The sequence below is a fragment of the Austwickia sp. TVS 96-490-7B genome, assembly GCF_019331795.1.
Classification (GTDB): domain Bacteria; phylum Actinomycetota; class Actinomycetes; order Actinomycetales; family Dermatophilaceae; genus Austwickia.
The window spans coordinates 367,877-425,547 of sequence record NZ_JAHPZL010000003.1; the positions used below are offsets into that span (position 1 = coordinate 367,877).

Genomic DNA, 57,671 nt, shown 5'->3' on the forward strand with positions numbered 1-57,671 from the left:
CCAGTGGTGTCCACCGCCCTGTCGTGTCGCGCGCTGAAATCAGAGAGCTTTGACGATCTCGCGCATCAAGTTAGCCGTCTCGGTCGGCGTCTTGCCGACCTTGACTCCAGCAGCCTCCAGGGCAGCCTTCTTCGCCTCAGCAGTGCCAGAGCCACCGGAGACGATGGCGCCAGCGTGGCCCATGGTCTTACCCTCGGGAGCCATGAAGCCCGCCACGTAGCCGACGACCGGCTTGGTGACATGCTCCTTGATGTAGGCCGCAGCGCGCTCCTCGGCGTCTCCACCGATCTCACCGATCATGACGATGCCAATGGTCTCTGGGTCCTTCTCGAAGGCCTCAAGAGCATCGATGTGCGTCGTTCCGATGACCGGGTCTCCACCGATACCGATGCCGGTGGTGAAGCCGATGTCGCGCAGTTCGAACATCATCTGGTACGTCAGGGTCCCCGACTTTGAGACCAGACCCAACTTGCCCTGACCAGAAACGTCAGCCGGGGTGATACCAGCATTCGACTGTCCGGGGCTGATGATGCCAGGGCAGTTGGGGCCAATGATGCGGGTGGTGCCCGTCGCCTTGGCGTAGTTGAAGAACTCGGCGGTGTCCTTCACGGCAATGCCCTCAGTAATCACCACGAGCAGCGGCATCTCAGCATCCACGGCCTCGATGACGGCATCCTTGGCGAACTTCGGCGGAACGAAAACGACCGACACGTTAGCGCCTGTCGCGTCCATGGCCTCTTTGACCGTGCCGAAAACGGGGACCTTCACGCCGCCGTCAAATTCGACCTCGGTGCCGGCTTTCCGGGGGTTGACCCCACCGACGATCGTCGAGCCGCTCGCCAGCATGCGCTGGGTGTGCTTCATGCCCTCCGAGCCGGTCATGCCCTGGACGATGATCTTGCTGTCGCTGTTGAGGAAGATAGCCATCAGTCGTCAGTCCTTCACTTCGCAGCCGCGGCCAGCTCGGCAGCTTTACGCGCCCCGCCGTCCATGGTCTCTTCAATCGTCACGAGCGGGTGCGCGTACTCCGCGAGGATGCGGCGCCCCTCCACCACGTTGTTGCCATCCAGGCGCACGACCAGCGGCTTGGTGGCCGCGTCGCCAAGGGTCTTCAACGCCCCAACGATGCCGTTGGCGACCGCGTCACAGGCGGTGATGCCACCGAAGACGTTGACGAAGACCGACTTGACCTGCTCGTCACCGAGGATGACGTCCAGTCCGTTCGCCATCACCTCAGCGCTGGCGCCACCACCGATGTCCAGGAAGTTGGCGGGCTTGGCTGCCCCACCGGTGTAGTCCTGACCGGCGTAGGCGACGACGTCCAGGGTGCTCATGACCAGTCCGGCGCCGTTACCGATGATGCCGACGTTGCCATCCAACTTCACGTAGTTGAGGCCCATCGCCTTGGCCTTGGCCTCCAGCGGGTCCTCGGATGCTTCGTCGACGAGGTCGGCGTGCTCCGGCTGGCGGAAGGAGGCGTTGTCATCCAGGGTGACCTTGCCGTCGAGGGCAACAATGCTGCCGTCGGCGACCTTGACCAGCGGGTTGACCTCGACCAACGTGGCGTCTTCGTCCCGGTAGACCTTCCACAGGGTCATCAGGACCGAGGCGACCTTGGCGGCGGTCTCCGCGTCAAAACCGGCAGCGGCGACAATCTCGTCTGCTTTCGCCTGGTCAATTCCGACGTTGGGGTCGACGGCAACTCGCGCCAGCGCCTCAGGGCGCTCGACCGCCAGCTGCTCAATCTCCATGCCGCCTTCCTTGCTGCACATCGCAAGGTAGGTGCGGTTGGCGCGGTCAAGCAGGATGGAGAAGTAATACTCCTCGACGATCTGGGCGCCCTGAGCGATCATGACCACATTGACCTTGTGGCCCTTGATGTCCATGCCGAGGATCTGCCCGGCAAGCTGCTCGGCCTCATCTGCGCTCTTGGCGACCTTGACGCCACCGGCCTTGCCGCGTCCACCAGTCTTCACCTGGGCCTTGACAACGGTCACGCCGCCGCTCTTGGCGCCGATGTCCTCGGCTGCCGCCTTAGCCTCGGCAGGGGTCTGAGCGACCTTCCCTGCCAGCACGGGGACTCCGTGCTTTTCGAACATGTCACGTGCTTGGTACTCAAAGAGATCCACGGCAGCTTCCTCGTCGCTTCCTCGTCGTCGATGGTCACGTCCGCCGATGATCCTATCGCTGTCACCGCAGGGCTAAGCGTCTGAGCAGGGCCGACACACTACAACATGCCTTCTACCAGCGAAATCCGTCAAATCAGCACCCGCCGTGGAGCATTGCACCAGCGACTAGAGTCCGCCTCCGGTCCCCGACTCGACCTCGCCGAGCCATTCAGCAAATCCGTCATCACGGCCAGCCCAGGTCACCGCTGCGCCCATCATCTCCGCGTCACTCATGACGGCGTCATCGAAGGCTTCCCGGATCTGCAAAGCCGTTTCTTCATCGGTCGTGACGATCAGACGGGTCTGCCGGGGTGCATCCTCCCACTCACCCACGCTCCCGATGGCTAGCGCGCCGCCTGCTGCTTCCCAGGCGATGGCAAGGTCAGGCCGACCCGGCAACCAGAACGCTCCGCGCGCTCGCTGATCGCCCGCACCGAGATCTTCGATCCGAGCCAAAAGGCGCTCCGGATGGAAGGGTTTCCAGGTGCATAGGTCAAGAGTGACGATGCCACCGGCAGCATCGGCACCGGAAGGGTGCCGTCGACGCGGATCGGCGTACGAACGGGCAGCAGCAGTGTCATGGACGGTCTCAACGCGAGCGAGTTCGCCAGCGTTCTCCAGACCGACGTGCACCTGGCTGCTGGGGCGACGCAGATGGTCGAGCAGCGCTTGGTCAGCCTCATCGGGTTCCGGGTGGACCAGGACGATCTCATCGGCGAGTTCGATTTGGGCGACCAGAACTTCTCCGTACGCCCGCCGGTCGTCCTCAATCATCTGCAAGCCGAGGTCGGCGAGTAGGTCATCACCGAAGATGCCGTCGCAGAGGTCTTTGGCGCTGACCACGGCGACCACGGATGCGGTCTGCAGGTAACGCGATGCCGGTCCGTCCGGGGTCTCCCCGTCGGCGAGCGCGAGGGTCAGCGCGAGGGGTTCTGATGCGACCGGGAGGACCACGACGAGTCGGGACCACTGTCCGGTCTGGGCCAGACGGACCAGGGTGGGCAGGATCGCTTCGCGGATGGAGCAGCTGAGGCAGGGGTGTTCGACGTCCTCGCTGCCGTGGTCGAGCCGTCCGGTGACATCGGTCAGAGTCCAGTGGACGCGGCCTGCCTCGGCGTCAACGGTGACGGTGAAGACGGCGGAATCGGGGAGGTCGATCTGCAACCCCATGGCGACCAGGGCCTGGTCGGTCTGGTCCAGTCCAACGACGACGTGGATCGACAGGGGTGGCGCGGTTGCCATGGGCGTCCTCCGACAGTGAGTTCAGTAATGAGAATCGTTCTCTCTATAATAGAGAGTATCGAGGCCCGCAGATCATGCCGGGCACCCCGACCACCCGAGGAGACGACATGTCCCGGCACTGCCAGTTGACCGGCGCCGAGCCCCGTTTCGGCAACACCATCAGCCACTCGCACCGTCGTACGTCGCGTCGCTTTGACCCGAACATTCAAAAGAAGACCTACTTTGTGCCCAGCCTGGGTCGGCGGGTCACCCTGCGCCTGTCAGCGTCGGCCATCAAGACCGTGGACCACATCGGGATCGAAGCAGCGATCGGACGGATTCGGGCGCGCGGCGAGAAAATCTGAGTCGCCGTGGAGGACAGCCAGCTCTCGAGCATGGCCACCCGCAGGAGCGGCTGAGGTCGGCGTCGTCACGGCATGCCACCGTCACGAGCCGACCTCGCCGTTCACAGTCCGACAGTCAGCGGGTCGACAAGCCCTTTCTGCACTGCTCGCACCAGCCGCCGCGGGACCTGGCACTCCTGCCCGTCGACGACGACGGAGACCAGGTCAGGCGCCTGGGCCTTCCAGTTGGCGCGACGAGAGCGGGTGTTGCTGCGGGACATCTTCCGCTTGGGAACGGCCATGGCGATACTCCTCCATCTTATTGATTATGATTCTCACTATATAGAGAGAGGACCACGATGGCCAAGACAACGGACATCCGACCCGTCATCAAACTGCGATCCACCGCAGGCACCGGTTACACCTACGTGACCCGCAAGAACCGGCGCAACGACCCTGACCGACTGGTGCTGCGCAAGTTTGACCCGGTCATTCGTCGCCACGTCGACTTCAAGGAAGAACGCTGATGGCTAAGAAGAGCAAGATCGCCCGCGACGCCCAGCGACGGGAAATCGTCGCCCGCTTCGCCGAGGAACGGCTGGCCCTCAAAGCCACGATCGCCTCCCCCACCGCAGACCCGGACGCTAAAGCCGCAGCCCAGGCCCGTTTGCAGCGGATGCCGCGCGATGCCAGCGCCACCCGACTGCGCAACCGCTGCGCCGTCGATGGACGCCCCCGCGCCTACTACCGCACTTTCGGGATCTCTCGAGTACGGCTGCGCGAGATGGCCCACGCCGGCGAACTCCCCGGAGTCACCAAATCCAGCTGGTGACCCCGGTCACCACCCACCCTTGAGCCCGCCACATCGTCGGGCCCGATCGCAAGAGGCTGCTCAGTGAAACCTGGAATCCACCCCGAATACCGCCCGGTCGTCTTCCGTGACATCGCCGCCGGGTACGCCTTCCTGACCCGGTCCACCGCCCAGAGCCGGGACACCATCGAATGGGAAGACGGCAACACCTACCCTGTCGTCAACGTTGACGTCTCCTCCGCGAGCCACCCCTTCTACACCGGCAAGCAGAAGATCGTCGACACTGCAGGACGCGTCGAGCGCTTCCGCAAGCGGTACGGCGCCCACGCCGGGCGCTGACCTCGACGTTGCTCGGAGTCGCATCGACACCGAGACCACCAGGGCCGAAGGGTCCCGACCCCGCACCACCACGGGCCGGGACCCTTCGTCGTACCACCGGCAGCGACCCCTCACGCACCAATCGGCAACGCGCCGTCCCAGATGCTCTCGATCCGCACGGACAAGGTGGATCATCGACTCACCGACAGTCTTTCCAAAACTCCTCAACTTTCCCGCGGAACAGCCGAATACAGCGGTGAGCCCCCCTCTCGCCACCGCCAGGAGCCCTACACCATGCCTCCGGTCCCATCGTCTCGGATACGCCTCGCCGCGCTGGTCGTCGGCCTGGTTCTCCCTTCCGTGGGCATCGGCACCGCTTCCGCTGGCGACAATGCCAGCCCACCCGAAAGCACCGTCACCACCAGTCCGGCGACAGCAGCTCCCACCTCACCCAGCGCTCCTCCCGCAGAGCCCAGCAGCGCCTCCGATTGCCAACCCACCATCACCATCAGTCAGGACCAGCACACCGACTACTGGTCCCCGCTGCGGATCACCCTCGCCGGGTCTTTCCCAGATCACTGCACGGTGGACACCAGCACCGACCTCACAGCGCAGGCCGCAGCGATCCCCGGAGTGACTTTCAGCGCCGGGACATTCCCGTTTGACCACGGCACCATGACCATCACCACCAGTGGCGCAGTGAGCTTCCACTTCGACGACACCTTCGCTCATGCCAGCGGGCGGGTCTTTGGGGGCACGATCCTGCTCGCGTTCGATCGCCGAACCATCACCCCGAGCAGCACCCTGGATCTCTCCTGGTCCGGAGCTATCGCGAGTCACACCCCCCTCACCGTGCCAGACTGCCCTGGCTGCTCCACGATGCCCACCATCAACACCAAATGGTCCGTCATCGGCCTCCCCCGTGCTGGCTACAACGACCTCATTTCCGGGATCAACACCCTGACGATCACCCAGCCCGTCATCGACTCTCGCCAGGACGTTGTCATCAGCGACACCCTCACCGGTGCCCAAGAATGCACCCGCGCCGCGCTCAACGAGGTCTCCGCACGAGATGCCTCCGGCAACGAGACGTCCACGACCATCGCCGCCGTTCCCTGCAATGACGACCGCGCCACCGTTGGACCAGTGACCATCCCGGCGAGTTCCTTGAAAGCCGGGCACTACTACCAGCTGATCGTCATCGCCAAAACCACCGCCTACCAAAGCACCGGATATCAAGACAATGGCGCCGTCGTCATCTCCGGAGCAACCGTCCCCGTCAGTGCCACCGCCATGTGGAAGACCGGGACGGCGTACGGCGGAAGCGACGGCCCACCAGCGCCGACTCCCTCCCCGTCGCCGACCGACCCGACCACACCACCGACACCTGATCCCACTCCTTCTCCGACGACGTCTGACCCCACGACGCCGCCGCCTCCTGACCCCACCACCACCGCACCGCCCGAGCCGACTCCGTCCCCATCGGGACCAGACCCAGCCCCTGAGCCGCCAGCCACTCCCACGGATCCTCCGACGACCCCGTCGACCACGACATCCTCAGCGGCGCCACCACTGCCCCCACCCCCGCCAGTACCGCCACCGCCACCGCCCCCACCGGCGCCGGAACCACCTGCACCACCTGCCCCGGAGCCTCCGCCCGCGCCTGCGGTGATACCCACTCTGCCGCCAGCTCCCCCCAGCGCCATCGCGGCCCTGCCTGCGATCCCGGACCGCGCCTCGGTCGCCCATGCCGCCAGCGAGCCACACCACCCTGCGGCATCACCGTTTGCTCCACCGTCGGTCATCCCGATGCCCGCTCCGACCCCGAACTCTGATGCCGCCGAACCAGCCGCCCCCACCGCCCCGGCACCTCAGGTGGTCATCGCCGGTGGCGTGCCCTTAACTGTTCCTGCCGCAGCTCCCGGCGGTTTGCCTCGGAGTGGAACGGAACTGGCCGCAATGGTCTTGTACGGCGGGGTACTGGTCGCTGGCGGGCTGGGCCTCTTGAGTGCGGTTCGCCGTCGGATCTGACCGCCGCACGACAAGCCCCACCGTGGACTCGTCGGTAGCAAGACCGAAGCAGCGAAGACTCTCAGCGATCAGCGAGATTTTCCTCGACCCAGGCGACGACCTCAGCCGTCGTGGCTCCGGGGGTGAAGACTTTGGCGACGCCAGCTTTTTCCAGCAGCACGATGTCGTCATCGGGGATGATCCCCCCGCCGAAAACGACGATATCGCTGGCGTGTTGGTGAGCCAGCAGCTCCAGGACCCGGGTAAACAGCGTCATGTGTGCCCCGGAGAGGACTGATAGTCCAATGCCGTCAGCGTCCTCTTGGATGGCAGCCTCGACGATCTGTTCAGGAGTCTGATGCAGGCCGGTGTAAATCACTTCCACACCGGCATCCCGCAACGCTCGCGCGATGACCTTCGCGCCTCGGTCGTGGCCGTCCAGGCCAGGTTTAGCCACCACGACGCGCAATGGGGATCGACTCATGCGCCCACAGTAGCGACGAGCTAGATCACGAGATGATTACGGCGCCGAGCTCGATCGCGACTTTTGCATGATCTGAGTCACAGTGCACCGCCCCCTCGGCGACACACCGCTCTCGTCGTCGCCAGATGCGAGATATCCCACACTCAAGGCCCCAACCTGCACCAAAGACGCCACCCCATGCGGAAACACCAGCCCCAGAGGGTTCGATGAGTCACATCAGGCCCATCTGTCACTCCCATACTTGGACGACGTTGAGATAACGTTTAGGTCGCAAGTTGATAAAGAACGCTCAGCTCGAGATCGTCGTCATCCCGATCCCCGACCACAGGAATGTTTGTGCCACGTCACTATTCCGGCCGTCACCGGCCCCCCGCAGGAGCCGCTCACGGCAGTCGCCATCGAGCTGGACCACCTCGCCGCCACACCGTCGTTGCGTCCATGTCGCTCATTGGGCTGGGAGCCGCGCTGACAGTGGCGCAGGGTCTCACCGACAGCCCGCTAGCCAACCTGGCCAATGCCAAACCGTTGAGCGCGCCGACTGACCTCGCGATGAGCGCGAAGCTGCCAGAAAGCCACCCCGCCACTCCCGTGTCAGCGACGTCGTCAAGTCCCAGCGCCCCAGCTTCTCCGTCGCCGCAGACCAGCACCACGTCGCCGACACCAACTCCTCCCCCGCCTCCGCCGAAGCCCCGCCCTGACCCCGCCAAGCGTTGGCTGCTTCCCGTTGAGGACGCGACCTTCACTTCCGGGTACGGCGCCCGATGGGGCACCGTCCACCGAGGCATCGACCTTGCCGCCCCGATAGGGACTCCATTGCGGTCTATGTCGACTGGCGTCATTGTTTTCGCCGGTCAGCAGAGCGGTTACGGCAACATCGTGCAGATCCGTTACTGGGACGGCACTATCTCCTACTACGGCCACATGAACTCCATCGCGGTGACCGTGGGGCAACAGGTTTCACCAGGCCAGGTTGTCGGCGAACTCGGCAACACCGGTCAGAGCACCGGACCACATGTCCACGTCGAAATCCATCCGCACGGCGGCGCTGACATCGACCCCCTGCCGTGGCTCAGCGCGCACGGCCTCGACGTGGAATAACACCGTCTCAGGGTTGATGATCACGGGACACTGCGGTGTCCGACCGGCCACTCATGTCGAACTGCACGTGAGTGGCCGGCCCGGCATCAACGGTGAAGATGTGACCGGCCATTCTTCGCGGCGCTCTCTTTAGAGCTTCTCCAACGGGGCATAGCGCAACAGCAGCCGCTTGACCTGATCACCGCCGAAATCGACGTGGGCGATGGTCTTATCACCGGAGCCTTCCATGCGCACCACCTTGCCCAGTCCAAAGCTGTCATGGCTGACCCGGTCGCCCACGTCCAGTGACAATGACGGACCGCCGCGCAACGGGCTGCGCTGCGGGGCACGTCCGCTCAGAGTGGCCACTGTGGGTTCGCGTCGTTCGACGCGGGTCCCGCCGCCGTACGACGAGGGGGCCAGCCGCTCCCACGTGATCAGGTCAGTGGGAATCTCGTCGAGAAAACGGGACGCCGGATGGTATTGCGGAGCACCCCACGCGGAGCGCACCACGGCTCGACTCAGGTGCAGGCGTTCCCGGGCCCGAGTGATCCCGACGTATGCCAATCGGCGTTCTTCTTCCAGCTCTCTGGTGTCGGCGAGGCTGCGGACATGTGGGAACGTGCCATCTTCCATTCCGACGAGGAACACCACGGGGAATTCCAGGCCCTTGGCGGTGTGCAACGTCATCAACGTGACCACACCGTGGTCTTGGGTGTCTTCGTCGGGGATCTCATCGGAATCAGCGACCAAAGCGACCTGTTCGAGGAACTCCGCCAACCCCCCGGCTGACTCCCCGTCAACCGTGGGGGCGTGGGCTTGGTCAAACTCCCTAGCCACCGCGACCAGCTCGGCGAGGTTGTCGATGCGAGTTTCATCCTGAGGGTCACGAGACCGGCGCAACTCTTCTAAGTAGCCGGTCTGCTCCACGACAGCTTCGACGAGGTCTGCGACACCGGATCCTCCGTCGCGGACGGTGCGTAATGCGTCAATCAGTGCGGTGAAACCTGCGATCGCTGACATTGACCGGGCTGCCAGACCAGGCGCATCGTCGGCAGCAGCCAATGCCTGCGCGAAGGTGATCTTGTCCCGCTCCGCCAACGCCAGGACGCACGCCTCAGCACGCTCCCCGATGCCACGTTTGGGGACGTTGAGGATACGGCGCAGGTTGACGGTGTCCTCAGGGTTAGCGATCACCCGCAGGTAGGCGAGGACGTCTTTGACCTCGCGACGCTCATAGAACCGGGTGCCTCCGACGACCTTGTATGGCAGACCGACCCGGACCAGCACTTCCTCCAAGGCCCGCGACATGGCATTGGTGCGGTAGAAGATTGCCACGTCTCCAGGGCGGACACCGTCGCGCTCGGTGAGTTCACTAATCCGGCGAGCCACGAACGCCGCCTCGTCGTGCTCGGAATCAGCGACATATCCCACGATTTTTGCCCCATCACCAGAGTCCGTCCACAACTTCTTCGGACGCCGTGATGAGTTTTTAGCAATGACCGCATTGGCTGCCTGCAGGATCGTCTGCGTGGAGCGATAGTTTTGCTCTAAAAGAATCGTCCGGGCCTGCGGATAATCTTCTTCGAACTCGGTGATATTTCGGATCGTTGCACCCCGGAACGCATAAATTGACTGATCGGCATCACCGACGACACATAACTGTGCTGGCGGTAGACCTGAGGCAGTCTGGGGCTCCTCTTCACCTGCTGGCGCTAATCCGCGATGCGCTCCAACAAGCTCCTTAATCAGAACATATTGGGCATGGTTGGTGTCCTGGTATTCGTCGACGAGGATCTGCCGGAAACGACGTCGGTAATGCTCAGCGACCTCAGGGAACGCCTGCAAGAGGTTGACCGTGGTCATGATCAGGTCGTCGAAATCTAAAGCATGTGCTTGACGCAAACGTCGCTGATAGGAGCTGTATGCCTGCGCCAGGATCCGATCAGCGTGACTTCCGTCAGCTGCTCTGCTCGCGAAGGTCTCCTCGTCGACGAGTTCGTTCTTCAAGTTGGACACGTGCGCGGACAAACTCCGCGGCGGGTACCGCTTCGGGTCCAGATCCATGTCTCGCAGCACCATCGCCATGAGGCGTTGCGAGTCGGCGGCGTCATAGATCGAGAAACTCGACGCCAACCCCACCTTGTCGGCCTCCCGGCGCAGGATCCGCACGCAGGCACTGTGGAAGGTGCTCACCCACATCGACTTCGCCCGCGGCCCCACCAAATCCTGGACCCGCTCCCGCATTTCAGCGGCAGCTTTGTTGGTGAAGGTGATCGCCAACACTTCACTGGGGTGCACACCCCGCGCCGCCAACAGGTACGCGATCCGATGCGTCAACACCCGGGTCTTGCCGGACCCTGCCCCGGCCACGATCAGCAACGGCGCCCCGTCATGGATGACTGCTTCTCGTTGCTGCGGGTTCAACCCGGCCACGAGTTCGTCCGGGTCAAGGGTTGACGGTGGCAGCTCATCCGACGATGCGGGACGTCTCGGAGACATCGGCTCCCTAGGCGTGGCCACCCATGACGGCTTAGCAGGCTCTGCCACAGCTCGATCCCAGTCCGGAGCCCGACCGTCGTACGGGTCCTCCGGCAGATCATCCTCCGGCGGTGGCGGAGGCTCCTCGTCTCCCCACCACATCGGGGCATCATCAGCATCTGCGGCAGAGTTGACCTGCGCAGATGCCGTACCGGACTGGGGCTTGTCGTCAGCGAAATCGAAGAGGCTCATCGTGCCCACCATCCTAGGTGGCCGCCCTGACATCGACCGAGGGCCGAACAGACCTCTATGACTACGCCACCTTCACCTACGTGTCTTACGTACCCCACCCCAGCAACGCCGTACTTAGCTGACGCTGCTCTTCAACAACGCCTTAAACCCCGCTGCTGCGGGGAGCACAGTCCCGCTCATCGCTGCTGAACTTACGAGACAGGGTCATCTCTGCATTAGCAGAGCTTCATCAGGTGGCAGCCATGACTACCGATCTCCTTGCATCATCGGACGCCTCAGTGCCTCTTGCAAAATTATCAGCACCTCCTCTACCTTACTTATAAGACATTAAAAATAACGAAGGATCACCATGACCGCGGTCTTCGTCGACGAGTCCAAGGCCGGCGCATACCTGCTGGTTGGCGCTCAAATTCCGACTCGCGACGTCCACCTTATCCGATCCAAAATTCGCCGCATAGCACTCCCGGGACAGCGTCGAATCCACATGAAGGCCGAGAGTAGACAGCGCAAGCTACTCATCGCAGCCACCATCGCCGCACTCGGCGTGGAATTTACAATTTTTGATGCTAAGCGAGCTTTTTCTACCGAAAAAATGCTCGTGAAGCGTTCTTACGCGCACTGGTTTCCGAGTATTCGACATCCTCGCAGCTGATTCTTGAACTTGATGAATCAATCAAAAGATTTGACCGAGAAGTCATCTTCACAGCTGTTCGCCAAAGTTCTTCTGACCTCAGATACATGCACGCACGTGCCGTAGATGAACCCTTACTTTGCATACCCGATGTTGTCGCCTGGTGTTGGGCACGCGGGGGTCACTGGCGAAAAATGATGGCGGCAAAATCTCGAGTCATCACTGTTTCTCCGTAAGAAACGCAAAACCCGAGCGCCGCAGCCGTCCGACCGGGTCTCGGGTTTACTTCCTCTCTTCTAGTGAAGAGGGCCAGACCAGTCTCCCTCAGGGGCACAAGTGATGTTAACAGGACCCCCGATCACTCACAGCGGCGATCTTGAAGCTGCCGGTGAAGACCCCGTGTACGAGTAGGACCTCGGTCCTACTTTCCTCAACCTCTGTCTCCGTTGTCGGTGGCTTCCTCTACTGTGGGGGCACACAACGACGTGGAGGGGAAAACGCCTGATGGCTGGTGTTCATGGCATGCCGTCCTGGAGCCCGGGGGCCTCGGCGCTGTGGGGCAAAACGGACACAGACGATGCCTGGTTGCCGCTGTGGCGACACCTGGCAGACGCATCACAGGTTGCAATGATGTTGTGGGACAACTGGCTTCCTGCCTCAGCTAAGGACCACATCGCCTCATCGCTCCCCGGCGGCCACGATGACGGCCGCATCCTGCTTGCTTGGTTGGCTGGCGTCCACGACATCGGCAAAGCCACTCCCGCTTTTCAAATCAAAGCCCAGGTCATAGCTCCGCACCTCACGAATCGGTTGCACTCCCTAGGGTTTGATCTCGCCGTACCCATGGCCGACACGCGTCGTGCCCCCCATGCAGCCCTAGGGCAGATCATCCTTCTCGACTGGTTAGCTGCCACCTTCGGCCTCAAGGGGCGACAGTTTCGGCGAGCTGCGAAGTCACTCACGGTCGCTGTGGCCGCCCACCACGGGGCGATGCTCACCGCAACGGAATTGGAAGCCCTCACCCATCGCCCTCATTACCTGGGACAACAGCAAGTCTGGCAAGATACCCGCGCTGAGCTCCTCAACGCTATATCTGAGCGCACAGGTGCTGCCGATCGGTTGGATCGCTGGCTGGCAAAGCCCCTACCGCCGACGGTGCAGTCGTTGCTCGCCGCAGCGGTGGTCGTGGCGGATTGGCTGTCCAGTGACGCTCACCGCTTCCCCTATGTTGATCGATCCCCTGAACCTCCACGCTGGGAGCAGATCGGTCTCCCAGCCCCCTGGAAACCGACCAACCTTGTCAGAGATCCGGATGCTCTGCTCACCACCCGGTTCCCCACCCTGGTTGGCTGCTCCCCCACCCCGATTCAACAGGCCGCAGTTGAAGCGGCATGGTCCGCGCAGCGTCCGCCCTTGATCCTGCTCGAAGCAGAAATGGGCAGCGGCAAGACTGAGGCTGGTCTGGCTGCCGCCGAGATTTTGGCACACCGTTTCGGGCAAGGTGGGGTCTTTGTGGCACTGCCGACGATGGCGACATCTGATGCGATGTTCTCCAGGGTGCGTTCCTGGATTGACCACTTACCTGCTGAAGACGGTCACCACGCACTGCCGATGTTCCTCGCTCATGGCAAAGCAGGTTTGAACGACGACTATCGCAGCCTGCCTGATGACACTCGCTTCACCGGGGTGTACGACGACGTCGAGGACGTGTCGAAAATGAAGCCACCCCTCTCGAAAGTGAAGCCATCCCACGACGAGGCAGAGCCTCGTCATGCGGTCGCTGTGGTGAACTCGTGGACAAGAGGACGTCGTCGAGGAGTCTTGGCGCCGTTTGTCGTGGGCACTATCGATCAAGTGCTCTTCGGTGCTCTCCGTAGCAAGCACTTGGCGCTACGTCACCACGGGCTCTCCAGCAAGGTAGTCGTGATCGACGAAGTACATGCTGCTGACGTCTATATGCGTGAATACTTGACGTCGATCTTGTCGTGGTTGGGTGCTTATGGCACTCCGGTGGTGTTGATGTCGGCGACACTGCCCTCATCGCAACGGGCTGAGCTGATGAGTGCGTATGCCGAAGGGGCCGCATTCTCATCAGAGGCCACTGCGACCATTCCGTTAATCGAAGCTCATAATCCTGTCGTGTATCCGCGCACGATCGTTTTCGACGGGACTCTACGTGAGATTCCTACCGAGCAGATCTCCAGCCGCCCTCGCACGGTCACGGTTGAGGAGCACCCGGACGATCTGGATCACTTGGTTGACATGCTCCGCACCGAAATGCGAGACGGTGGTTGCGTCGCGGTCATCCGCAACACTGTCCGTCGCGCGCAAGAAACCTGGTCAGCGCTGCGGGAGGCCATGCCAGAGACGGAGCTTGTCTTAGCGCATAGTCGGTTCTTAGCTGTTGACCGAGCACGTCGAGAGTCAGACCTACGCGAACGTCTCGGGCGGAGCAGCAGCGTCACCGACGGCACCAGGCCAACCCGGATGGTCGTGGTAGGTACTCAGGTGCTTGAACAGTCGCTAGATATCGACGTCGATCTGATGGTCAGTGATCTCGCACCAGTCGACCTCTTACTGCAACGCATTGGACGGTTACACCGCCACCCGCGTGGGCCGGGCGAATCTGAACGGCCGGTGGCTCTCCGCGCGCCCCGGCTGTTGCTTCTGGCACGTGACTGGTCGGCGGTCCCGGTACAGGCAGATAGCGGATCAAAGCTGGTGTACGGCGAGGACCTGTTATTTCGAGCAGCGGCTACTCTCCGAGCACACGGGAATCAGATCCGGCTCGCCGAGGACATCCCTGTCCTGGTTGAGGCTGCATATTCGACCGACCTGTCGATACCTCCCGGTTGGCAGACCGCATGGGCCACAGCTGACGCTCGCCGGCAGGCGCAGGTCCTCGCTGCGCGTTCCCGGGCCAGCACCTTCAGGTTAAGTGGTTTCGGGAAGAAGGAAGCGCTGCGCAGATCGGCTGGGCTCTTGGCTGACTGTGGTTTCTTCGAGATCGGTGATCCTGATGACGGCAACGGTGGACGCTCTCAGGTCCGAGACAGCGAGGACAGCATCGAGGTCATCGTCGTACGTCTGGTAGATGGGCAGATCAGACCGATGCCAGGCGCTGGGCTGCCGACTGAGACTGTCCTGGACACTGACTTCCCGCCGGAGCCACGAATCGCGCGTGCTCTGGCCGGATGTACTGTGCGCCTGCCGTCGTGGGCCTGTATGCGCGATTTGGATGCGGTCATCTGCGCGTTAGAAGACATCGCGTTCGCGGGTTGGCAGCAGGACTGTCCATGGCTTCAGGGACAGCTCGTCCTGGTGATGGACGAGCACGGTCACGCCCGGGTGGCTGACCTGGATCTCACGTACAGCTCGGAGATGGGTCTCACCGTCACCACACATCAGGAGGATGTATGACTGTCTTCACATCTCACCGTTCGTGCTCGCCCACACGAGAAGGGCCACCACGAACGTCGTACGACTTGTTGACCGAACCGTGGCTGATGGTCCGTACCCCCGATGGCGTCAGAGAGGTAGGGCTTCTAGAAACGTTCGAGCGTGCCCATGAGTTTCAGGGGTTGGCCGGGGATATTCCCACCCAAGAAGCAGCTTGTTTAAGGCTGCTGCTAGCTATTCTCTATCGCGTTGTCGACGCTCTTGATCCCGATGATCCAGTCGAGTTCTGGCAGGAGTGGTGGGATAAGGGGCAGCTACCAACCACCGAAATTCGTGACTACCTTGGTCGCTACGCTGACAGATTCGACTTGTTCGACCCGGAGGTGCCATTCTTCCAGGTAGGAGACCTTCGCACTTCTAGTGGAAACACTTCAGGCCTGGGGAAACTTGTCGCCGAGATGCCGGATGGCTATCCGTTTTTCACCACCAGATCAGTGTCGGACATCAATCGGCTGTCATTCGCTGAAGCGGCACGCTGGCTGGTCCATGTGCACGCCTTCGACTGTTCGGGGATTAAATCCGGAGCTGTCGGAGATGCTCGAGTCAAAGGTGGAAAAGGCTATCCGATCGGCATAGGATTCTGCGGCTGGTTGGGTTTGCTCCTGGCCGAAGGCGAGACGCTGGCACAGACGTTGTTGCTCAACCTGGTGCTGTCGATGGATACCTCACGCGATCGGGTGCCGTGGGAGCAGCCACATCTGGACGCTTCTGCTGACGTTAGCCATCCGGAACCGCTTGGACCGGCAGATGCTGCAACCTGGCAGGCTCGCCGAGTCCGATTGATCCACGACGGATACGCCGTCACTGATGCTGTCTTGTCCAATGGCGATGCCCTCGGCCCGCAAAACCGGCACAACGTGGAACCAAACACGTCTTGGCGGTTCAGCGAACCACAGACAAAAAAATTCGGAGTTCCGACATACATGCCATTGCTGCACGACCCGTCCCGATCGCTGTGGCGGGGTCTGTCCTCGACGCTAGGAAGTGGAACCACTAAAGCGGCAACGAAGGCAGGTCAACGAGCGTATCGACCTGCTGTGGTCTTGGACTGGCTCGCCACGTTGCGAGGCGAAGATGTCCTCAATTCGGACACGACAGTGGTGTTTCGCGCGATCGGCATGGTGTATGGCGCGCAGAGCGCATCGGTTGCTGCTGTCATCGACGACCGGCTGGTGTTACCACTGGAAGTGCTCACTGAGCAAACCATGAAACAGTGCGCCATGGACGCATCGGACCGTGCCGATGAGGCAGTTCGGGCGTTGGGTCGGTTGGCGACGAACCTCGCTGATGCTGCAGGCCGGCACCTGCTGCCTGGCATGGACGACGGGGCCCGAGATCGGGCCGTTGAGGATGCCTTCGCTCGACTCGACCGGTGCTACCGGGAGTGGGTCCTGACCGTGCAGGACAGATCGCAGCTCCTCACATACGACGCCGCCTGGCAGCTGACCGCCAGGGAAGTCGTAGAAGACATAGCCGCCAACTTGGTCGTGGCGGCAGGCACACCGGCGTTCGTCGGACGTCAGGTCAACGACAGATTCCTGAACGCCCCCAAAGCAGAGATCTTCTTCAGATCAGCGCTGCGCAAAGCGCTTCCCAGCGCCTTTCTCCAGCTCAACAAGCCCACTTCGCTGACCCAGCACGCTCAGGAGGATTCATGAGCACGGCACCGTTCACACCTGCAGGCACGACACCGCCACCTGATCTCGACAACTATTTCGCCCGCGCCCTCATCAAGTTGCAGAAAGAATATGTGCAGAATGAGACGCAACCGACTGCACGCGCCGCTGCCACCATGGCCGTGCTGCGCAAAGCTGATCCCGGCAAAGTGGACACCAGTCCTTCGACGTGGTCTGTCCTGTACAGCGCGTTTCCGGAAGATTTCTTCGGCAACCGCGATGAGATCACCGCCCGTGAACGAGCCGCCCATGCTGCGCTGGTGTTGTACGCCGTCCACCAGACCTCACAACCGAAGCCGTTACATCAGTCGGGGATCAGGCTCGGACAGGCGTTACGTCGACTCTCCGTGTCGCAGGACGAGAAGAACCCGGTGCCGCCACGACTGACTTCTCTTATAGCTGCCAGCACGTTTGACGCCACGATGTATCACCTTCGCGGCCTCATGTCCTTGTTGCGCCGCGAAGGAATCCCCCTAGATCACATCTCCCTTTACCGCGACCTGGTCCGTTTACAGAACCCTCGTAACGCATCTCGCGTACGTCGGCAGTGGGGCCGGGATTACTTTGCCAGCCCTGCGCAGGAAACCGATAACAGCTCGATCGATATAGCTGCTACTTCCACAGCCATCACCCCACAGACTCACGCCTGACCGACAGGAGAACATCACTATGGCTTCCACTTTTATCGACATCCACGTCCTACAGTCCGTCCCCCCAAGCAACCTCAACCGTGACGACACCGGCAGCCCGAAGAGCGCTATCTACGGAGGTGTCCAACGGACCCGGGTCAGTAGTCAGGCCTGGAAGCGAGCCACACGTGCCTACTTCGCCGAGCAGGTCGCTTCTGGTGGGGCGGACGTCAGTGATCTGGCGCTTCGCACCAAACGTACTGTCGCCCAGATCGCGGACCGATTGGTTTCGGCACACGGTTTCGCAGAGGAGGTCGCCACGACTCGCGCAGTCGAAGCTCTAGGTCTGTTGGGCTTCGCTCTGGAGAAGGGGCGGGCCAAGAAGGACGGTTCTGCAGAGCAGAACTTGACTGAGTATCTGACGTTTTTTAGCAATGCCCAGTTAGATCAGTTCGCCCAGATCGCAGCGGAGACCGATCCAGGAGCAAAGCTCGACAAGAAGGCTCTGATGTCGGCGGCTCAGGTCCGCAATGGCATTGAAGTGTCTCTCTTCGGACGAATGGTCGCCGATGATAAACAGCTTAACGTCGATGCCGCCTGCCAGGTGGCGCACGCCATTTCAACGCATGCGACGTCGGTGGAACATGACTACTACACGGCAGTGGATGACAAGTCACCTGCAGACAACGCCGGCGCCGGCATGCTGGGGACGGTAGAATACACCTCCGCCACGCTCTACCGTTATGCCACCGTCGCTTTCGATCAACTTGTCAAAAACCTTGGCACCCGGGAAGCTGCATTGACCGCGACAGAGTCTTTCGTCGAGGCATTCGTACGCAGCATGCCGACCGGCAAACAGAACACTTTTGCTAATCACACACCGGTTGATGCTGTGATGGTTCAGGTGCGCACAGCACCGATTAATCTGGTCGGTGCCTTCGAAGAGGCGGTAGTCTCCGAGAGCGGATATGTCGAGCTGTCAGCGAAGGCGCTCGCAACATATGCGAGCGATATTCAGGAGCAATATGCTGGAGCTCCGCTGGCATCCTATATCGTTCGCGTCTCTCCTAAGGCGAGTGCACTGGATTCTCTCGGCACGGTCGTCACCCTCAACAAGCTAAGCGATGCCGTTGTGACTGCAATCCCGGACGCCGCCAAGTCGGGGGACGCCTCGTGACTGTGCTGGCACTCCGGCTTGCCGGGCCGCTGCAATCGTGGGGTGATTCCAGTCGATTCACACAACGTTTGACCCGAAGCGAACCAACAAAGAGCGGTGTCCTCGGCCTGCTGGCTGCAGCGGGGGGCAGACGACGTACGGATCCGATTGAGGACTTGGCTGGGTTGAAGTTCGGCGTCCGGGTGGATCAGCCCGGGCGTATCGTGCGGGATTTTCATACAGCTATTCGCTGGCAGGAGCAAAACCGTAAAGGTGAGTCGCCGTCGATGCCACTGTCATACCGATACTACGTGGCTGATGCAGTTTTTGTTGCCGCAGTCGAGGGAGACCGTGCCCTACTAGAAGGTTTGGCCGAGTCTTTGCGTGCACCAACTTTTCCCCTTTGCCTGGGGCGGCGCTCCTGCCCTGCAACGGGGAAAGTGAGCCTTGGCCTGCACGAGGGGCAGCTTGAACCAGTGCTTCGTGTGCTTGATTGGGAAGCTTCTCACTGGTATCAGCGCGAACAGGGACACACGGTTGACCTGGCTTTATTTCTTGATGCCGCGGCAACGGCTGTATTAGAGGACACTGTCTCCGAGGTAGTCAGGGATGTGCCAGTCTCGTTCGATCCAGAGCGACGAGAATATGGCTGGCGCAATGTGGTACAAGTAGCTCCTGAGCCAAAAAAGAATCCTCTCTGCACCACCACATCCATGGATTTCATGGCAGCCCTAGGGGGCGCATGATGTATCTGACACGATTTCCGATCAACGTCGCTAGGCGTGGGGCGCGACATCTGCTCGTATCCCAGCAACGGATGCATGCTGCTGTCCTAGCTAGTTTCCCTCCTGATGGAGACTTGCCTCGGGCGCTCTGGCGTGTCGACTCGGGCGATCATCGCACCGATCTATTCATCATGAGTCCTAGCCGACCCGATCTGACTCACTTGGTGGAGCAGGCAGGGTGGCCCTCTCTTCCCGATATGACCTGGAATACTGCTGATTACCTGCCATTCCTTGAGCGGTTGGAGGCGGGTCAGCGATGGGCATTCCGATTGACCGCTAATCCGGTTCGGAGCGTTCCCGTTCCAGGTGGGAGCCGAGGCCAGGTCAAAGCTCATGTGGCTGTGGCTCATCAGCAGAAGTGGTTATTAAGTCGCACTGATCAACTCGGTTTTACGGTCCCGAATGGTCCCCATGGTCAGCCACAAGTAGTGGTGAAGGATCGCCGTACTGCCAGATTCGAACGTCGACACGCTGAATCGGGCAGGGATGTCACTGTGGCGATGGCGACATTCGACGGCGTGTTGGATGTGACTGATGCGGGCAGACTCCGGCAGGCTTTGACACATGGGGTGGGGAGGGCCAAATCCTACGGGTGCGGCCTCCTGACGTTGGCTCGATTGTGAGGTAGCGATGATGAAGCCGGTTCCAGGGATGCCGCCGCCTGATCTGGGGCAACTTGTCCGAGCTCAGGACAGAATCAGCTTCATCTATGTGGAACGATGCACCGTTCATCGGGATGGCAATGCAGTGACTGCCACCGATGAGCGGGGCATCGTGCACATCCCTTCTGCGTCGCTTGGAGCCTTATTGCTAGGACCTGGGACCAGAGTGACGCATCAGGCGATGATGCTGCTCGCAGAGAGTGGCTCTACAGCGGTCTGGGTTGGCGAGCGAGGCGTTCGGTATTACGCACATGGACGTGCGTTGGCTCAGTCTTCCCGATTGCTTGAAGCTCAAGCAATCGCTGTCACTAATCAGTCATCGCGATTGAGGGTGGCTAGGGAAATGTATGCTATGAGATTCCCGGATGAGGATGTATCTCAGTTAACGATGCAGCAGTTGCGTGGCCGTGAAGGCGCAAGGGTACGACGCGTCTATCGTGATGCTGCTGCTGAGTACGGAGTGATCTGGGATCGCCGCGATTATCAGCCGGATGATTTTGATGCCTCCGACACGGTGAATCAGGCCCTGTCCGCAGCAACGACATGCCTTTACGGCATCACCCATGCAGTGATTGTCGCGCTTGGCTGCTCACCAGGACTCGGTTTTGTCCACACTGGCAAAGACCGGTCCTTCGTGTTTGACATCGCTGATCTTTACAAGGCAGAAGTCGCTATCCCGATAGCGTTCGAGGTGGCTTCACGAGAACCTGAGGATGTTGGCGGAGAGACACGACGTGCCGTCAGGGACGCCGTACACGAGAGTAAGATCTTGGAGCGCTGTACTCGTGATATCAAAACGCTGCTGCTTCCTGGTGAACAGGATGATATCGTTGAATGGGGCACCGTTGAACTATGGGACGGAGGCGATCGTACTGTGACTGGGGGCACCAATTACGGCGCTGAAGAGGATAATGATTAATGGTAGTGGTGGTGTTAACTGCTTGTCCGGCAGGGCTTCGCGGCTACTTGACGCGTTGGCTCTTGGAGATTAGCCCCGGTATCTTTGTGGGTCATGTGACTTCTCGGGTCCGTGATCTACTCTGGATGCAAGTGGTCGACCTCGCGAAGGATGGAAGAGCGCTGATGGTTCACTCTGTGCGAGGTGAACAACGGCTCGCCTTCCGAGTCCATCGACATGACTGGACACCAACGGATTTCGATGGAATTGAGCTAATGATGCGCCCCACTGAACCCACCATAGGAGCCGGTGGCATGCGGCACGGCTGGAGCAAGGCCAGCCGGTACCGCAAGTCCCAACGAAGCAAAGTGAAGAAAAACGAGTAGACTGCTGCACGAACCTGCAGGTCAGCAAGCGTATTCCCCGCACTCGCGGGGATGAACCCAGCTTCAACGACAAGCGAACCTTTGATCTGTTGTATTCCCCGCACTCGCGGGGATGAACCTCCCATCATGCGGATCGTGCGCTGTCGCAGGTCGTATTCCCCGCACTCGCGGGGATGAACCTTGCTCGGGGTTTTCTTGGGCGTATTTAGCTACGTATTCCCCGCACTCGCGGGGATGAACCGAATGCTCAAGAAGGTTTATCGGATACCGCTAAGTATTCCCCGCACTCGCGGGGATGAACCGTGGCAGACATGGGCACTCCGGTGCGTCGTCGGGTATTCCCCGCACTCGCGGGGATGAACCGTAACGTCGCTAAAACTTGTCCCTAAAGTCGACGTATTCCCCGCACTCGCGGGGATGAACCTAGCTGTTTTGTAGGCTGTCATGCGCTCTCCGAGTATTCCCCGCACTCGCGGGGATGAACCTATGAAGAGCTTGCTGCCCGCATTGGCGGGTCGGTATTCCCCGCACTCGCGGGGATGAACCTCAGAACCATCGCATCCCGAGCCAGACATTTCTGTATTCCCCGCACTCGCGGGGATGAACCGGAGAAACAAAATGATCGATCATCTGCGATCTGGTATTCCCCGCACTCGCGGGGATGAACCGAAAACCCCGAGCAATTCCAACGCTGGACGCTCGTATTCCCCGCACTCGCGGGGATGAACCGGAGATGACATGGTTAGTGACGCAGACCTGGGGGTATTCCCCGCACTCGCGGGGATGAACCGGTTCCTGATGTGGCGGCGTTGTCGTCGACCGCGTATTCCCCGCACTCGCGGGGATGAACCTCTCCCTCGCAGGAACCACCGGAAACGCCGGTGGTATTCCCCGCACTCGCGGGGATGAACCGCTGGAACAGGAACACCACCACCACCTGGTGTCGTATTCCCCGCACTCGCGGGGATGAACCGTGACGCTGGATCGACTCCGGGGAGGATGTCTCGTATTCCCCGCACTCGCGGGGATGAACCCACTAGCACCAGTCGCAGCGACACCAGCAGTCGGTATTCCCCGCACTCGCGGGGATGAACCTACACCGGAAACAAAGCCGCAATTCCAAGTGGCGTATTCCCCGCACTCGCGGGGATGAACCGCATTGCCGCTATCTGGTGGTCACTGCTACCATGTATTCCCCGCACTCGCGGGGATGAACCCGGACGGTGCTACCTAGAGTGGTCCGCACCAGAGTATTCCCCGCACTCGCGGGGATGAACCTCAACAACGACGCCCATGGTTCAATGTCAGGGCGTATTCCCCGCACTCGCGGGGATGAACCCCCATCACACCCACCGCCGGGATGAGGGTGACAGTATTCCCCGCACTCGCGGGGATGAACCGGCAGCCTCAAAATCAAGCTCCCTCTTCCATGCGTATTCCCCGCACTCGCGGGGATGAACCTCACGCATGATCGAAGACCTCATGGCGGCCAAAGTATTCCCCGCACTCGCGGGGATGAACCAACACACCACGGCCCCCGCCACCACAGCGGGGGGTATTCCCCGCACTCGCGGGGATGAACCTGTCTAGCTCGGGATGCGATGGTTCGGATGCGAGTATTCCCCGCACTCGCGGGGATGAACCTGTCTGCTACTCGGTCTGTGCCCTTGAGTGCTGGTATTCCCCGCACTCGCGGGGATGAACCGATGGGGTGGGAGGAGACCATATCCCTCCCACCGTATTCCCCGCACTCGCGGGGATGAACCGTCGTCACCGCATGGGACGACAGCGGACCCACCGTATTCCCCGCACTCGCGGGGATGAACCGCGACGATCTCATCGTCCAGGCACCATCTGACGGTATTCCCCGCACTCGCGGGGATGAACCCGCTATCGCCCTCGTAGACATGATCCGCATCGAGTATTCCCCGCACTCGCGGGGATGAACCCTCATCATCATGTCCACCCGCGGCGACTCCCGCGTATTCCCCGCACTCGCGGGGATGAACCTCTGTCCCAGGGGACCGCAAGGAAACATGGACCGTATTCCCCGCACTCGCGGGGATGAACCGTCGCTGAAATTGCCCCTCCGGTTCGCGTTACTGTATTCCCCGCACTCGCGGGGATGAACCTGCGCCTCGCGTCGATCCAATCATCCATTCTGAGTATTCCCCGCACTCGCGGGGATGAACCTGGTGGGCGCACCGACGAGCTGGAACTTGATTTGTATTCCCCGCACTCGCGGGGATGAACCCGGACGATGTCCTACCTGACCACCGCTGAGGCTGTATTCCCCGCACTCGCGGGGATGAACCCCATCACATGATCACTCAGTACCAGCTGACCACGTATTCCCCGCACTCGCGGGGATGAACCGGTTCTGCTCGACCATGACCACTCACAACCGCTGTATTCCCCGCACTCGCGGGGATGAACCCTGCCAGGCGTCGGCAATCAAGCCTGGTGACAGGTATTCCCCGCACTCGCGGGGATGAACCTGTGGGGAAGATCACAAAAATTCCGGGAAATATGTATTCCCCGCACTCGCGGGGATGAACCTGAGCCCCAGCCCGATCTCTTCGATTGTGTCACGTATTCCCCGCACTCGCGGGGATGAACCGACGAATCCCATTCATTCGCATATCCAGGTACGGTATTCCCCGCACTCGCGGGGATGAACCTATCCCCAACGACAGGAATATCCTTCGTCGTGGGTATTCCCCGCACTCGCGGGGATGAACCTTTTCCGTATAGCGCGTTCAACATGAGTTTAGCGTATTCCCCGCACTCGCGGGGATGAACCCTGGACGGGCAGAAGGGCACGCTGACCGTAACCGTATTCCCCGCACTCGCGGGGATGAACCTGTGACTGGCACGTCTAGCCCGGCTGGCCTGCCGTATTCCCCGCACTCGCGGGGATGAACCGCGGTCAACGCGATTGAGAACTTCACCGACATCGTATTCCCCGCACTCGCGGGGATGAACCGGACGTGGGCGGACCCCCACCACCTCTAACCTCGTATTCCCCGCACTCGCGGGGATGAACCGGAGGCTGTGGCTGACTCGACTCTGGTCTACACGTATTCCCCGCACTCGCGGGGATGAACCCAACGCTGGCATCGCCCGACGCCTGGGAGTCAGGTATTCCCCGCACTCGCGGGGATGAACCGACATTCATCCGAGATATCAACGTCGTGAACTGGTATTCCCCGCACTCGCGGGGATGAACCGACATGGCCGCAACATCAGGGACCTGGACTTTAGTATTCCCCGCACTCGCGGGGATGAACCGGATATGCCGACCGAAGCGGCACGTGAGGACGAGTATTCCCCGCACTCGCGGGGATGAACCTCCCTCCGCCTGCGTGAGGAACATGCGCCCCGAGTATTCCCCGCACTCGCGGGGATGAACCGCCCATTCAACAAAAGACTGAATATCCAACCCTGTATTCCCCGCACTCGCGGGGATGAACCTTTCTATTGCGGTCCTCAAGACAAGATGATTATGTATTCCCCGCACTCGCGGGGATGAACCGGCGCATGGTCAATGTCGCTGAGGCAATCCATAGTATTCCCCGCACTCGCGGGGATGAACCACTCAGCAAGAAGCCGTGGGGGAGCCAAGGAATGTATTCCCCGCACTCGCGGGGATGAACCTCGACACGGTTGGCTCAGGCGGGCCTGGATACGGTATTCCCCGCACTCGCGGGGATGAACCTGGCCCGAATATGTCTTCCGAGTCCACGGCGACGTATTCCCCGCACTCGCGGGGATGAACCGGGCATCACCCTGAAGACCAGCGACGTATCGGTGTATTCCCCGCACTCGCGGGGATGAACCTATCCCGCCTAGACTTGATGGCCTCTGCGCTCTGTATTCCCCGCACTCGCGGGGATGAACCCCGGTGATGATATTCGTCCATCAACTGAGTTGCGTATTCCCCGCACTCGCGGGGATGAACCGATTGACCAGTCGTGATTCCTGCGCTGCCGTCAGTATTCCCCGCACTCGCGGGGATGAACCGTCTGACGCGGATAACACGTCAGACAACACGTCGTATTCCCCGCACTCGCGGGGATGAACCCCGCCGTACCGGCGCCCAGCTGGACACGGGCACGTATTCCCCGCACTCGCGGGGATGAACCGTGGGGGCGGCATGGCTCGTCGAGCAATTTGATGTATTCCCCGCACCCGCGGGGATGAACCGTGTTTTTGGTGTCGTCTTTCTGATCGTCCTCGGTATTCCCCGCACCCGCGGGGATGAACCGAACCAGGTCAACCCCGTGGTCGCGTCTCGACAGTATTCCCCGCACCCGCGGGGATGAACCCGACGGATAACACTAATCGAGCATCCCATGTATGTATTCCCCGCACCCGCGGGGATGAACCCCCCCCTCTCCCACGGAGGGGGGTTAACGCGTTAGTATTCCCCGCACCCGCGGGGATGAACCGGCAGTGATGGATACCTCCGTGTGCTAGTCGATGTATTCCCCGCACCCGCGGGGATGAACCACGGCAGGTCGCAGAGCTGGAGGAGTGCTCAGGGTATTCCCCGCACCCGCGGGGGTGAACCTTGTCGGTTGCCACCGGCGCGGGGTGGTTCCCGGTATTCCCCGCACCCGCGGGGATGAACCTGGCACCAAAATTAATCCTCGGCCGTGGCTCGTGTATTCCCCGCACCCGCGGGGATGAACCGGGTGTCCGGCGTGTTGACCGAAGGCCCCGTGTGTATTCCCCGCACCCGCGGGGATGAACCGTGCCCGCTGCCGGGCAGCCGGTCCCCCAGCTGGTATTCCCCGCACCCGCGGGGATGAACCCAGAATTGCCGCACCTACACCAAGAGCAATAATGTATTCCCCGCACCCGCGGGGATGAACCAGAAGCTGAAACGCTGTGGTGGGTCATGGAGAGGTATTCCCCGCACCCGCGGGGATGAACCGCTGTGCTGTTCTGCGCCGCCATGAGCGCCGCCGTATTCCCCGCACCCGCGGGGATGAACCGCAGGATCCCGACTGACGTGGTCTTGCCGGTCTGTATTCCCCGCACCCGCGGGGATGAACCTCGGTACAGGGTGCCGGTGCCGATCTGAACCTCGGTACAGGGTGCCGGTGCCGATCTGGTCGACGTATTCCCCGCACCCGCGGGGATGAACCGGTCACCGCAACGACGGCGTACATCGACCCGAGGTATTCCCCGCACCCGCGGGGATGAACCGGGTGGGCCCGTGCACATTCCCACCTCCCCAGGGTATTCCCCGCACCCGCGGGGATGAACCGCAGGATCCCGACTGACGTGGTCTTGCCGGTCTGTATTCCCCGCACCCGCGGGGATGAACCTCGGTACAGGGTGCCGGTGCCGATCTGGTCGACGTATTCCCCGCACCCGCGGGGATGAACCGGTCACCGCAACGACGGCGTACATCGACCCGAGGTATTCCCCGCACCCGCGGGGATGAACCGCTGTGCTGTTCTGCGCCGCCATGAGCGCCGCCGTATTCCCCGCACCCGCGGGGATGAACCTACCTGTCACATCGCAGGTCAGACGGTACGAACGTATTCCCCGCACCCGCGGGGATGAACCGTTGTTTTACACACGACCAACGGACTACCCCCGGTATTCCCCGCACCCGCGGGGATGAACCGCTAGCTGCCGCCCAGAAAGCGGCGCTGCGTGCGTATTCCCCGCACCCGCGGGGATGAACCGGTGTACTGCCGCGGTGCCCGACTGGTGGTGCCGTATTCCCCGCACTCGCGGGGATGAACCGGGGGGCTTCAGGTGTAGCGAACACGGTCGGTCGTATTCCCCGCACTCGCGGGGATGAACCCGGCGCGATCCACGAGGCCGACGGCTGCCATGTGTATTCCCCGCACTCGCGGGGATGAACCCACCCACCGTCGACCATGACCGCCGCACCATCGGTATTCCCCGCACCCGCGGGGATGAACCATGTCCTCAACGCTGCACAAAGAATGTACGCATGTATTCCCCGCACACGGGGGGATGAACCATGTGCATGCATCGCGCGCGCCCCAGGCGAGAAGTATTCCCCGCACCCGCGGGGATGAACCCGCTGGAATGTCAGCACCCGGCACGTCCCGCCCGTATTCCCCGCACTCGCCGGGTTGAACCGGTATCGGTCGAATTGCACATCGAGATAGAAACGTATTGAGGGTTATCCAGCATCCTGCATTGCCTACCCTCCACCAGAAACCCGCAAGCCCTGCAAGTCACCGCGACATACTTTTGGACCGGCGGCGCTCAAGATGACGTGGCCGAGACGTTCGGTGTGTCCCAGCCGATTATCAGCTGTGTCATCGGTGCAGTCACCGCAGCGTTGTGGTCCCCACTGTCCCAGTGCCGCCCGCTACCTGAAGACCGCACCGCCGATGCCTAATACGTCATCGACGGAAACCCTGTTGCGCTGCTAGTCATGGCGGTCCCATCCGCAGCTGTCTTCAGGCAAGCACCAGACCACCGGAGAGAACATCCAGATCTTCCTCATGCTGAACGGAGCCCTTGCCAGTGGCAACGATTCGGCGGACGATACGCGCCTCGCTATGTCAAGCTCTGACCGGACTCCACCTCCTCAACAGTCTCGACCTCTCACAATGGATTGGTGACAGTGGCTACATAGGCGCTGGCATCCACCCCCAGCCGTCAACCCATCTACCGGGACCTCGCAGGAACAGAAAAGCACCACCACTACGACCCATAAAGTTCGCTGGACCGTTAGACGAAGCCTCACGCATACCTAGGACAGACAAATCCTCACGCATAACTACCGTAGACCCTAACGGTATTCGCCAGCGATCATTATCGCGGCGCCAGGGCTATATTGTGATTCACAAGCTTGATGAATAAGCCTTATATCTGACAAATATACTTGCCACTCCAGGGTGGCATGAAGGGATGGGCATGGGAGTGCGCGTACCGGAAGATCCCGACGTCACGTACGGAGCATCTTATGCCATCGGTCTTTCTCAAATCTGTTTTATAGCTTTAGGTTCAGCGGTTGCCTTGAGTGACATCCTGGAGAATGTTGCGATTCGCAATTTCTCCGTACCGCCGATTGTCATACTCTCCCTGATTTCACTTTTACTAGCATGTAGATCCAAGGGGATCGGGGCAATTATTGTTGGTTCAATAATGTTTTCACTAAGCCTTATTTTTTATGTTGGCATAGTGAGCGGCAGGATGTCCTCATGAGCCATGCTTACGCTCACCCTCTTTCAAGAAATTTGGCATACCGAATGATCTTCAGACCTTCTGCGGTCGTAGCAAACACAGCCGCGGAGAGCACAGGTCCCGCTAGCTAATGTTGGGCCATGGAAAGTCCACGTCACGCCGATATTTCACATATAAAAATCACTGAAATGCCAACTTGATGACACGTGAGCGATCTCATCCTGGCGCCTCAACATCGCTAGAACTCCTTCTTCTGGATGGATCCATCCAAATCCAGCAGTCGGGGTGCTTCATCGTCACGTCACCACAGAACCCGCTATATCACTGGGGCAATTCCGTCCAGGTCACCGACGGTGACATCGATGATGCTGCACACTGGATTGACGTCTTCACTGGTGCTTTTCCGCACGCACGTTGGCTCTCCATTGGCCTTCCGCGGCAGCCGCAGATCGATGCTTATCAATCTCGCGGAATTCGCGTGGATATGGAAGAATCCCTGACATGTCGTAACTCCCTGGAGTCTCGTCCCGCTCCCCCCGGATACACCATCCGCTCTCTCAGCAGTGCCAGCGACTGGGATCAGATGCTCACCGCATCATTACGGGAGGCGAAGGAAGATCCGTCAGGTGATCCCACCCTTCATCACTATTTTTTGCAGCTGGAATTCGCCTCACGGGTCAGGCTGCACCGAGCAGGAATCCTGACCTGGTGGGGCGCTTTCGACGCTAGTGGGACTCTCTGCGCTGATCTTGGTATCGCTTTGATGGGCGCTCAGGCTCGTTTCCAGGCGGTGCGCACTCATCCGCGCCATCGGCGGCGCGGCCTTGCCGGGCACCTCCTGGGTGTGGCTGGGTCGTGGGCGCAGGCTCACGGTGTCACTGAACTGGTCATTGTCGCTGACCCTGGCTCACCGGCCAGTCGTCTTTATCGCTCTTTAGGGTTCGCCCATGCTGCCGACGAATGCGCGGCGTACCGCCCGCCCAGCTTCACTCAGTGACACGTCAGGACAACGCCGCTCAGCGCTGGCGATAAATCCGTTGTGCGATTCATGGGCCACCTCGTACCGTCGGATCACACAGGAAAGGAGGTGATCCGAGAAGTGATGAACTCTTGGATGCGTGAGGTGGTCGGCCGCTAGGTCGCCCGCACCCTGACAACCATCAGGACGGGTGACCGGTGATGTCGCACCGACCACTGCGGTCCGTGGGGGCGCGCCTCGTCCAGCGCGCGTCCCGTCGTTCTCCGGATGAGGGGTACGACGGGAACCCACGGGCCGCACCCTCCCCTCGACCGAAGGAACCCCATGCCGCTGAGCTTCGCCCCCGACGCCGTCGAACTGGTCGACCCCGACCCCTGCTGGCATGCCTCCTGGTGGGAGTCGGCGCAGGAGTTCGAGGCCGCCGGTGACCACCAGCACGGCTCAGGCCTGATCCCCGATGACGAGAGCGACGCTGACTGCAAGGGCGAGCCCTGGCGGCCCGCTCAGATGGGCGACCCGGGACGCTTCGCGGCGTTCTGCGCCGACATGCGCGCCCGCGCCGACCGCGCCGTGGCCGAGCAGCTGGGATACGTGCCCGACAGCAAGCTGTTCATCGTGGCAGGCGAGACGTTCCTGGGGTCGTTGTCGCTGCGGCACGAGCTCAACGACTGGCTGCGCCGCGAGGGCGGCCACATCGGCTATTCGGTGCGTCCGTCCGCGCGCCGCCGCGGCGTCGCGGCCCGCGCGCTGCGCCTCGGTCTGGACCGGGCCCGGGACCTCGGCATCGACCGGGCCCTGGCGACCTGCGAGGACGACAACATCGCCTCCGCGGCGACGATTCTGCGCAACGGCGGCGTCCTGGAGGACGTCACCGACGGCAAGCGCCGCTACTGGATCGACCTGCGCTAGCCTGCGCAGGTCGATCAGCCCAGCCCTACCGTCAGCCAGTGCTGCCGGTGCGCTGGCAGCGACAGTACGTCGCCAGCGACGATGAGCTCCGCGACGCCGTAGCTCTAGCCGCGATGGTCTTCTTGCACCCGGGCGAGAGTATGCATCGATTCCCGCGTCTGCGGATAGAGGTCGGTGAAAATACGGTAGAGCTCGCGGTAGCGGGCATCGCTATGAGGGTTAGGGCGGACCAGCTGGGCTTCGTGCGCCCACGTGGTGTCGGCGGGGACATGGCCTGTGCCGGTGGCGGCGAGCAGCGCATCACCGTAGGCAGCGCCGATGGTGACGGCGGGGACGATCTGCTCGATCCCGCAGACGTCTGAGACGATCTGGGTCCACAGTCCGCCTTGGGTGCCACCACCCACCGCAAAGACACGTGCCGGCGGGCCAGCCGTGGCGTCGAGGACGTCGATGATCTGCCTGATGCCATAGGCGATGCCCTCGTAGGCTGCCCGGAACAGGTGGGCCCGGCTGTGCGTCAACGTCAGTCCCGCGACGACGCCGCGCGCGTCCGGGTCATAGATCGGCGTGCGCTCTCCCGCAAAATAGGGCAGCACGAGCAGACCGTCCGAGCCGGGAGGCACCGACTCAGCCTCCGCCACCAGGGTGGTGAAGTCGGCGCCAGTGAGGTCAGACACCCATTGGGTGAGGCTGCCGGAGGTGGACATTCCGGCGGCCAGAGTGTGGCTGTGGGGAGTGATCCCGGAAGTGGTCCACAGCAACGGAGAGATGGTGGGGGCGGGAAGCACCTGGATCATGAACATGGTGGAGCCGTACATGAGCATCAGGTCGCCGGGGCGTTGGACGCCAACGCTGTGCGCTTCAGCCCAGGCATCGATGGTGCCAGCCATGACAGGAAGACCGACGGGCAGGCCAGTGTCGGTGGCTGCGGCAGCAGTGATGGTGCCGACCTGTTCACCGGGCCACGTCAGGTCGGGCAGGACGATTCCCGGCAGGACCCTGTCCGCCCAGTCATGGGCCCAGTCTTGGGTGGTGACGTCGTACAGCGGGTCACATTGGGAAGCGGTGTGATGGTCGATGGTCCATCGGCCGGTGAGTCGGGCGACAACATAGGTGTGCGAACTCCCCCATCGAGTGTCCTGGGGGATGTCGGCGTGCCGGCGAAGCCAGCGCAGTTTGGGTCCGACCGCTTGAGAAGACAGCCCTTTACCGCACCGCCTCAGAATCGCATCCTCGCCGAGTTCTGCGGTCATTTCAGCAATTTCCACTCCGGCACGGGAGTCGATGCCGTAGAGCACCGCCGGGTGCAGGGGGCGGGTGTCCTCGTCGAAGGCCTGAACCGCGGGGCCGAGCCCTGAGACACACAAGCCGAGAATGTCGTGGCTGGTGGCAGCGAGTTCTTGACAGACCGCCGCGACATCGCCGTACCAGTCGCGTTCGGCGTCCATCTCGTAGTGACCGGGGCGGGGCATGTGCATCCGGTGGTCACGTCGCGCGGTGGCCAGCACGGCGCCGTCCCGGTCGACCAAGACTCCTTTGGTGCTGCCGGTGCCGATGTCGATCCCGGCGGTGACGCGGGTCACTGAGCCACTTCCTTCCTGAGCCGGAGATGCTCGCGCAGCGTGGGCCACCAAGTGTTGAGTAGCACCATCACGATGAGCAGGAGTCCTTGGGCGATGTTCACGACATGGGAGCTGTCCTGGATGGCGTGAAGTCCAGTGCCGAGCATCTGCAAGGCAAGGACAGCGATGACCACTCCGGGGACGGTGATGTAGCCGCCGTCAGGGTCAACACCCGCGAGGACGGCGATGACGATGGCCAGCAGGACATACGACGCGCCGTACTGGCTGTTGGCGCCGCTAGCCCGGGACGAAATAATCAGGCCAGCGACACCAGCCAGCCCGGACGAGATGAGATACGTGGAGCTGAGGACCACCACCCGGCGGATGCCGGAGTAGTCGGCGGCGTGCGGGTTCGCTCCGACCAGGCGCATCCGCACCCCGAGCGGAGTGCGTTCAACGAGGACTGCCACCAGCACGGCCAGGACCAGCATGATCACAAAGATGACCGGGATTCCGGCAACGGTGGTCAAAGCAAACTGAGTGAACGCGACAGGCAGCCCTTTGATGACGGTGCCTTGGCTGACGACCAGGGCAATCCCGGCAAACAGTTGGCTGCTGCCTAGCGTTGCCAGGATCGGTGGGACCTCGAGTCGCGCGATGAGTACGGCGTTGACGGCGCCGCAAGCCAGCGCGACAACCATGGCGGTGAGGACCCCAGCGACTATGGCGCCGGGCCCACCACCACCGTCGATCATGACGCGGGCGGCAACGATCGCGGAGAGATTCGAAACGGTGACCACGGACAGGTCGATCCCAGCGGTGAGCATGGTCAACGACATCGCCAGCGCGATCACCGCGATCTCTGGGGCGGCCAGCGCGATGAACTGGAAGTTATCCCCGGACAAAAACACGCTCGGCGCGGCCAGCGAAAACACCACAAAGATCAGCGCGGTCACCGCGAGCATCCGCACAAAGCTAGAGCGGGTCCCCCCGGAGCGCAGGATCCGGCGCAGCCAAGGCGCCTGAGTCAGATCGGGCATGTCAGGCCTCCTGGGTGGCTGGGCCGGTGCTGGCGGTCACCGGTCGCTCGGGTGGGCTGTCATCGAGGATGGCTCGTGCAGGTCGGGTGCGTGCGGACACGGCTTGCACGGTCACGCCGATCAGCAGCAATGCACCCACAGCCGCTTTCTGCCAGATGCTGGGGACGCCGAGAGGCACCAGTGAGCTCTGAATCAGGGAGATCAGGATCACGCCGAGGACGGTGCCGCGCACGGTCCCTTTACCTCCGGTGATGGCGGCGCCACCGAGGACGACAGCGGCAATCACGTCAAGTTCGCGGCCCATGAAGGTCGTCGGGTCGGCTCGTCCAGAGAGCGTGACGTGGATGATTCCGGCGAGCCCGGCGAGTCCGCCAGCGATGGCGAAGACCAGGGCGCGAGTGCGGTTGACGTTGATGGCGGCCCGGGCGGCGGCTTCGGCGTCACCACCGATGGCGATGATGCTGCGGCCAGCGACCGTCCAGCGCAGGAAAGCTCCCATCGCGAGGCAGACCAGGATGACCACGACGATGAGCACGTTGAGGCGGGTGGTGCCTCGGGCGGCGCCAGGGGCGGTGATGAGGTTGACCTGGCCGAGATCTTGGAGGGGCACGGGCAGGGTGTTGATGATGTTTCCGCCGATGACGGCAAACAAGACTCCCATGTAGATCGCCGAGGTGGCCAGGGTGGCGATAAGCGTGGTGACTTTGGTGGCGATCACCACAGCTGCGTTGATCAGACCGAGGAGCACGCCGATAGCCACCGCGGACAGGAAGGCCACCGAGGCACCACCGACGGTCGCGTCAGCTGGGACGATTTTGCAGGTCAGATAGGCCGCGAAGATCCCCACAGCGAGGAAGGACACGTCGATCCCGCCAGCGATGATCACCAGGAGCACCCCGAGGGCAAAGACGATGTCGACCATCGAGGCTCGCAACACGTTGAACAGAGTTTCCACATGCCAGAAGTCAGGGACTTTCAGCACGACGAGAGCGAGGATCACGGCGATCGAGATCACCAAGAGCGCTTCGGGGTCGGTGACCAGTCGCCGTCCCAGAGAACGGGCGGGGGTGTTCGACGTACTCATGCGGAGATCGCCTCCACGATCGCGGTTTCGGTGAGTCGTTCGCCAGCGAGTTCGTCCACGATCCGTCCGCTGCGTACGACGAGGACCCGGTGGCAGGTGGCGACGAGTTCGGGGATGTCGTCGGAGATGACGAGGATGCCCAAGCCCTGCAGGCTCTGCAGGTGCAGGATGGACAGGATGTCGAATTTGCTACCGACATCGACGCCGACAGTCGGCCCGTTGAGGATGAGTACCTTCGGGTGACCCATTAACCATTTCGCGAGCAGGACCCGTTGAGCGTTGCCTCCGGAGAGGCTACGGACCGGGTCGTCGAGTGAGCCCGCTTTGATCCGTAAATCGCGCACGGCGTCCACGCGGGCGGTGTCGAGACTGTCGGTGTCGAGCAGGCCATGTCGGGTGTGTGCATCGAGGTGGGTGGCCACCAGGTTGTCGGCGATGGATTGGTCGAGGAAAAGCCCTTGGGTGAGTCGGTCCTCGGGGACATAGCCGATGCCAGCGTCGATCGCTTCGGTGAGGTGACGGGCAGCGACCGGGCTGCCGTGGACCTCGACCGTCCCTTGCGGGGCGGGGTTGATCGCGGCGATGGCCTCAGCGATCTCGGTCCGGCCGGAGCCGAGCAACCCGGCCAGTCCCACGATCTCCCCTTGGTGGATGGTCAGATCCACGTCAGCAAACAACGGGGCATGGGTGAGTCCGCGCACCGCTAACGCTGCCGGACGATCTGTGTCCACCGGGCTGGGCCGGACCAATTCGTCCGAAGATCGTCCCGTCATGGTTTCGGCGAGAGTGGCGTGGGTGAAGTCGGCGGGCCGACCCGTGGTCACCACCTGCCCTGATCGCATCACGGTGACTCGATCAGAGATGGAGAAAACCTCTTGCATCTTGTGGCTGATGAAGACCAAGGACACGCCACGGTCGCGCAGGGTGCGGACCGCGTCAAAGAGTGCGTCGACTTCTTTCCAGGTCAGCGCCGTGGTGGGTTCGTCCATCGCGATGAAGCGGGCGTCATGAGCCATCGCTCGGGCCACAGCGCAGAGTTGACGTTCGGCGACGGTGAGTTCACCGACGGGCCGCCTCAGATCAAGGTCGATACCCAGTTGGGAGACTGCTTTCTCCGCGATCTCCAGGATGTGTTGGCGCCGGACGAAGCGTCGACGACCGGCCACGAACCCAGGAAGGGCGATGTTTTCAGCGGCGTCGAGGTTAGGCATCAACGAGAAATCTTGATAAATGACTTCGAGCCCCAGGCCGTAGGCCTGCGCCGGGGTGAGCCGGTCATAGCTGCGGCCATCCACGTCGATGTGCCCGGACGTGGGGCGATGCGCGCCGCTGATGACTTTGATCAGGGTGGATTTACCGCAGCCATTCTCCCCAGCGATGCAGTGCACCTCGCCGGGATAGAAGTCCACGCTGACATCACGCAGCGCAACGACTCCGCCGAAGCGTTTGGATACGTCCACGGCACGAACGATGGGGGTGCCGGGTGGAGTTTCGATAGTCACGTCAGTGTGCTCTCCTGTGTGCGCTCGAGCAGACTCAGAAGCCGTATTTGTCGACGTCGTCCTTGGTCGCAGAGAGCGCAGCGTCAGCGAGGAAGACCTTGGGGTTGGTCTTGCTCTGGGTGAGCTTTCCGTAGCCCTCAATGCCCAAGTCGGTGCCATCGGTGAGGGATTTGCCGTCAGCGAGGAGCTTGGCGGCTTTCATGACGGCGTGGCCAGCTTTGGCTGGGTCCCAGAAGTAGATCGCATCGATGGATCCGTCGCTGAGGAACTGTTTGGTCTCGCTGGGCACTCCGGTGCCATGGACGCAGGTGTCGTTTTGCAGGCCGGCCTCTTTGATGGCGCGGGCAATGCCTGGGGCGTCTTGGCTGGAAGCGCCAAAGAAGCCTTTCAGTTTGGGGTTGGCTTGGAGCAGTTGCTTGGCTTTGGTGTACGCCGTGTCGGCATTGTCCATGCTTTCCACTGGGTCAGAGATGCGGTGCATTTTGGGGAAGGTGGCTTTCTGCTCTTCCAGTCCAGCGTTGGCCCAGGCCATGTGCGTGGTGGCGGTGAGCTTGCCCACGAACTGGACGTAGTCACCCTCGCCTTTCATGCAACCGCCCAAGCCCGTCATGATCTTCTTGCCGTAACTGGCATTGTCAAAAGCTTCAATGTCCGCATCCGGGCTGGTCAGCTGGGGCGCTTCGTGGGTGACGACTTTGATTCCGGCACTCTTGGCTTGCGCGACCACCGCGTCGACCGCACCAGGATCAGAGGGAACGATGCCCATCCCGGCAGGTTTTTGGGCGATGAGCCCTTGGATGATCGAGACCTGCTGTTCCGGACTATCCGTAGCTGGTCCAGCTTGGACTGCCTGAGCACCGGATTCCTTAGCGAACTCGTCGACACCAACTTTCATCCGGTCGAACCACGCGATCCCGGTGAGCTTGACGACGTTCACGTAGGCCCCGGCGCGAACCGAGGCGCCTGCGCCGTCAGTGCTGCCGGTGCTGCCACCCTGAGAACCTCCTGCTTTGCCGGAGTCCACCGTGCCGCAGGAGGCAAGGGCTAGGGTGACGGCCGTCGCGAGTGCGAGGGTGCGTGAAAGGCGCATTTTTCCTCTCCTTTGAGAACTCAGCGCCGGCTGTGCACGGCTTGAGGTTGGCGTTGCACGAATTCGTGCAAGCGCCATTAAGGTCTCGCACCCGCGAAGAGCTGTCAAGAGGCAATTGAATAGCCTTGTGTCAGAGACACGCTCACCGGTCGTTGCGTCGGTGAGTCACAAAAATGCACGATTGCGTGCAGAGCAGTGCCCCGCCGCACCCCCGTACCCTTCGTCGTACCCTCGGGCCGGCACGGACCCGCACCGGAAAGGTAGGCATGCGACTCAACGATCGACAACGGGTGATCCTCAGCCGACTCCACTCCGGCGACTACGTCGAGGTCAAAGACCTCGCCGATGCCCTTGACGTCGATGTTTCCACCATCCGCCGTGACCTGCAGACCCTCACCAAATCCGGACTCGTCGAACGCCTCCACGGTGGCGTGCGCATCCGGCACGACGACGAAGGCACTCGACAGAACGCTTCCCGAGTACGACGCGAACACCTGGCCATTGCCGCCGCGGCCCGCCGCACCCTGCGCAACGGGCACAGTATCGGCCTGAGCAGCGGACCGATCAGCGAACAACTCGTTCCACTGCTCTTCGACCTCGACGAACTCACTATCGTCACCCACGACCTGCGCGCTGCTGACGCATTGAGTCGTCACGCTCAATTCCGGGTCTTCGTTGCTGGTGGTGAACTGCGTGACGGCACTGGGCAGGCCACCACCTCCGGCCCAGACACCGCCGCCTATTTAGAGAACCACCCCACTGACTGGGCCTTCCTCGAAGTCGATGGCGTCCACCCCTTCGCCGGGCTGACCACTTCAGCCCCGTGGCGGGTCTCCGCGCATCGGGCTCTTCTCGCCGCTGGACGACGTCGATGCGTCCTGGCCTCCAGCCGGGTGTTCGGGGTCCGATGCGTGGGCTATGTCGCTGAGGTCGATGCCGCCGACATCGTCATCACTGATGAACACCTCGACGACGAAGACCTGCCCCCCTTCCACGGCAAAGTCGTCCGCGCCGCCCTCGACCCCAGCGAAGACTGGCGCCCTCGCACCTGACCTACACCGCCGCGACGACCACTGACGTACGGCCGACCTCAGGGACGATCAGCGGAAGGCGTAGGCCACCAACACATTGACCAAAGTCAACGCGAGCGCCAGGTGCAGGAGCATCGGTTTGGGTGCTGCTTTGCGCTGCCCGGCTGCGGCGACCTCGCAGCAGGCCACGACGCCCAGAGCGATGACGAGTTTCGCCCCGACCCAGGCATGGTCCAGGACCATGACTTTGCCGCCCTCGGCGATCCCCACCAAGACGAGTCCCAGGACCAGTTGGATCCGAGCCGCCCACGTCATGAGCGGGTGAGCACGATCGGTCGACAACGACATGATGTAGCCGGCCAGGATGAGCGCAGCGACGCCAACATGCACGATGCCGAGGGTGGTGAAGACACTGACCATGGGGACCACCCTATGCGTCAGGTGGAGTTCAGGCAGAGTGGTGGGTCCGTCCAGGCCCCCTCTCGGGGCTGGTCACAGCAGATGTCGGTGCATCGCCCAGGCGGTCAGTTCGTGCCGATTGGACAGTTGAAGTTTGCGCAGGACGTTGCTCACGTGGGTCTCGACCGTCTTGACCGAGATGAACAGCTCTTTGGCAGCTTCCTTGTATTGATATCCGCGAGCGATGAGTCGCATCACTTCACGTTCGCGGGCGGATAACCGATCCAATTCTTCGTCGACCTCAGCGATTTCTCCAGCAGTGGCTCCGAAAGCGTCCAAGACAAAACCGGCCAGCCGGGGGCTGAACACCGCATCGCCGTCAGCAACCCGACGTATCGCAGTGACTAAATCGGTCGGCGAAATGGTCTTGGTGACATATCCGCGTGCTCCGGCTCGGATGACTGCCAGGACATCCTCGGCGGCGTCAGAGACCGACAGCGCCAGGAAACGGATCGGAAGTCCGGTGGCGGTGTGCACCTGACGGCAGGCCATGATCACGTCAGCCCCGCCGCGACCGTTCCCACCCGGAAGATGTACGTCGAGTAAGACCACGTCAGGGCATTCCTGGGTGATGACTCGAACCGCTGATTCCACGTCGGAGCCTTCGCCGACAATGACCATGTGATCGGTGAGATCGGTCAATTCGCTTTTGACTCCACTGCGAAACAGCCGGTGGTCGTCGACGACAACGAGTCGGATGGGGCTGTCGGCATTCATGGTTCCTCCGAGAGGCGTCCCGAGCTGTCCGGGATGGGGCGGGTGTCTGGCACGGGGAGGGACAGGGCGACTTCGGTGCCGTGGTCGAGGCGGCGCAGCTGGGCAGTCCCCCCGTGGCGGGCCATCCGTCCCACAATGGACTCTCGGACGCCGAGGCGATCCTCGGGGATGTCGTCGAGGTCGAAGCCTGGCCCACGGTCCCGGACGAAAGCATCCACCGACGCTGGCCCGACCTCCACATAGGCAGATACCGGAGGTGTCCCGTGCCGGACAGCGTTGAGAAGTGCCTCTCGCAACGCGCTGACCAGCGCTGCTGTGCTGTCGTCGAGAGGTCGGTCACCTGTGACCACCAGGTCGATGGGGATCCCATGTTGGTCCTCGACGTCCACGGCGGCGGTGGCGACCGCGGCGGCGACGCTATCTCGGGAAGGCCGCTCACCGCCGTACAACCAGCTGCGCAGCTCACGTTCCTGGGCGCGGGCTAAGTGGGCGACGCGCGTCACGTCGTCAGTGCGTTGGATCAGGGCCAGAGTTTGCAGGACCGAGTCGTGCAGATGGGCTGCGATGTCGGCCCGTTCGGTAGCTCGGATCCGACTGTATTTGTTCTGCTCGGAGCCGTTGCCGGAAACGCACCGCCCAGGGCGCCATCACGATGCCCAACCCAGCCAGGACCACCAAGGTCGCCATCAGCACCCTGCCCAGATATTCCAGGTCGCTGCTGCGAGTGATGAGAATGGCAACGCCGATCACCGTGAGCAAGGCCCCGATGACTACCCGGATCAACCCAGAACGCCCCTCGTCGACCCCCAGCCAATGTCGACGGTCTTCGACGTCTAAGAACGACCAAGCCAGCACGGCGCCTGCGAGCAGCACGGAGATCGCCACCACTGTCGTCCAGGAGATCCGGCCCCCAAGTAAACCTGTGGTCACCGACCCCGATACCGACACCAGCACTGCCCCAGCCAGTACCCATCGCCACAACGGCACCGCACGCAAGGCCCGATCACTCAACGACATCTGATCGGCCGAGTCGTCCTGTCCGTCCCGCAGCGGAGCCGCGCTCGGTGTCATCACCCAACACAGCAGGTACGCCGGTAATCCCACTCCTAGGAACATGGTCACCAGGACGAAGGTCCACCGCACCCACGACGTACGAATCCCCACATGATCGGCCAACCCAGCAGCCACCCCGACCAGGACCCGGCCACGGGCAGGACGACGCATCCGGCGGACCCGAGGTGACGAGGACTCCCCACAGCTCGGGTCGGGGGACGTCGCAGCGTTGATCACGCATCCATCCTGACTCAGTTCTGAGGAGCCACGCGGTGTCGACGGGGAGGTTTCGGGGATACTCAGGGGCATTCTCCGGGGTGTACCTGACAGCGAGTGACCCTCCTGGCAGGCCACGATGAGGATATGGCTGATGGATCGCTACTTGACGGATTGTCACAGTTCGGCCGGAGAACCGGGGTGGTGCGCTGGCGTGATGACAGATGGATCGCTGGTGTCGCCCGCGGCATTGCGGCCCGATGGGACATCGACCCGGTCCTGCTGCGGATCGCGTTGATCTTGACCGCCTTTGTCGGCGGGCTGGGCGTCGCGATGTATCTGCTGGGGTGGTTGGTGCTGCCAGACGAAGACGGCAACATCCCGCTGGTCAGAGCCTTCCGGGAGCATCACGGCATCCCGATGGTCGTCGTGGCCCTGATCATCTCAGCCATGGTGATCGTCGGGACCCCCGCGGACCAGGCTGCCGGAGCCCTCATCCTGCTGGGCGCTTTCACCCTGTGGTTGCTGTGGCAACGCACCGACCGATCCCCCTCCGCGCCGCTCTCCTCACCGCAGGTAGAGGACGTGATCCCGCCGCGGATGAGCTCACCCCATGACGTCACGCTGCTCTCACCCCCTGTCCCACCCGCAGCTCTGCGTCCACCACAACCCCGACGACGTCACCCCGGATGGCACTGGTGGTTGATCATCCTCGGACTAGCACTTCTCGTCTGGCCAGTCACCTGGTTGATCTCCCGACAGGTCGGCACCACCGCCAACGTCGCTCACGTCATCGCCAGCGCTGTCACCTGCATCGTGTTAGGTACGGCGGTCACTGTGCAAGGGGCTCGCGGCTACCGCACCTTGGGCACCGGCACTTTCACCGCGCTCCTCGCAGTAGGTGCTCTGTGCACCCCGGCTGGCCTGGACGGGATTCCCCGCGACGGGCTCTCGGTGGGAGTCCGCCACTGGACTCCCACCGTCGCCACTGAACTCCAAGACCACTATCAACTCACCGTCGGCGACGGCCAGATCGACCTGAGCGCCCTCTCCCGCACTGACCTCGCCGGTCGGAGCATTCGCGCCGACGTGGGCGTCGGACGGCTTCAGGTGCGCATCCCCGCCGACGTACCAGTCAACGTGATCCCCCGGGTCCGCGCCGGACAGATCATCCTGCGAGGCACCCCAGACGGGGAGCCGGTGAACCACAGCGACGACCAGACGGCACTCCGACTCGTCGCTGAGGTCACCGCCGGTGACATCGAGATTGAAAGGACCCCCCGATGACCAACGCCCACCCCGAGGACTCACTCGCACCACACCGCCACGACACCGATGACACACCCCCCACCCTGGGGGGCCCGCACCTGCCCGCCATCGCCGCCGGAGTCTTCGCCGTACTCAGCGGCATCGTGGTGCTCTGGCAAGGCGTCACCGGTCAGATCTGGAATTGGGCGAGCTACCTGCCCGCACTGATCGCCGTGATCGGCATCATGATGATCCTCACCGGAATCTGGGGGATGCTACGGCGACACCAGTGACCAGCCACACCGTGCCGCCCTCTCAATCCAAAACCCCCAACGCCCGGAGCTGATCCATCGGACCAGGCGCCCAATCCCACCGGTCCGCCCGCTCGACCGGCACCCACGCCGACTCCGACGTTGTCCCCCCGAGGTCACGCACCTCCACCGCAGTCGGCGTCTCACATCGACCCCGATACACCAACCGGAGAGCGTGGAAATCTTCCAATGTCCCATCCGGCGCACGCCCCACCCAGCGGGCACTCTGCACAAAACCCAATTCGCCGATCGTGACATCCTGACCGGTCTCCTCGTCGGTTTCCCGACGCGCCGCCTGCGCCGGCTGCTCCCGCAGATCAACCCCGCCGCCGGGCAGCCCCCACGACCCAGACCAGCGCACCACCACCCCGGAATACCGGGTCGCCAACACACACTCACCCCCCGGACCGGGCACCCCCGTGGAATCCACGGTGCCCACCGGAACCTTCGCCACCACCAGTGCCGCCGCCGACACTCGCAACCGCCGTACCGGGCGCTCCCCCGGAGCCACCTCTAACTCCGGATCCGTGGGGACCACGGTCTCGTCCCCAGGAAGCACCAACGGCACATCACTGAACAGCACCTGCGGGGGCGCGCACGGCGACGCCGACCGCACCGCGAAGGTCACCACGATCGACCCTCGCTCCCGCACCGCCCGCAGCGGCCGTTCCACCCGCCACCCAGCTCGGGTCAACAGATCGACCGGGTCGTGTCCATGCCCTAGCGGGGCGCTCGCCACGAGGGTGTCCCCCGCCACCGCTTCGATCAACACCGGATACGTCGGAATCCCCGTACGGACGGGGGCAATCGCCCTCACCGACCGGCCAGAGTCAAACCACGCAGCGCTGCCGCCCGCCGATATTCAGCGAGCGTGAGCTCCACGACGTTCGACCAGTCCTGCACCGGCGGGGTCGACATGTTGTACCGCCACATGCGTTCCCGAAGGTCATGGTCGGTCAGCAATTCAGTCATAGCGCTGACCATGCCCTTGTCATCGTCAGCGAGGTAACCATTGACCCCGCTGTCAATGAACTCCACACATCCGCTGGTGGCACGGGCCACCACCGGTAGCCCGACACATCTCGCCTCCAAAGCGGCAATCCCGAAAGACTCCAACTTGGCCGGCGAGACATACACATGGCTGCGCCGATACAACGTCAGCAACTCGGGCCGAGACACCCGCCCCGGCATATCAACCCAGTCAGCCATGCCGTGGCGTTGCACATAGGCCCGGGCCAGCACGCCCTGGCGTCCCTCGCCGAGGATCGTCAGCCGGAAAGGCACCTCTGGGATGCGCTGGCGGACCTGACGCATCGCCGCTAACAGCGGCAACGGACGTTTCCGGTTGGCCAACCGCATCGCGGTCACCACCTGAAGTTCCCCGTCACGACACGGCGGATCGACCGCCTCATGCTCCTCAGCCAGTCCCCACCACGTCGCTGCATCAATGCCATTGGGCAGCACATGGCAGGTGCCCCACCGGCCCAACGCCCGTTGCACTGGTTGCGAAGCCACCGCAGACACGGCGTTCATCGCCACCCCAGAACGAGCCCACAACCGAGCGATCTGGCTGAGGTGAAACAGTGGCTCTGCCGGACCAAGCATGCAATGCCAGGTCATCGACACCGGAAGCCCCAGCTGCAGAGCGACCCGGGTGCAATCGACCGTGAACGGGCTGGTGATGCCCATATGCACGTGCGCCACGTCAAACCCACCCGCAGCCAGACGCCGCTTCAACTCAGAGGCCGCTAACGGATTCGCCGGAATTCGACCGGGCAGAGGAATGCCCATCCGGTGAATCGGCAAACCGTCGACCACCTGGACCTGGCCGCCATGTTCGTCATTCTCCCCGAGAGTGGCCGTGAAAACCTCTACCTCATGACCGGCCGCCAACAAGTGATAGGCCAGGTCACGGACCTGCACCTCGATCCCCCCTAGGCGGGGCAGATAGCAGTCAGAGAGGAGGGCAATCTTCACAATGCCCAAGGATCACACATCCGCGACCCGAAGACGTACGCGCCACCGACGTACCGGACCTTTAAAGGTCCTTCACGGGAAGTTGCCAGAAACACCTCCCGCGCTGGTCAACACACCTATCAGGAGCGACACCTGCCACAAAGGGCACGCGCTCGCCGCTCAGATCCGCGATGATCAAGGGCATGAGCCGCACCATCGTCGCCGTCAACGCCCACCCTGACGATGAGGCCTTGCTGATGTCAGGGACCCTCGCCAAAGCGGCGGCGGCCGGGCATCGGGTGGTGCTGGTGGTGGCGACCGATGGCGACCTGGGGATGACCTCAGCGGAGTTCCGCTCGGCGAACGGTCCGGCTTTAGCTGATCGGCGTCTCACCGAATTGCAGGCCAGCGCAGAGGCGCTCGGTGCCGCCCGGGTGGACTATCTCGGGTATGGCGATTCCGGGATGGACGGGCCGATCCCCCCGGACATCAACGGGCGGACCCGCTTGTTGCGCGCAGATGTCCACGAAGCAGCTGAGCGGTTGGCGACCATCTTGCGGGCCGAGCAGGCTGATGTGCTCATCGGGTACGACGCGAACGGCGGCTATGGGCACCGCGATCACGTACGCGTCCACGAGATGGCCCGGTTAGCGGCAGCGGCTGCGGGGACGCCGTGGCTGTTGGAAGCGACAATCCCGCGTGACCTGCTCGCCCGCACCGTAGAAATCGTGGCGAAGGTCTACCGATTCCCGCCGTCATTTGATGTGACGTCTTTCCGGCGCGCCTTCTCTTCGGCGGAACAGATCACCCATCGAGTCCGGGTGGGCAGGTGTGTGGCGGCTAAGCGGGCGTCCATGGCGGCGCACCGATCCCAGGCCGCCGCTGACGGTGGGGCAGATCGCACCTTAGCGATGTTCCTCCGCCTGCCAGACCCCATCTTCGGATGGGTTTTCGGACGGGAATGGTACGTCGACGCCACTGGATTCGCGCCCGGCGAAGTGGTCCCGCCGCGCCGTGACCGGTGCAGCCAGGGCCGGGCGGGTAATCTCGTCCCTGATGTCTTCGCGGACCGGTGAGGTCTCGGCCTCAACCTCCGCGCCGGGGGAACACACGAGACGCGCTGACCGTTTCCTGCCCGACCACCGACCCACACCAGATCGGGGAACACGTGACGAGCACCGGATCTTCCGCTGAGCAGCCTGCACCTGAATCCGCTGCCCGTGACAGCGGTGCCACCAGTGATCCTGCTGGTGAAGCCAAGGGGGGTGGCCCTCTGGGGATCGCCAAACGGGTGGTTCAGGCGGTCGTCGGGATCGGGCTAGCGGCGTTTCTGCTGGGATGGGTGCTGCCATGGCTGACCCACACATCGTGGAGCGAGATTCTCCATGAGATGGCCCGGCTGGGGTGGGCGAAAGCGCTCCTGCTGTTCGCAATGATGATGGCTGGCTTGTACTGCTACACCTTCACTCTGTCTGCGTCGTTGCCAGGGCTGAAGCACATCCCGGCCTTGATCGTGAATCTGTGTGGGTCAGGGGTCTCGAATTCAATGCCTGGCGGCGGCGCTGTGGGGGTGGCCGCCCAATACGCGATTTTCCGATCGTGGGGTTTTAGCCACCGCAACATTGGCACTTCATTGATCATTACCTCGATCTGGAATCTGCTGGTGAGGGCGATCTTGCCGTTGATCGCCATCGTGTGGTTGTTTGCCAGTGGGACGACGAATCTGCCGCATCAGCTCGTCATCGGTGTGTGGGGCGCGGTCGGGGTGGCCACAGTGATGGTGGGTCTAGCCGTGGGGATCCTCGCCTCGGACAAGGGCGCCCACGCGATCGGTCGCGGCCTGGACAAGGTCGTCCGTCCGGTGCTGCGGCTATTCAAACGGGACACCGATCAGGACATCGAGGCCATCGCGGTAGACATCCGGTCTCGGGTGATCGGGGTGGTCCGGCCAGGCTGGCAACGGCTGACCTTTGGCATTGTGGGTTTCCTCGGGATCTACTTCTTCTTGTTCCGGGAGTGCATGCTGGCCTTTGGGATTGATCTTCCCTGGCCACAGGCATTTGCCTGTTATGCCTTGTCCCGTCTGTTGACGATGGTGCCATTGACCCCGGGAGGCATCGGGGTGACCGAGTTGGCGGCGCTGCTCATGATTGCTTTCGGGGCCGGACATGCTGCCGCGTTGGCATCGGTGGTGTTGTTTGCGGTGTATAGCCACATTCTGGAAATTCCATTGGGGATGTTGTCCGCTGCAGCGTGGGCCGCGACCCGCAAGTTCTACTACGTCGGTCAAGAGGAAGGCCCCGACGAGGGCCCGCAGCGGGGGATCCCGGCGTTCCACTGAACTCCGATCACCCCCGCCGTCCAACAGGAGCGCGGCTTAGACGCCGCGGGCTTGCCCACTGGTGCGGTGCCTCTTGTCCGATCCGGAGAGCAGCCTGCTGATCTGGCGCTCCCGGGCGGCGTCAGACAGGGAGTCGTCAACCTCAGCGGGTTCGAAAACTCGTCCCAGCCCACGGGCCACCCCTGCAGCGATCAGGGCATCCGCAAACTGTGGGTTGGCTGGCAGGATCGGGCCGTGCAGGTAGGTGCCGTAAACCTGGTCGACGATCGCGCCTTCCGTGCCGTCCTGCAGGTTGTTGCCGTGACCGTGCAAGACCCGCCCGAAGGGCTTTTGCCCGGGGCTCAACATGGTGGCGCCAGAGTGGTTTTCGTATCCAACGATCCGGCCATGCGGGGTGTCCATCACCACTGGCCCAATCATGCGGGCCTCGTTACCGACGGTGGTGACATCGAAGATGCCCAGCCCCGGCAGGCGTGTCCCGTCCGCAGTGATAAACGCGTTCCCGAAGAGCTGGTACATCCCACAGATCATCAACATGGGACAGCCGTCACCGGCCAGACTGCGCAGAATGTCTGCGTTCTGGTCTAGATCGGCTTCAACTCGGGCTTGACCGGAATCTTGGCCGCCACCACCGAGGATGATGTGTGCGTTGATGGGGAATTCTTCACCAGGGTGGTGTCGACGCAGTTCACAGGTGTAGCCATGCCAGGTGAGCCGACGCGCCAGGACCCGGGTGTTACCGAGATCGCCGTAAATGCTCATTTCCCGGGGATAGATGTGCACCAGCACAATCCGACCCTTGCTGGGACCGACTGGTTCGAGGATTTCCACGTCCGCGCTCATGCCGCGCCTCCCGTCGTCCGTGCCGACCGGGGGCCGACTCCTCCCGACTCACCGGCCGGGTCCTCACCCATCGCGGCCAGACCATACCGGGCCGCCAGTGTCTTACGCAGGGCCATCATCGCCGTGTAAGTGCAGAAGATCCGCTTCGGTTCATGTGAGTACGCCGCCAGGAAGTGGTCCAGAGCCGCAGTCAGGTCAGGTTCGACCTTGTCAGTGACGATTCCGTCGTAATGCAGCCGAACTGCCATGTCATAGGCACGAACTCCGCTAGTCGCAGCCACACCACGACTGGCTAGCGAGTCGAAGGAGACGTCATACAACCAGGACACGTCGCGGCCGTCAGCGTAGTCGTCGTTGATGGCAATCATCGTGGCCACCGGGGTGCTGCCATAGGTCCCCAACGCCACGGTGAACCCGGCGGGGTTCTTCACCAACACCAGTTCCAGAGGTTGACCGTTGATGTCCACGACCTCGCCGCGACCGAAGGGGGGCGCGACTTCACGCAACGCCCGGACCGCAGCTGTCCCGTCGAAGGCGGTCCCCAGCAACTGACGGGCCATGGTGACCGCAGCGGTGGCATTGATCATCGCTGCCAGACCGCGCTGCCGCAGTTCCACGGGACCAACGGTGACTCCGTCACCGAAGAGGACTTCCATCCGCCGTTCGTCCTGAGGACGGAGCAACCCGTCCGATCCGCCGACCGGCGGGACCACCACGTCAGTGTCACTGCGGAGGTCTGCTTCGAGGAGTTCGGGGAGACGGTCGGCGATCTGCGGGTGCACTCCGAAATAGTCGACAGCGGCGGTGATCCCCTCGCGGTGGGCAATCCGAGAAATGAACGAGTCATCCCGGTTGAGCACCAACCCGCGCAACGTCGAGGTGGCCAGACGGCCCAAAAGATCAGCGGTGTGGTCAATCTCAGCGAAACGATCCAACTGGTCGCGAGCCACATTGAGGAGCAACGCGTGCGTAGGGCGCACCTCTTTGGCAAAAAGCAAAGAATGCGCCTCGTCCAGTTCGACCACGGCAATATCCGCATCGACCTGTCCGTTAAAGCCAACCTCGCCGAGCAGCGAAGAGATGACTCCACGGGTGAAATTACTCCCGGTCGGGTTAGTGAAAACCCGTTTGCCGTGAGCCCGCAGGATCGCGGTGAGCATTTTGGTGGTAGTGGTCTTCCCATTGGTCCCGCTGACCACAACGATGCCACCAGGCACCGCGGACAACGCCCGGTTCAGGAAGCTGGGATCGACCCGTTCGACAACGAGTCCGGGCAGCGCGGAGCCTCCGCCGCGCAATCGGGTAAAGATTCGCGCGGCTTTGCCGGCCGCGACGGCGGTAACGGTCCGTAGCACTCGCCCACCCTATCGACCCCTCACCGATGCAGTGGCGTCTCCTCTACTCGGTGGTCACCGTCACCGACCAGGTCTACGGCCCAACTCGACAAGGCGACGGTCGCAGCGCACCAGAGCGCGACGCCGGTCAAGACCACCAAAGACAACTTCAGGTCACCAGTGCCAGCCGAACTCGCGGACACCCCGGCCCGCACAATGAGTAGCCCCAGGACGGCGACACCTCCAGCCGAACCAAAGCCATACCCGATGACCCGTCCCAGACCGGCTTCCGTCCGGAAACGCAGCCGACCAAACCCGGCCAGGGCTCCCACAGTGACTCCCACCCACGCCATCACGACGGCATATGCGGCGATCACATCGCTGGGTCGATGCCAGTTGAGGATGATCGTGCCGACTCCAGCGCAGGAGGCGAGGAATGCCGCCAACGGGACCAGCACGGGTCGCCACTGCGCGGGCAACACCATCAGGGCGGCCACGATTAACGAGGCGATCACAGTGGTGTGGCCGCTGGGCAGAGTGTTGTCCGGTGGAATCCCCGCGAGGATGGACAGTTTCAGGTTGGGACGCTCAATGACGTGGTATTTGAGGATCTGAGTGGTCACGTTGGCGCCGGACACCATGACACCGGCCGCAATGGCGACGTCGATACGGCGCCGGAGCAAACCCAGCACGCCGATCACACCCAAAGCCACCACGATGGTGGGGATGCTGACCTGTTCCAACCCGCGAATAAACATCACATCGGTCTGATTGGAGGTGAGCATCCCCGCCATGACCCGCTTCTCCATCGTCTGGCCATGAGCCGTGCGCAGGCACAGCTGGACCAGGGCCACAATGACGAGCGCGGCGAGGAATGGCAGACCCAGCCCAGCAACAAATGCCCGCCGCGCAGCGGGTGAGAGACGGATCACGTCGACATCCTGTTCGTGGTGCGAGACAACGGCACCTCCCTATGGTGGCGGACGCAGGCAGTTTCGAGCTGAAGGAGGCCTGTAGATGACCTCACTGATGTGCAGTCGTAACCCCACCGCGCAGGCATCAACGTCATCAATTGCCGACGGGTCTGGCCAAAGACCACCACGAACACCGCGCTGACCTGCGACGAAGACGGAAGAAGATACCGACGGGGGTAGAGTGGTCGCGCCGATCCGACTTCCGACCGGCTGTGGGGATCCTGACAGAGGATGTCCTGTCTCACCCTTCCCGTCCTGCGAGGGAGTGCCGATGACCTTACTTCCGGCTGATACTGGCCGCACCGATCGCGAAGATCTCGATCGGCCCAGCACGGTCGCCGTCGTAGGCGGCGGTTTCACCGGTCTCGTCGCGGCCCGCCGCCTTGCTCAGGCCGGGCACCATGTCATCGTGTGTGAAGCCTCCGCTCGGCTGGGCGGTCAGATCTGCACCGTGGACGTGGACACCCCAAGCGGCGACACACTGGCCGTGGATGTCGGCGCTGAAGCGCTGCACACGATGTCCCCAGACAGCATCGCGCTGATCAATGAGCTCGGTCTGCAGGACACAGTGACCGTGGCGCGGGGCGGTGAAAGCTACCTGTGGACCCCGCGCGGACGACGGCGGCTCCCCGCTGGGGTCGGACCAGCTGGCCCGACCCGACTGCGCCCCGTCCTGCGCAGTGGGGTGATGACCCTTCGGGGCATGGCCCGAGCAGGTATCGAACCCGTGGCAGCCCGCCTGCGCACCCGTCCACAACTGTCCCCCGGTCACGACGTATCCGTCGGCGATTTTGTGGCTGGTCGTTTCGGTCAAGAAGTCGCCGACCGGTTCGTGGATCCCCTGCTCGGTGGATTGCACTCCGGCGACGTCCACCGGCTCAGTTTGCGAGCTACCACCCCCACCCTGGTCGCAGCGGCCCGAGACGGCCGCTCGTTGATGCCATTTCGACTGCGCGAACTCCCCGGGAAAGCCATCAACGGCGCCGTGAACAGGGCCACCACCCACGGGCTGTCTCCGCGGACCGCTGACCTGATCCGCAACGCACTGCCCGGCCCGCTACGACCGGCAACCGCCCGGCCGCGCCCCAAGATGGACTTCCTGTCTTGGCCGCGAGGTCTACGCACCATCGTCGACCGGATCCTCACCGACGTCACCGTGGACATCCGGTTGTCCTGCCCGGTCCATTCGATCACCGCAACCGCAGACGGCTACCTCGTCACCACCCCCCAAGGTGACCTCGACGTCGACGCAGTGGTCTTGGCGATTCCTGCCTGGGCAGCACGAACCCTCATCCGCCCGGCTTCACCCCGCGCGGCCGACCTGCTCTCCTTCACCCGGACGGTCTCCACCGTCACCGTTGTCCTGGGCTTCCCCCGCGAATCCGTCGCAGGCATTCCCGCGCTCGAGGGCAACGGCCTGCTGGTGCCTTCCCGCACCGGGACCCTCCTCAAAGCCGTCACCAACCTCAGTGCCAAATGGCCCCAGTACGGCGGCGGTGATCTCTACCTGATGCGGCTATCTGCTGGCCGTGACGGCCAGGAGCTCGTCGATGCCCTCGACGACACCGCGTTAGTCGATCAGCTCCGCCACGACCTGCGGACACTCACGGGCGTGGATGTCCCACCGACCTTGGTCCATGTGCATCGGTGGCAGCGAGGTCTGCCCCAATTAACCGTCGGACATCCCGACCGCATCGACGCTGTCCGAGATGAACTCCACCAGGTCTGGCCCCAGGTCGCGCTCGCTGGAGCGTCGTACGACGGGATCGGTTTGGCCGCCTGCTTGACCTCTGGTCAGGATGCGGCTGCCCAGATCCATCGCGAGCTGACCAGCTCAGCCCGTCCACTCAGAGCCACCACGTCCGTCGTCTGAAGAGAGCGCCATGTCCGTCGCACCCGACCGCGCCGTCCGCCAGCTGCACCATGACGCCGGTGAACGCCCGATGATCGTGATCTGGGAGACCACTCGGGCCTGTCAGCTGGTGTGCCGACACTGCCGGGCGGATGCGCAACAGCGGGCCCATCCGGATCAGCTGGACACTGATCAAGGCAAGGCTCTGCTGGAGGAGATCGCTGGTTTCGGCAAGCCTTACCCGATCGTAGTGTTGACCGGGGGGGACCCTTTCGAGCGCCCTGACCTGCCTGATTTGGTCCGTTATGGCGCATCTTTGGGCTTGCATATGGCGTTGTCCCCATCGGTGACTCCGAAGATGACCCCGGAAACATTGCAGGTCTTCCGAGAGTGTGGCGTGCACGCGATCTCCCTGTCATTGGACGGGGCCCGGGCTGAAGTACACGATGGTTTTCGCGGTGTCCCAGGAGTGTTTGACGCCACCGTGCACGCCGCACAGTGGTGCCGGGATCTGGGGTATCGCTTGCAGATCAACTCCACCGTGACCAGAGACACCGTCGAGGAACTGCCCGATCTGTTGCGCACGGTGGTGGGTCTAGGGGCGTCGCTGTGGAGCGTCTTCTTCCTGGTGCCCACTGGTCGGGGCAGTGCGTTGCAGGCGTTGAGCGCCGCTGAGGCCGAAGACGTCCTGCACTGGTTGCATGACGTGTCTGACCTCATCGCGGTGAAAACCACAGAAGCGCCGCACTATCGGCGGGTCGCGATCCAACGGGCCCGGATGCAGGCGGCTGCTGCGAGCGGCGCACCGGCGGCAGTGGTCCATGGAGAGTTGTATCGGACGCTGCGCGCTGGCGTCGCTGACCTCCTCGACGATCCAGGGCTGGCTCGGCGTACCCCTCGCAAGCCGATCGATGTCAACTCGGGGCGAGGTTTTGCCTTCATCTCCCACACCGGACATGTCTACCCCAGTGGGTTTTTCCCGGAGCACTGCGGCAACGTCAAGGAGACGCCGTTCCGGGAGATCTACCGGACCAACCCGCTGCTGGTCTCTTTGCGGCATCCGGAACAATTCCACGGCAAGTGTGGGGTCTGTGAGTTCAACGAGGTGTGCGGCGGCTCACGATCCCACGCGTACGCCGTCACCGGCGACATCCTGGGGTCCGACCCCACCTGCAGCTATCAGCCAGCTGCGGTGACGGTGACGGCCCGTCCCGGACACGCCGTGAGCTGAACCGTCGTACACCTCGGCGGGGCAAGCAAGCCCACCGAACGAAAAAACACGAACAAGGGCCCTGGACAAGAGGGCTGGCTACAGATCCGTTACCGTTAAATCTTATTGTCCGCTGAACGTTGAGGAGGCGTCATGTACACCTTGCCCGACCTGCCCTATGACTACGCAGCACTCGAGCCAGCCATGAGCGGGCACATCATGGAGCTGCACCACGACAAGCACCACGCCACCTACGTCAAGGGGTGCAATGACACCCTGGAGCAGATCGCGCAGGCTCGCGACGCTGGTCAACTCGCTGGGGCCGGCTTGGTCGGCTTGGAGAAGACGCTGGCCTTCAACCTGTCCGGCCACGTCCTGCACTCGATCTTCTGGAAGAACCTGTCCCCCGACGGTGGCGATCGCCCCGTGGGTGAGCTGGCCAGCGCAATCGACGAGCACTTCGGCTCGTTCGACGCATTCAAGACCCAGCTGACCAATGCCACCCAGACCGTGCAGGGGTCGGGCTGGGGCGTCTTGGCATGGGAGCCGCTGGGTCAGCGCCTGGTCGTCACCCAGGTCTACGACCACCAAGGCAATGTCGGAGTGGGCGCTACCCCGATCCTGGTGTTCGACAGCTGGGAGCACGCGTACTACCTGCAATACAAGAACGTGAAGCCGGACTATGTCGCGAAGCTATGGGACCTGATCAACTGGGACGACGTCTCAGCACGGTTGGCAGCCGCAAAGGCTTCTGGCGTCGCCAGCTGATCCCGTCAGCGCGGCCATGGGCCGGTGGTGTCGATGCGGACCATCTCCGTACGACGTCACCGGCCCATGCTGTCCGGCCCGGTGGACCTGCAGCACCCACCAGCGCCCCACCCCAGTCGAGCGATGACGGCACCGACTTAGACCGCCGGAATGAAGAAAAACGTCGTGTGTTCGCTGATCCTGCCGTTGGCATCGAAGACGAAGAACGCTGCAAAACCGACCGCAGTTTGTTCACCATCGACGGTGCGCCCCTCATAGGCGCCATGCGCAGCGACCCGGTTCTCCTCCACCAAGACATCTCGGAGCAGATGCCGACCAGGCGCCAAGCGCCGTTCCTCGGCGTAATAGGAACGCAACTGGTCGATACCGACGATGGTGTCGTACCCGGGACGCCGATAAAGAACATCCCCGGAAAACCCCTCCAAGACAGCATCCAAATCATCCTGGTCAAGGGCGTCGTAATAGCGCTGGACGGCAATCCGAAGATCGGCCGCTGTTCGAGGGGTTGCCATGAACTCACCGTACGGCGGCTCGGGATCCTCAGCCAGAGTCAGCATCGGTGGCGTGTCGGCGATCTCTGGCTCCTCGTCGTCTGATCCTTGGTAGGGGATGTAGACGGGATGCTTGAGCTTGCTAAACGGGTTGACCCCCATGACCCTGCTGATCTGCCAGGCACACAATGCGATCAGCAGGGCTTGCACCCCGATGAATACCAGGCGGGTCCCCAAACCAAAGCGTCCCGGGGAGAACCATCTCGGCAGGACAAGAAGATTCAGCCCGATCATCACGAGATAGATCAGGACCTGGCGACGCTGCCCGGTATCCATGAGGCGGCACTCATTCCCATTCGATGGTGCCCGGAGGCTTGCTGGTGACATCCAGCACCACCCGATTGACCTCCGGGACCTCATTGGTGATCCGGGTGGAGATGTCGGCCAGGACGTCGTACGGCAGTCGAGTCCAGTCAGCGGTCATCGCGTCTTCACTACTCACCGGCCGCAGTACGACGGGATGACCGTACGTCCGGCCGTCACCTTGCACCCCGACCGAACGGACGTCAGCGAGAAGGACGACCGGACACTGCCAGATCTGGCGGTCCAGTCCAGCGCGCGTGAGCTCTTCACGAGCGATCGCATCCGCAGCCCGCAACACCGCCAACCGCTCCCGGGTGACCTCCCCCACCACCCGAATCCCCAACCCTGGGCCGGGGAACGGCTGCCGCCACACGATGGCCTCGGGAACTCCTAACTCCAGGCCAACCTGACGCACCTCGTCCTTGAACAGGTCACGAAGCGGCTCGACCAGCGTGAACTGCAAATCGTCCGGCAATCCACCGACGTTGTGATGACTCTTGATATTGGCGGTGCCGCTGCCCCCGCCAGATTCCACGACGTCCGGATACAACGTGCCCTGCACGAGGAACTTGACGGGATGCTCCTCATCACCGCGGTCGGCGACGATCTCGCGTGCGGCCCGCTCGAAGGTGCGGATGAACTCCCGCCCAATGATTTTGCGTTTTTCTTCCGGGTCAGTGACCCCGGCGAGCGCGTCGAGGAAGGTGTCAGCAGCATCGACGGTGACCAGGTCGACGCCGGTCGCGTCGACGAAATCCTGCTGGACCTGCTCCGCTTCCCCCTGACGCAGCAGCCCGTGGTCGACAAAAACACAGGTGAGTTGGTCACCGACAGCGCGTTGCACCAGCGCCGCAGCTACCGAGGAATCCACTCCCCCGGACAAGGCGCACAACACCCGGTCTGCGCCGACCTGTGCCCGCACCCGGGCAACCGCCGCGTCCACGATGGATCCGGGGTTCCAGCTGGGCGCCAACCCGGCACCGGCGCGGAGGAAATTTTCCAACTGCCGCTGACCGAAGGTGGAGTGCATCACCTCGGGGTGCCACTGCACGCCGTACAAGCGGCGCTCGTCATCCTCGAATGCCGCGACGGCAGCGCCAGGCGTCGAGGCGGTCACCACCATGCCCTCAGGAGCACGGGTCACCGAGTCGCCATGACTCATCCACACTGACTGTGCCGCGGGTTGCCCGTTGAACAGGGTGGAGGTGGTGTCGGTGACGGTGACGGGGGTGGCGCCGTACTCTGACAAGCCGGTGCGAGCGACCTCGCCGCCCAGAGCCTGCGCCATCACCTGGAACCCGTAACACATGCCGAAAACTGGCACTCCTGCGGTGAGCAGCGCCGCATCGAGTTGTGGCGCGCCTTCGGCGTACACGCTGGAGGGGCCGCCGGAGAGAATGATCGCGCTTGGCCGACGACCCAGGATGTCCTGGGCGGTCGTGGTGTGTGGCACGACCTCCGAATAGACACCGGCCTCGCGGACCCGGCGGGCGATCAGTTGGGCGTACTGGGCGCCGAAGTCGACGACGAGGACCGGGTGGGCGTGGGGATCTGGACTCACCGCTTAAGGGTATCGGGCGATCCCGACCGCCTGCTCGGTGCCAGCTCCGTCATCCGGAGTGACCGTCCCCTGACCCACCGTCGACGTCACTGACCCGCGCAGCACGCTCGGCGAGCACCGTGGTGGTCTCTGCCTCAATTTTGGCTTCCACCACAAAGGACAGGAAAGGGACGCAACCAGCCAGGAGCACCCCGATGAGTTTGGGGAAGGGCCAGCGCATCCGCAGCCCGAGGAAGAACGCGGCCACCGCGTAAATCATGTAGAGGAATCCGTGCGGGGCGGGCCACCAGGACAGCGGATTGTCCTTGCCTTTCCACCCGAGGCCATAGCTGAAGATCATCTCGACGGTGAGAATCAGGAGGGCAATACCCACCACGAACGCCATGATTTTGAAGAACGTCAATGCTTTGCGGATCTCTTCATCACTGGCCAATAGGTCGTCGTGGGGGGTGTTCATCTGGTTGGGGCTCCTTCAGGGTGACCGGTAGCTGTCTGGTCGTCTTCCGCGGTGCGCAGGGCAGCGCGGGCGTGGTTGTGGCGGTGCTCTTCCCGGACCATGCGCCACCACATGAACACAGCGAAGGCCGCGAAGAAGAACCATTGGAGGGCATAACCCAGATTGCGTAGGTTGACGCTGGTCTCCCCGGGGGTGGGTGGCGCCACCATCGCCGGGGCCTGAGCTGGTCTGGGTTCCTGTGCTGTCAGGAAGACGAAAGCCGAGTAGAGCGGTGTCCCCCACTTGTTGAGGAGGGCGGGCACGTTGACGGTCTGCATTTGGGGTTCAGGGAGCGGCCGGTAGGAGTTGGCCGAGGGCTCGCTCTGCGCTAAGACTCCCTCCAGAGTGACCATGTCCTGCGGAGGTTCCGGGACCCGAGTCGGATCGTCCACGAACCCCCGCAGCACTGGGATGCTTCGACCGCCAGTGGGTCCATCAGGATGAAACGCCGTGATCACCCAGTAGCCTTCCCGGTCCCCGAGGCGACGACCAGGCACGATGACCTGGTGAGCGGCGTCGTACCGACCACGGATGACAACCTTGCGATCGAGAGCACCCTCCGGAAAGGACCCATCCGCGGGGAGAACCTCGGTCAGCGGCGCCCGTGGGAGAGCTGCGGCAGCGTCAGTGGCTTCAGCCACGCCGCGTTCGTGAGCGGTGTCCCACTGCCACCGACCTAACATGCTGAAACCCACGACGACCACGACGACCAGAGCCAGCATCGCCAGCCATTTTGGTTTCGTCGCCGTTCTCCACATCTCCGACAGGCTAATGCACCAGGGGTGATAAATCCGTGGCTCTGCACACTGTCTGCCCGTAGCGTGGCATGTGATGCCGCGCATTCCTTACGACGACCCGGGGACACCGGATCTGAGGTCACCGTTGCGCTACCTGATCTGGGTGGGGCGCGGGCAATGGCGGCTGCTCGTAGCCGTGATGATCACCGGTGCCGCGTGGATGGTGGCCTTGTCGTTGATCCCGGCAGCGATAGGACGCGCCGTGGACGCGGGCCGCACGGGAGGGAGCGGGTCTGCTCTGGTGCAGTGGTCTGCGGCAGTAGTGGCCCTTGGTGTGGTCAGTGCGTTGACCGAATGGGCGCGCCATCGGTACGCCGTCCTGAACTGGCTGACCGCGTCGCTGCGCACCATCCAACTCCTTGGTCGACATGCCGTGCACACCGGTGGGGCACTGCCTCGTCAGATCCCCACCGGTGAGGTGATGGCCTGCACCAGCAGCGACGCCCTTCGGATCGGGGCGGTCTTCGATGTGGCAGGGCGGTTTGCTGGGGCGGTGCTCTCTTACATCGTGGTCTCGGTGATCCTGCTCAGCGCGAGCCCACTGATGGGCGCGGTGGTGCTGATCGGTGTCCCGGTGATGGGAGCGGTGGTGGCGCTGGTGTTGCGCCCATTGCAGCGACGTCAAGCAGCGCAACGCGAGCAGACCGGACGCTTGGTCGCCTTGGGCGCAGACACGGTGGCGGGTCTACGGGTGCTGCGCGGCATCGGCGGCGAAGCCGAGTTCCTGCACCGGTATCGACTCCAATCTGGGCGGGTCCTGGATCACGGGATCCGGGTCGCGGGGTTGCAAGCGCTCCTGGACGCCGTACATGTCCTGCTCCCTGGGTTGTTTGTCGTGGTGACGGCCTGGT

Annotated in this window: 50 protein-coding genes and 2 CRISPR repeat arrays (1 of these 52 cut by a window edge); of the genes, 26 read left to right on the forward strand and 24 right to left on the reverse strand. The window is 62.8% G+C overall.

The window, feature by feature from the left end; all coding sequences use genetic code 11:
• Positions 1-39: 39 nt before the first annotated feature.
• From sucD to KEM60_RS04265, 3 genes are all read right to left on the reverse strand, one after another.
• Positions 40-927: a succinate--CoA ligase subunit alpha gene (gene sucD, locus KEM60_RS04255; protein WP_219106251.1), complete on the reverse strand. Its 888-nt coding sequence runs from the start codon at positions 925-927 to the stop codon at positions 40-42.
• Between the two features lie 14 nt (positions 928-941).
• Positions 942-2,129 carry an ADP-forming succinate--CoA ligase subunit beta gene (sucC, locus tag KEM60_RS04260; RefSeq protein ID WP_219106252.1) on the reverse strand — a complete coding sequence of 396 codons (1,188 nt, stop codon included), beginning with the start codon at positions 2,127-2,129 and terminating at the stop codon, positions 942-944.
• A 165-nt stretch (positions 2,130-2,294) separates the two neighbouring features.
• A complete protein-coding gene (locus KEM60_RS04265) occupies positions 2,295-3,410 on the reverse strand; it encodes a GTP-binding protein (RefSeq protein ID WP_219106253.1) in 1,116 nt (371 codons plus the stop codon).
• A gap of 107 nt (positions 3,411-3,517) precedes the next feature.
• Between KEM60_RS04265 and rpmB the strand changes: the two genes are divergently transcribed.
• On the forward strand, positions 3,518-3,754 hold the full coding sequence (rpmB, locus tag KEM60_RS04270; protein ID WP_219106254.1) for a 50S ribosomal protein L28: 237 nt from the start codon (positions 3,518-3,520) through the stop codon (positions 3,752-3,754).
• A gap of 101 nt (positions 3,755-3,855) precedes the next feature.
• Here rpmB and rpmF read toward each other — a convergent pair whose 3' ends face one another.
• A complete protein-coding gene (gene rpmF, locus KEM60_RS04275) occupies positions 3,856-4,035 on the reverse strand; it encodes a 50S ribosomal protein L32 (RefSeq protein WP_219106255.1) in 180 nt (59 codons plus the stop codon).
• 57 nt (positions 4,036-4,092) lie between these two features.
• Here rpmF and rpmG point away from each other — a divergent pair, with 57 nt between their 5' ends.
• The 4 genes from rpmG to KEM60_RS04295 all read left to right on the forward strand — a co-directional run bounded on the left by rpmG (position 4,093) and on the right by KEM60_RS04295 (position 6,893).
• Positions 4,093-4,260 (forward strand): 50S ribosomal protein L33, encoded by a 168-nt coding sequence (rpmG, locus tag KEM60_RS04280; protein ID WP_219106256.1) that lies wholly within the window; start codon positions 4,093-4,095, stop codon positions 4,258-4,260.
• On the forward strand, positions 4,260-4,565 hold the full coding sequence (rpsN, locus tag KEM60_RS04285) for a 30S ribosomal protein S14 (protein WP_219106257.1): 306 nt from the start codon (positions 4,260-4,262) through the stop codon (positions 4,563-4,565). The genes rpmG and rpsN overlap by 1 nt, the downstream gene beginning before the upstream one ends.
• A gap of 63 nt (positions 4,566-4,628) precedes the next feature.
• Positions 4,629-4,883 (forward strand): type B 50S ribosomal protein L31, encoded by a 255-nt coding sequence (locus KEM60_RS04290; RefSeq protein ID WP_219106258.1) that lies wholly within the window; start codon positions 4,629-4,631, stop codon positions 4,881-4,883.
• Between the two features lie 273 nt (positions 4,884-5,156).
• Positions 5,157-6,893 carry a hypothetical protein gene (locus KEM60_RS04295; RefSeq protein ID WP_219106259.1) on the forward strand — a complete coding sequence of 579 codons (1,737 nt, stop codon included), beginning with the start codon at positions 5,157-5,159 and terminating at the stop codon, positions 6,891-6,893.
• A 61-nt stretch (positions 6,894-6,954) separates the two neighbouring features.
• Here KEM60_RS04295 and KEM60_RS04300 read toward each other — a convergent pair whose 3' ends face one another.
• A complete protein-coding gene (locus KEM60_RS04300) occupies positions 6,955-7,356 on the reverse strand; it encodes a cobalamin B12-binding domain-containing protein (protein WP_219106260.1) in 402 nt (133 codons plus the stop codon).
• Between the two features lie 438 nt (positions 7,357-7,794).
• Here KEM60_RS04300 and KEM60_RS04305 point away from each other — a divergent pair, with 438 nt between their 5' ends.
• A complete protein-coding gene (locus KEM60_RS04305; protein ID WP_219106261.1) occupies positions 7,795-8,454 on the forward strand; it encodes a M23 family metallopeptidase in 660 nt (219 codons plus the stop codon).
• 129 nt (positions 8,455-8,583) lie between these two features.
• Here KEM60_RS04305 and pcrA read toward each other — a convergent pair whose 3' ends face one another.
• Positions 8,584-11,166 (reverse strand): DNA helicase PcrA, encoded by a 2,583-nt coding sequence (gene pcrA, locus KEM60_RS04310; RefSeq protein WP_255574222.1) that lies wholly within the window; start codon positions 11,164-11,166, stop codon positions 8,584-8,586.
• A 349-nt stretch (positions 11,167-11,515) separates the two neighbouring features.
• Between pcrA and KEM60_RS04315 the strand changes: the two genes are divergently transcribed.
• The 11 genes from KEM60_RS04315 (at position 11,516) to KEM60_RS04365 (ending at position 30,521) form a co-directional block, all read left to right on the forward strand.
• On the forward strand, positions 11,516-11,818 hold the full coding sequence (locus KEM60_RS04315; protein ID WP_219106263.1) for a hypothetical protein: 303 nt from the start codon (positions 11,516-11,518) through the stop codon (positions 11,816-11,818).
• Positions 11,819-12,301: 483 nt separating this feature from the next.
• Positions 12,302-15,217, forward strand: a complete 2,916-nt coding sequence (gene cas3, locus KEM60_RS04320; protein ID WP_219106264.1) for a CRISPR-associated helicase Cas3' — start codon at positions 12,302-12,304, stop codon at positions 15,215-15,217.
• Complete coding sequence (gene casA / locus KEM60_RS04325) at positions 15,214-16,914, forward strand: type I-E CRISPR-associated protein Cse1/CasA (RefSeq protein WP_219106265.1); 1,701 nt, start codon at positions 15,214-15,216, stop codon at positions 16,912-16,914. The genes cas3 and casA overlap by 4 nt, the downstream gene beginning before the upstream one ends.
• Positions 16,911-17,582 (forward strand): type I-E CRISPR-associated protein Cse2/CasB, encoded by a 672-nt coding sequence (gene casB, locus KEM60_RS04330; RefSeq protein ID WP_219106266.1) that lies wholly within the window; start codon positions 16,911-16,913, stop codon positions 17,580-17,582. The genes casA and casB overlap by 4 nt, the downstream gene beginning before the upstream one ends.
• A 19-nt stretch (positions 17,583-17,601) precedes the next feature.
• Positions 17,602-18,738 (forward strand): type I-E CRISPR-associated protein Cas7/Cse4/CasC, encoded by a 1,137-nt coding sequence (gene cas7e / locus KEM60_RS04335; RefSeq protein WP_219106267.1) that lies wholly within the window; start codon positions 17,602-17,604, stop codon positions 18,736-18,738.
• Positions 18,735-19,463 carry a type I-E CRISPR-associated protein Cas5/CasD gene (gene cas5e / locus KEM60_RS04340; RefSeq protein ID WP_219106268.1) on the forward strand — a complete coding sequence of 243 codons (729 nt, stop codon included), beginning with the start codon at positions 18,735-18,737 and terminating at the stop codon, positions 19,461-19,463. Before cas7e ends, cas5e begins: the two co-directional genes overlap by 4 nt.
• Complete coding sequence (gene cas6e / locus KEM60_RS04345) at positions 19,463-20,125, forward strand: type I-E CRISPR-associated protein Cas6/Cse3/CasE (RefSeq protein ID WP_219106575.1); 663 nt, start codon at positions 19,463-19,465, stop codon at positions 20,123-20,125. Before cas5e ends, cas6e begins: the two co-directional genes overlap by 1 nt.
• 7 nt (positions 20,126-20,132) lie before the next feature.
• Positions 20,133-21,083: a type I-E CRISPR-associated endonuclease Cas1e gene (gene cas1e, locus KEM60_RS04350; protein ID WP_255574223.1), complete on the forward strand. Its 951-nt coding sequence runs from the start codon at positions 20,133-20,135 to the stop codon at positions 21,081-21,083.
• A complete protein-coding gene (cas2e, locus tag KEM60_RS04355; RefSeq protein ID WP_219106269.1) occupies positions 21,083-21,448 on the forward strand; it encodes a type I-E CRISPR-associated endoribonuclease Cas2e in 366 nt (121 codons plus the stop codon). The genes cas1e and cas2e overlap by 1 nt, the downstream gene beginning before the upstream one ends.
• A gap of 30 nt (positions 21,449-21,478) precedes the next feature.
• Positions 21,479-26,509: a CRISPR direct-repeat array (repeat unit 28 nt; unit sequence GTATTCCCCGCACTCGCGGGGATGAACC).
• A 64-nt stretch (positions 26,510-26,573) separates the two neighbouring features.
• A CRISPR array of direct repeats spans positions 26,574-27,577; the repeat unit is 28 nt; unit sequence GTATTCCCCGCACCCGCGGGGATGAACC.
• A 1,255-nt stretch (positions 27,578-28,832) separates the two neighbouring features.
• Positions 28,833-29,630: a GNAT family N-acetyltransferase gene (locus KEM60_RS04360; RefSeq protein ID WP_219106270.1), complete on the forward strand. Its 798-nt coding sequence runs from the start codon at positions 28,833-28,835 to the stop codon at positions 29,628-29,630.
• A gap of 306 nt (positions 29,631-29,936) precedes the next feature.
• Entirely contained in the window at positions 29,937-30,521 is a 585-nt protein-coding gene (locus KEM60_RS04365) for a GNAT family N-acetyltransferase (RefSeq protein ID WP_219106271.1), read from the forward strand.
• Between the two features lie 104 nt (positions 30,522-30,625).
• Here the strand turns inward: KEM60_RS04365 and KEM60_RS04370 are convergent, their stop codons facing one another.
• The 5 genes from KEM60_RS04370 to KEM60_RS16430 are packed head-to-tail and all read right to left on the reverse strand — an operon-like array spanning position 30,626 to position 36,799.
• Positions 30,626-32,104 carry an FGGY-family carbohydrate kinase gene (locus tag KEM60_RS04370; protein WP_219106272.1) on the reverse strand — a complete coding sequence of 493 codons (1,479 nt, stop codon included), beginning with the start codon at positions 32,102-32,104 and terminating at the stop codon, positions 30,626-30,628.
• Positions 32,101-33,123: an ABC transporter permease gene (locus tag KEM60_RS04375; RefSeq protein WP_219106273.1), complete on the reverse strand. Its 1,023-nt coding sequence runs from the start codon at positions 33,121-33,123 to the stop codon at positions 32,101-32,103. Before KEM60_RS04375 ends, KEM60_RS04370 begins: the two co-directional genes overlap by 4 nt.
• Before the next feature lies 1 nt (position 33,124).
• Entirely contained in the window at positions 33,125-34,207 is a 1,083-nt protein-coding gene (locus KEM60_RS04380) for an ABC transporter permease (RefSeq protein ID WP_219106274.1), read from the reverse strand.
• The gene (locus KEM60_RS04385; RefSeq protein ID WP_255574225.1) at positions 34,204-35,709 is read right to left on the reverse strand and encodes a sugar ABC transporter ATP-binding protein; all 1,506 of its coding nucleotides are present in this window, start codon (positions 35,707-35,709) and stop codon (positions 34,204-34,206) included. Before KEM60_RS04385 ends, KEM60_RS04380 begins: the two co-directional genes overlap by 4 nt.
• A 34-nt stretch (positions 35,710-35,743) precedes the next feature.
• Positions 35,744-36,799, reverse strand: coding sequence for an autoinducer 2 ABC transporter substrate-binding protein (locus KEM60_RS16430; RefSeq protein WP_255574226.1), 1,056 nt, complete (start codon positions 36,797-36,799; stop codon positions 35,744-35,746).
• 266 nt (positions 36,800-37,065) lie between these two features.
• Between KEM60_RS16430 and KEM60_RS04390 the strand changes: the two genes are divergently transcribed.
• Positions 37,066-37,851, forward strand: coding sequence for a DeoR/GlpR family DNA-binding transcription regulator (locus KEM60_RS04390; protein WP_219106276.1), 786 nt, complete (start codon positions 37,066-37,068; stop codon positions 37,849-37,851).
• A gap of 48 nt (positions 37,852-37,899) precedes the next feature.
• On the opposite strand, the gene KEM60_RS04395 is transcribed toward KEM60_RS04390, so the two are convergent.
• The 4 genes from KEM60_RS04395 to KEM60_RS16440 form a co-directional block, all read right to left on the reverse strand.
• Positions 37,900-38,250, reverse strand: a complete 351-nt coding sequence (locus tag KEM60_RS04395) for a hypothetical protein (protein WP_219106277.1) — start codon at positions 38,248-38,250, stop codon at positions 37,900-37,902.
• Positions 38,251-38,322: 72 nt separating this feature from the next.
• On the reverse strand, positions 38,323-39,006 hold the full coding sequence (locus tag KEM60_RS04400; RefSeq protein WP_219106278.1) for a response regulator transcription factor: 684 nt from the start codon (positions 39,004-39,006) through the stop codon (positions 38,323-38,325).
• Positions 39,003-39,509, reverse strand: a complete 507-nt coding sequence (locus tag KEM60_RS16435; RefSeq protein WP_255574227.1) for a sensor histidine kinase — start codon at positions 39,507-39,509, stop codon at positions 39,003-39,005. The genes KEM60_RS04400 and KEM60_RS16435 overlap by 4 nt, the downstream gene beginning before the upstream one ends.
• A 4-nt stretch (positions 39,510-39,513) precedes the next feature.
• Entirely contained in the window at positions 39,514-40,296 is a 783-nt protein-coding gene (locus KEM60_RS16440) for a PspC domain-containing protein (RefSeq protein WP_255574228.1), read from the reverse strand.
• A 126-nt stretch (positions 40,297-40,422) separates the two neighbouring features.
• Between KEM60_RS16440 and KEM60_RS04410 the strand changes: the two genes are divergently transcribed.
• Both KEM60_RS04410 and KEM60_RS04415 read left to right on the forward strand, forming a co-directional pair.
• A complete protein-coding gene (locus tag KEM60_RS04410) occupies positions 40,423-41,562 on the forward strand; it encodes a PspC domain-containing protein (protein ID WP_219106279.1) in 1,140 nt (379 codons plus the stop codon).
• Complete coding sequence (locus KEM60_RS04415; protein WP_219106280.1) at positions 41,559-41,816, forward strand: hypothetical protein; 258 nt, start codon at positions 41,559-41,561, stop codon at positions 41,814-41,816. Before KEM60_RS04410 ends, KEM60_RS04415 begins: the two co-directional genes overlap by 4 nt.
• Before the next feature lie 22 nt (positions 41,817-41,838).
• Here the strand turns inward: KEM60_RS04415 and KEM60_RS04420 are convergent, their stop codons facing one another.
• Together KEM60_RS04420 and KEM60_RS04425 are read right to left on the reverse strand one after the other, a co-directional pair.
• Positions 41,839-42,651, reverse strand: a complete 813-nt coding sequence (locus KEM60_RS04420) for an NUDIX hydrolase (RefSeq protein WP_219106281.1) — start codon at positions 42,649-42,651, stop codon at positions 41,839-41,841.
• Positions 42,648-43,811: a glycosyltransferase family 4 protein gene (locus KEM60_RS04425; RefSeq protein WP_255574309.1), complete on the reverse strand. Its 1,164-nt coding sequence runs from the start codon at positions 43,809-43,811 to the stop codon at positions 42,648-42,650. The genes KEM60_RS04420 and KEM60_RS04425 overlap by 4 nt, the downstream gene beginning before the upstream one ends.
• A gap of 182 nt (positions 43,812-43,993) precedes the next feature.
• Between KEM60_RS04425 and KEM60_RS04430 the strand changes: the two genes are divergently transcribed.
• Both KEM60_RS04430 and KEM60_RS04435 read left to right on the forward strand, forming a co-directional pair.
• Positions 43,994-44,866: a PIG-L deacetylase family protein gene (locus tag KEM60_RS04430; protein ID WP_219106283.1), complete on the forward strand. Its 873-nt coding sequence runs from the start codon at positions 43,994-43,996 to the stop codon at positions 44,864-44,866.
• Between the two features lie 92 nt (positions 44,867-44,958).
• Complete coding sequence (locus tag KEM60_RS04435; protein WP_219106284.1) at positions 44,959-46,131, forward strand: lysylphosphatidylglycerol synthase transmembrane domain-containing protein; 1,173 nt, start codon at positions 44,959-44,961, stop codon at positions 46,129-46,131.
• Positions 46,132-46,167: 36 nt separating this feature from the next.
• Here KEM60_RS04435 and KEM60_RS04440 read toward each other — a convergent pair whose 3' ends face one another.
• From KEM60_RS04440 to KEM60_RS04450, 3 genes are read right to left on the reverse strand one after another with little or no spacing between them, the layout of a single operon-like run.
• A complete protein-coding gene (locus tag KEM60_RS04440) occupies positions 46,168-46,974 on the reverse strand; it encodes a type 1 glutamine amidotransferase (protein WP_219106285.1) in 807 nt (268 codons plus the stop codon).
• Positions 46,971-48,329, reverse strand: a complete 1,359-nt coding sequence (locus KEM60_RS04445; RefSeq protein ID WP_219106286.1) for a Mur ligase family protein — start codon at positions 48,327-48,329, stop codon at positions 46,971-46,973. The genes KEM60_RS04440 and KEM60_RS04445 overlap by 4 nt, the downstream gene beginning before the upstream one ends.
• 20 nt (positions 48,330-48,349) lie before the next feature.
• On the reverse strand, positions 48,350-49,240 hold the full coding sequence (locus KEM60_RS04450; RefSeq protein WP_219106287.1) for a phosphatase PAP2 family protein: 891 nt from the start codon (positions 49,238-49,240) through the stop codon (positions 48,350-48,352).
• Positions 49,241-49,553: 313 nt separating this feature from the next.
• Here KEM60_RS04450 and hemG point away from each other — a divergent pair, with 313 nt between their 5' ends.
• The 3 genes from hemG to KEM60_RS04465 all read left to right on the forward strand — a co-directional run bounded on the left by hemG (position 49,554) and on the right by KEM60_RS04465 (position 53,112).
• The gene (hemG, locus tag KEM60_RS04455; protein ID WP_219106288.1) at positions 49,554-51,155 is read left to right on the forward strand and encodes a protoporphyrinogen oxidase; all 1,602 of its coding nucleotides are present in this window, start codon (positions 49,554-49,556) and stop codon (positions 51,153-51,155) included.
• 10 nt (positions 51,156-51,165) lie between these two features.
• The gene (locus KEM60_RS04460; RefSeq protein ID WP_219106289.1) at positions 51,166-52,365 is read left to right on the forward strand and encodes a TIGR04053 family radical SAM/SPASM domain-containing protein; all 1,200 of its coding nucleotides are present in this window, start codon (positions 51,166-51,168) and stop codon (positions 52,363-52,365) included.
• Positions 52,366-52,497: 132 nt separating this feature from the next.
• A complete protein-coding gene (locus KEM60_RS04465) occupies positions 52,498-53,112 on the forward strand; it encodes a superoxide dismutase (protein ID WP_219106290.1) in 615 nt (204 codons plus the stop codon).
• 137 nt (positions 53,113-53,249) lie between these two features.
• Here KEM60_RS04465 and KEM60_RS16445 read toward each other — a convergent pair whose 3' ends face one another.
• From KEM60_RS16445 to KEM60_RS04485, 4 genes are read right to left on the reverse strand one after another with little or no spacing between them, the layout of a single operon-like run.
• On the reverse strand, positions 53,250-53,939 hold the full coding sequence (locus KEM60_RS16445; RefSeq protein WP_255574229.1) for a nuclear transport factor 2 family protein: 690 nt from the start codon (positions 53,937-53,939) through the stop codon (positions 53,250-53,252).
• A gap of 10 nt (positions 53,940-53,949) precedes the next feature.
• Complete coding sequence (guaA, locus tag KEM60_RS04475; RefSeq protein ID WP_219106291.1) at positions 53,950-55,527, reverse strand: glutamine-hydrolyzing GMP synthase; 1,578 nt, start codon at positions 55,525-55,527, stop codon at positions 53,950-53,952.
• Between the two features lie 49 nt (positions 55,528-55,576).
• On the reverse strand, positions 55,577-55,984 hold the full coding sequence (locus KEM60_RS04480) for a DUF3817 domain-containing protein (protein ID WP_219106292.1): 408 nt from the start codon (positions 55,982-55,984) through the stop codon (positions 55,577-55,579).
• On the reverse strand, positions 55,981-56,745 hold the full coding sequence (locus tag KEM60_RS04485) for an SURF1 family protein (protein WP_219106293.1): 765 nt from the start codon (positions 56,743-56,745) through the stop codon (positions 55,981-55,983). Before KEM60_RS04485 ends, KEM60_RS04480 begins: the two co-directional genes overlap by 4 nt.
• A 109-nt stretch (positions 56,746-56,854) precedes the next feature.
• Here KEM60_RS04485 and KEM60_RS04490 point away from each other — a divergent pair, with 109 nt between their 5' ends.
• A protein-coding gene (locus KEM60_RS04490) for an ABC transporter ATP-binding protein (protein ID WP_219106294.1) crosses the window boundary here: on the forward strand, positions 56,855-57,671 show its 5' end (the start). 908 nt of this gene lie beyond the right edge of the window; 817 of the gene's 1,725 nt are visible here — the first part of the coding sequence; it begins with the start codon at positions 56,855-56,857; its stop codon lies beyond the right edge, outside the window.

What these genes read in the sequence shown, in the direction of transcription:
- sucD (WP_219106251.1), bottom strand. Translation starts at nt 927, where the DNA reads ATGGCTATCTTCCTCAACAGCGACAGCAAGATCATCGTCCAGGGCATG.
- KEM60_RS04265 (WP_219106253.1), bottom strand. Translation starts at nt 3,410, where the DNA reads ATGGCAACCGCGCCACCCCTGTCGATCCACGTCGTCGTTGGACTGGAC.
- rpmB (WP_219106254.1), top strand. Translation starts at nt 3,518, where the DNA reads ATGTCCCGGCACTGCCAGTTGACCGGCGCCGAGCCCCGTTTCGGCAAC.
- rpmF (WP_219106255.1), bottom strand. Translation starts at nt 4,035, where the DNA reads ATGGCCGTTCCCAAGCGGAAGATGTCCCGCAGCAACACCCGCTCTCGT.
- rpmG (WP_219106256.1), top strand. Translation starts at nt 4,093, where the DNA reads ATGGCCAAGACAACGGACATCCGACCCGTCATCAAACTGCGATCCACC.
- rpsN (WP_219106257.1), top strand. Translation starts at nt 4,260, where the DNA reads ATGGCTAAGAAGAGCAAGATCGCCCGCGACGCCCAGCGACGGGAAATC.
- KEM60_RS04295 (WP_219106259.1), top strand. Translation starts at nt 5,157, where the DNA reads ATGCCTCCGGTCCCATCGTCTCGGATACGCCTCGCCGCGCTGGTCGTC.
- KEM60_RS04300 (WP_219106260.1), bottom strand. Translation starts at nt 7,356, where the DNA reads ATGAGTCGATCCCCATTGCGCGTCGTGGTGGCTAAACCTGGCCTGGAC.
- KEM60_RS04305 (WP_219106261.1), top strand. Translation starts at nt 7,795, where the DNA reads ATGTCGCTCATTGGGCTGGGAGCCGCGCTGACAGTGGCGCAGGGTCTC.
- pcrA (WP_255574222.1), bottom strand. Translation starts at nt 11,166, where the DNA reads ATGAGCCTCTTCGATTTCGCTGACGACAAGCCCCAGTCCGGTACGGCA.
- KEM60_RS04315 (WP_219106263.1), top strand. Translation starts at nt 11,516, where the DNA reads ATGACCGCGGTCTTCGTCGACGAGTCCAAGGCCGGCGCATACCTGCTG.
- cas3 (WP_219106264.1), top strand. Translation starts at nt 12,302, where the DNA reads ATGGCTGGTGTTCATGGCATGCCGTCCTGGAGCCCGGGGGCCTCGGCG.
- casA (WP_219106265.1), top strand. Translation starts at nt 15,214, where the DNA reads ATGACTGTCTTCACATCTCACCGTTCGTGCTCGCCCACACGAGAAGGG.
- casB (WP_219106266.1), top strand. Translation starts at nt 16,911, where the DNA reads ATGAGCACGGCACCGTTCACACCTGCAGGCACGACACCGCCACCTGAT.
- cas7e (WP_219106267.1), top strand. Translation starts at nt 17,602, where the DNA reads ATGGCTTCCACTTTTATCGACATCCACGTCCTACAGTCCGTCCCCCCA.
- cas6e (WP_219106575.1), top strand. Translation starts at nt 19,463, where the DNA reads ATGTATCTGACACGATTTCCGATCAACGTCGCTAGGCGTGGGGCGCGA.
- cas1e (WP_255574223.1), top strand. Translation starts at nt 20,133, where the DNA reads ATGATGAAGCCGGTTCCAGGGATGCCGCCGCCTGATCTGGGGCAACTT.
- cas2e (WP_219106269.1), top strand. Translation starts at nt 21,083, where the DNA reads ATGGTAGTGGTGGTGTTAACTGCTTGTCCGGCAGGGCTTCGCGGCTAC.
- KEM60_RS04360 (WP_219106270.1), top strand. Translation starts at nt 28,833, where the DNA reads ATGACACGTGAGCGATCTCATCCTGGCGCCTCAACATCGCTAGAACTC.
- KEM60_RS04365 (WP_219106271.1), top strand. Translation starts at nt 29,937, where the DNA reads ATGCCGCTGAGCTTCGCCCCCGACGCCGTCGAACTGGTCGACCCCGAC.
- KEM60_RS04375 (WP_219106273.1), bottom strand. Translation starts at nt 33,123, where the DNA reads ATGCCCGATCTGACTCAGGCGCCTTGGCTGCGCCGGATCCTGCGCTCC.
- KEM60_RS04380 (WP_219106274.1), bottom strand. Translation starts at nt 34,207, where the DNA reads ATGAGTACGTCGAACACCCCCGCCCGTTCTCTGGGACGGCGACTGGTC.
- KEM60_RS16430 (WP_255574226.1), bottom strand. Translation starts at nt 36,799, where the DNA reads ATGCGCCTTTCACGCACCCTCGCACTCGCGACGGCCGTCACCCTAGCC.
- KEM60_RS04390 (WP_219106276.1), top strand. Translation starts at nt 37,066, where the DNA reads ATGCGACTCAACGATCGACAACGGGTGATCCTCAGCCGACTCCACTCC.
- KEM60_RS04395 (WP_219106277.1), bottom strand. Translation starts at nt 38,250, where the DNA reads ATGGTCAGTGTCTTCACCACCCTCGGCATCGTGCATGTTGGCGTCGCT.
- KEM60_RS04400 (WP_219106278.1), bottom strand. Translation starts at nt 39,006, where the DNA reads ATGAATGCCGACAGCCCCATCCGACTCGTTGTCGTCGACGACCACCGG.
- KEM60_RS04410 (WP_219106279.1), top strand. Translation starts at nt 40,423, where the DNA reads ATGGCTGATGGATCGCTACTTGACGGATTGTCACAGTTCGGCCGGAGA.
- KEM60_RS04415 (WP_219106280.1), top strand. Translation starts at nt 41,559, where the DNA reads ATGACCAACGCCCACCCCGAGGACTCACTCGCACCACACCGCCACGAC.
- KEM60_RS04430 (WP_219106283.1), top strand. Translation starts at nt 43,994, where the DNA reads ATGAGCCGCACCATCGTCGCCGTCAACGCCCACCCTGACGATGAGGCC.
- KEM60_RS04440 (WP_219106285.1), bottom strand. Translation starts at nt 46,974, where the DNA reads ATGAGCGCGGACGTGGAAATCCTCGAACCAGTCGGTCCCAGCAAGGGT.
- hemG (WP_219106288.1), top strand. Translation starts at nt 49,554, where the DNA reads ATGACCTTACTTCCGGCTGATACTGGCCGCACCGATCGCGAAGATCTC.
- KEM60_RS04460 (WP_219106289.1), top strand. Translation starts at nt 51,166, where the DNA reads ATGTCCGTCGCACCCGACCGCGCCGTCCGCCAGCTGCACCATGACGCC.
- KEM60_RS04465 (WP_219106290.1), top strand. Translation starts at nt 52,498, where the DNA reads ATGTACACCTTGCCCGACCTGCCCTATGACTACGCAGCACTCGAGCCA.
- KEM60_RS16445 (WP_255574229.1), bottom strand. Translation starts at nt 53,939, where the DNA reads ATGGATACCGGGCAGCGTCGCCAGGTCCTGATCTATCTCGTGATGATC.
- KEM60_RS04480 (WP_219106292.1), bottom strand. Translation starts at nt 55,984, where the DNA reads ATGAACACCCCCCACGACGACCTATTGGCCAGTGATGAAGAGATCCGC.
- KEM60_RS04485 (WP_219106293.1), bottom strand. Translation starts at nt 56,745, where the DNA reads ATGCTGGCTCTGGTCGTCGTGGTCGTCGTGGGTTTCAGCATGTTAGGT.